Annotated in this window: 54 protein-coding genes and 1 pseudogene (2 of these 55 running past the window's edge); 21 read left to right on the top strand and 34 right to left on the bottom strand. The window is 71.2% G+C overall.

Annotated elements, in window-relative coordinates; translation table 11 throughout:
* Positions 1-647 carry the 5' portion of an NAD-dependent protein deacetylase gene (locus IE290_RS12275; RefSeq protein WP_191244666.1) on the bottom strand. The gene continues 229 nt to the left of window position 1, outside the view, so the window shows 647 of its 876 coding nt (coding positions 1-647); it begins with the start codon at positions 645-647; its stop codon lies off the left edge, out of view.
* Positions 648-713: 66 nt separating this feature from the next.
* On the opposite strand from IE290_RS12275, the gene IE290_RS12270 reads away from it, so the two are divergent.
* Positions 714-1220 carry a DinB family protein gene (locus IE290_RS12270; RefSeq protein ID WP_191244665.1) on the top strand — a complete coding sequence of 169 codons (507 nt, stop codon included), beginning with the start codon at positions 714-716 and terminating at the stop codon, positions 1218-1220.
* Here IE290_RS12270 and IE290_RS12265 read toward each other — a convergent pair.
* Positions 1202-1579: a MerR family transcriptional regulator gene (locus tag IE290_RS12265; RefSeq protein WP_191244664.1), complete on the bottom strand. Its 378-nt coding sequence runs from the start codon at positions 1577-1579 to the stop codon at positions 1202-1204. The genes IE290_RS12270 and IE290_RS12265 overlap by 19 nt on opposite strands.
* Before the next feature lie 59 nt (positions 1580-1638).
* Here IE290_RS12265 and IE290_RS12260 point away from each other — a divergent pair, with 59 nt between their 5' ends.
* On the top strand, positions 1639-2799 hold the full coding sequence (locus IE290_RS12260) for an MFS transporter (protein WP_191244663.1): 1161 nt from the start codon (positions 1639-1641) through the stop codon (positions 2797-2799).
* On the opposite strand, the gene IE290_RS12255 is transcribed toward IE290_RS12260, so the two are convergent.
* Together IE290_RS12255 and mftD are read right to left on the bottom strand one after the other, a co-directional pair.
* The gene (locus IE290_RS12255; RefSeq protein WP_191244662.1) at positions 2789-4657 is read right to left on the bottom strand and encodes an MFS transporter; all 1869 of its coding nucleotides are present in this window, start codon (positions 4655-4657) and stop codon (positions 2789-2791) included. The genes IE290_RS12260 and IE290_RS12255 overlap by 11 nt on opposite strands.
* Before the next feature lie 138 nt (positions 4658-4795).
* Entirely contained in the window at positions 4796-5977 is a 1182-nt protein-coding gene (gene mftD / locus IE290_RS12250; RefSeq protein ID WP_191244661.1) for a pre-mycofactocin synthase MftD, read from the bottom strand.
* A 125-nt stretch (positions 5978-6102) separates the two neighbouring features.
* Here mftD and IE290_RS12245 point away from each other — a divergent pair, with 125 nt between their 5' ends.
* Positions 6103-6462, top strand: a complete 360-nt coding sequence (locus IE290_RS12245; RefSeq protein ID WP_191244660.1) for an STAS domain-containing protein — start codon at positions 6103-6105, stop codon at positions 6460-6462.
* 362 nt (positions 6463-6824) lie between these two features.
* On the opposite strand, the pseudogene IE290_RS12240 reads toward IE290_RS12245, so the two are convergent.
* Positions 6825-7270 (bottom strand): annotated as a pseudogene (locus IE290_RS12240) (DUF2867 domain-containing protein).
* A gap of 98 nt (positions 7271-7368) precedes the next feature.
* Here IE290_RS12240 and IE290_RS12235 point away from each other — a divergent pair.
* On the top strand, positions 7369-7755 hold the full coding sequence (locus tag IE290_RS12235) for a TetR/AcrR family transcriptional regulator (protein WP_229874430.1): 387 nt from the start codon (positions 7369-7371) through the stop codon (positions 7753-7755).
* Positions 7756-7758: 3 nt separating this feature from the next.
* Here IE290_RS12235 and IE290_RS37830 read toward each other — a convergent pair whose 3' ends face one another.
* Both IE290_RS37830 and tsrT read right to left on the bottom strand, forming a co-directional pair.
* The gene (locus tag IE290_RS37830) at positions 7759-7839 is read right to left on the bottom strand and encodes a DUF6191 domain-containing protein (RefSeq protein ID WP_268246349.1); all 81 of its coding nucleotides are present in this window, start codon (positions 7837-7839) and stop codon (positions 7759-7761) included.
* Between the two features lie 76 nt (positions 7840-7915).
* On the bottom strand, positions 7916-9583 hold the full coding sequence (gene tsrT / locus IE290_RS12230) for a tryptophan 2-C-methyltransferase (RefSeq protein ID WP_191244659.1): 1668 nt from the start codon (positions 9581-9583) through the stop codon (positions 7916-7918).
* Positions 9584-9785: 202 nt separating this feature from the next.
* Between tsrT and IE290_RS12225 the strand changes: the two genes are divergently transcribed.
* Positions 9786-10859 (top strand): AraC family transcriptional regulator, encoded by a 1074-nt coding sequence (locus tag IE290_RS12225; protein WP_191244658.1) that lies wholly within the window; start codon positions 9786-9788, stop codon positions 10857-10859.
* Between the two features lie 399 nt (positions 10860-11258).
* On the opposite strand, the gene IE290_RS12220 is transcribed toward IE290_RS12225, so the two are convergent.
* Both IE290_RS12220 and IE290_RS12215 read right to left on the bottom strand, forming a co-directional pair.
* Entirely contained in the window at positions 11259-11600 is a 342-nt protein-coding gene (locus IE290_RS12220; protein ID WP_191244657.1) for a helix-turn-helix transcriptional regulator, read from the bottom strand.
* Positions 11578-12927, bottom strand: coding sequence for an NsdA family TPR-like regulatory protein (locus tag IE290_RS12215; RefSeq protein WP_191244656.1), 1350 nt, complete (start codon positions 12925-12927; stop codon positions 11578-11580). The genes IE290_RS12220 and IE290_RS12215 overlap by 23 nt, the downstream gene beginning before the upstream one ends.
* A gap of 347 nt (positions 12928-13274) precedes the next feature.
* On the opposite strand from IE290_RS12215, the gene IE290_RS12210 reads away from it, so the two are divergent.
* From IE290_RS12210 to IE290_RS12180, 7 genes are read left to right on the top strand one after another with little or no spacing between them, the layout of a single operon-like run.
* Positions 13275-14006 (top strand): hypothetical protein, encoded by a 732-nt coding sequence (locus IE290_RS12210; RefSeq protein ID WP_191244655.1) that lies wholly within the window; start codon positions 13275-13277, stop codon positions 14004-14006.
* The gene (locus IE290_RS12205) at positions 14003-14449 is read left to right on the top strand and encodes an acyl-CoA thioesterase (protein WP_229874429.1); all 447 of its coding nucleotides are present in this window, start codon (positions 14003-14005) and stop codon (positions 14447-14449) included. Before IE290_RS12210 ends, IE290_RS12205 begins: the two co-directional genes overlap by 4 nt.
* Positions 14450-14452: 3 nt before the next feature.
* Positions 14453-15262: an SDR family NAD(P)-dependent oxidoreductase gene (locus IE290_RS12200; protein ID WP_191244654.1), complete on the top strand. Its 810-nt coding sequence runs from the start codon at positions 14453-14455 to the stop codon at positions 15260-15262.
* On the top strand, positions 15262-16074 hold the full coding sequence (locus IE290_RS12195) for an enoyl-CoA hydratase/isomerase family protein (RefSeq protein WP_191244653.1): 813 nt from the start codon (positions 15262-15264) through the stop codon (positions 16072-16074). The genes IE290_RS12200 and IE290_RS12195 overlap by 1 nt, the downstream gene beginning before the upstream one ends.
* Positions 16071-17123 (top strand): 3-oxoacyl-ACP synthase III family protein, encoded by a 1053-nt coding sequence (locus IE290_RS12190; RefSeq protein WP_191244652.1) that lies wholly within the window; start codon positions 16071-16073, stop codon positions 17121-17123. The genes IE290_RS12195 and IE290_RS12190 overlap by 4 nt, the downstream gene beginning before the upstream one ends.
* Complete coding sequence (locus IE290_RS12185; protein WP_191244651.1) at positions 17123-18214, top strand: beta-ketoacyl-ACP synthase 3; 1092 nt, start codon at positions 17123-17125, stop codon at positions 18212-18214. Before IE290_RS12190 ends, IE290_RS12185 begins: the two co-directional genes overlap by 1 nt.
* Before the next feature lie 23 nt (positions 18215-18237).
* Positions 18238-18468, top strand: a complete 231-nt coding sequence (locus tag IE290_RS12180; RefSeq protein ID WP_191244650.1) for an acyl carrier protein — start codon at positions 18238-18240, stop codon at positions 18466-18468.
* A gap of 25 nt (positions 18469-18493) precedes the next feature.
* Here the strand turns inward: IE290_RS12180 and IE290_RS12175 are convergent, their stop codons facing one another.
* From IE290_RS12175 to IE290_RS12150, 6 genes are read right to left on the bottom strand one after another with little or no spacing between them, the layout of a single operon-like run.
* The gene (locus tag IE290_RS12175) at positions 18494-19162 is read right to left on the bottom strand and encodes a TetR/AcrR family transcriptional regulator (protein WP_191244649.1); all 669 of its coding nucleotides are present in this window, start codon (positions 19160-19162) and stop codon (positions 18494-18496) included.
* Positions 19163-19217: 55 nt separating this feature from the next.
* Positions 19218-20765, bottom strand: a complete 1548-nt coding sequence (locus IE290_RS12170) for a sugar ABC transporter ATP-binding protein (RefSeq protein WP_191244648.1) — start codon at positions 20763-20765, stop codon at positions 19218-19220.
* Positions 20762-21883, bottom strand: a complete 1122-nt coding sequence (locus IE290_RS12165; RefSeq protein ID WP_191244647.1) for an SMP-30/gluconolactonase/LRE family protein — start codon at positions 21881-21883, stop codon at positions 20762-20764. Before IE290_RS12165 ends, IE290_RS12170 begins: the two co-directional genes overlap by 4 nt.
* A 9-nt stretch (positions 21884-21892) precedes the next feature.
* Entirely contained in the window at positions 21893-24094 is a 2202-nt protein-coding gene (locus IE290_RS12160; RefSeq protein WP_229874428.1) for an ABC transporter permease, read from the bottom strand.
* A gap of 21 nt (positions 24095-24115) precedes the next feature.
* Positions 24116-25192, bottom strand: a complete 1077-nt coding sequence (locus IE290_RS12155; RefSeq protein ID WP_191244646.1) for a sugar ABC transporter substrate-binding protein — start codon at positions 25190-25192, stop codon at positions 24116-24118.
* A gap of 39 nt (positions 25193-25231) precedes the next feature.
* The gene (locus IE290_RS12150) at positions 25232-26170 is read right to left on the bottom strand and encodes an ABC transporter permease (RefSeq protein ID WP_229874427.1); all 939 of its coding nucleotides are present in this window, start codon (positions 26168-26170) and stop codon (positions 25232-25234) included.
* 532 nt (positions 26171-26702) lie between these two features.
* Here IE290_RS12150 and IE290_RS12145 point away from each other — a divergent pair.
* A complete protein-coding gene (locus IE290_RS12145) occupies positions 26703-27644 on the top strand; it encodes an NAD(P)H-dependent flavin oxidoreductase (protein WP_191244644.1) in 942 nt (313 codons plus the stop codon).
* Positions 27644-29209 (top strand): AMP-binding protein, encoded by a 1566-nt coding sequence (locus IE290_RS12140; protein WP_229874426.1) that lies wholly within the window; start codon positions 27644-27646, stop codon positions 29207-29209. The genes IE290_RS12145 and IE290_RS12140 overlap by 1 nt, the downstream gene beginning before the upstream one ends.
* A gap of 4 nt (positions 29210-29213) precedes the next feature.
* Here IE290_RS12140 and IE290_RS12135 read toward each other — a convergent pair whose 3' ends face one another.
* From IE290_RS12135 to IE290_RS12125, 3 genes are all read right to left on the bottom strand, one after another.
* Positions 29214-30092 (bottom strand): hypothetical protein, encoded by an 879-nt coding sequence (locus IE290_RS12135; protein WP_191244643.1) that lies wholly within the window; start codon positions 30090-30092, stop codon positions 29214-29216.
* Positions 30085-30540 (bottom strand): hypothetical protein, encoded by a 456-nt coding sequence (locus IE290_RS12130; RefSeq protein WP_229874425.1) that lies wholly within the window; start codon positions 30538-30540, stop codon positions 30085-30087. The genes IE290_RS12135 and IE290_RS12130 overlap by 8 nt, the downstream gene beginning before the upstream one ends.
* A 118-nt stretch (positions 30541-30658) precedes the next feature.
* The gene (locus IE290_RS12125; RefSeq protein ID WP_191244641.1) at positions 30659-31699 is read right to left on the bottom strand and encodes a DUF3592 domain-containing protein; all 1041 of its coding nucleotides are present in this window, start codon (positions 31697-31699) and stop codon (positions 30659-30661) included.
* Positions 31700-31807: 108 nt separating this feature from the next.
* Between IE290_RS12125 and IE290_RS12120 the strand changes: the two genes are divergently transcribed.
* Positions 31808-33145: an MFS transporter gene (locus tag IE290_RS12120; protein ID WP_191244640.1), complete on the top strand. Its 1338-nt coding sequence runs from the start codon at positions 31808-31810 to the stop codon at positions 33143-33145.
* On the top strand, positions 33142-33888 hold the full coding sequence (locus tag IE290_RS12115; protein WP_191244639.1) for an N-acyl homoserine lactonase family protein: 747 nt from the start codon (positions 33142-33144) through the stop codon (positions 33886-33888). The genes IE290_RS12120 and IE290_RS12115 overlap by 4 nt, the downstream gene beginning before the upstream one ends.
* Before the next feature lie 20 nt (positions 33889-33908).
* On the opposite strand, the gene IE290_RS12110 is transcribed toward IE290_RS12115, so the two are convergent.
* From IE290_RS12110 to IE290_RS12090, 5 genes are all read right to left on the bottom strand, one after another.
* Entirely contained in the window at positions 33909-35084 is a 1176-nt protein-coding gene (locus IE290_RS12110; RefSeq protein ID WP_191244638.1) for an NAD(P)/FAD-dependent oxidoreductase, read from the bottom strand.
* Between the two features lie 72 nt (positions 35085-35156).
* Positions 35157-36356, bottom strand: a complete 1200-nt coding sequence (locus IE290_RS12105) for a cytochrome P450 (protein ID WP_191244637.1) — start codon at positions 36354-36356, stop codon at positions 35157-35159.
* On the bottom strand, positions 36353-37516 hold the full coding sequence (locus tag IE290_RS12100) for a cytochrome P450 (protein WP_191244636.1): 1164 nt from the start codon (positions 37514-37516) through the stop codon (positions 36353-36355). Before IE290_RS12100 ends, IE290_RS12105 begins: the two co-directional genes overlap by 4 nt.
* Positions 37513-38823 (bottom strand): MFS transporter, encoded by a 1311-nt coding sequence (locus IE290_RS12095; protein WP_191244635.1) that lies wholly within the window; start codon positions 38821-38823, stop codon positions 37513-37515. The genes IE290_RS12100 and IE290_RS12095 overlap by 4 nt, the downstream gene beginning before the upstream one ends.
* A gap of 82 nt (positions 38824-38905) precedes the next feature.
* Positions 38906-39850, bottom strand: a complete 945-nt coding sequence (locus IE290_RS12090; protein ID WP_191244634.1) for a PaaX family transcriptional regulator — start codon at positions 39848-39850, stop codon at positions 38906-38908.
* A gap of 100 nt (positions 39851-39950) precedes the next feature.
* Here IE290_RS12090 and IE290_RS12085 point away from each other — a divergent pair, with 100 nt between their 5' ends.
* Complete coding sequence (locus IE290_RS12085; RefSeq protein WP_191244633.1) at positions 39951-40874, top strand: poly(ethylene terephthalate) hydrolase family protein; 924 nt, start codon at positions 39951-39953, stop codon at positions 40872-40874.
* The gene (locus IE290_RS12080) at positions 40871-42190 is read left to right on the top strand and encodes an alpha/beta hydrolase family protein (protein WP_229874424.1); all 1320 of its coding nucleotides are present in this window, start codon (positions 40871-40873) and stop codon (positions 42188-42190) included. The genes IE290_RS12085 and IE290_RS12080 overlap by 4 nt, the downstream gene beginning before the upstream one ends.
* On the opposite strand, the gene IE290_RS12075 is transcribed toward IE290_RS12080, so the two are convergent.
* From IE290_RS12075 to IE290_RS12040, 8 genes are read right to left on the bottom strand one after another with little or no spacing between them, the layout of a single operon-like run.
* Positions 42162-43583: an MFS transporter gene (locus tag IE290_RS12075; RefSeq protein ID WP_191244632.1), complete on the bottom strand. Its 1422-nt coding sequence runs from the start codon at positions 43581-43583 to the stop codon at positions 42162-42164. The two genes, IE290_RS12080 and IE290_RS12075, sit on opposite strands and share 29 nt — an antisense overlap.
* A 10-nt stretch (positions 43584-43593) precedes the next feature.
* On the bottom strand, positions 43594-44823 hold the full coding sequence (locus tag IE290_RS12070) for a 2-hydroxyacyl-CoA dehydratase family protein (RefSeq protein ID WP_191244631.1): 1230 nt from the start codon (positions 44821-44823) through the stop codon (positions 43594-43596).
* Entirely contained in the window at positions 44820-45833 is a 1014-nt protein-coding gene (locus IE290_RS12065) for a 2-hydroxyacyl-CoA dehydratase family protein (protein ID WP_191244630.1), read from the bottom strand. Before IE290_RS12065 ends, IE290_RS12070 begins: the two co-directional genes overlap by 4 nt.
* Positions 45833-47071 (bottom strand): CaiB/BaiF CoA transferase family protein, encoded by a 1239-nt coding sequence (locus IE290_RS12060; protein ID WP_191244629.1) that lies wholly within the window; start codon positions 47069-47071, stop codon positions 45833-45835. Before IE290_RS12060 ends, IE290_RS12065 begins: the two co-directional genes overlap by 1 nt.
* Entirely contained in the window at positions 47068-48207 is a 1140-nt protein-coding gene (locus IE290_RS12055; RefSeq protein WP_191244628.1) for a CapA family protein, read from the bottom strand. Before IE290_RS12055 ends, IE290_RS12060 begins: the two co-directional genes overlap by 4 nt.
* Complete coding sequence (locus IE290_RS12050) at positions 48204-48989, bottom strand: amino acid ABC transporter ATP-binding protein (protein WP_308431342.1); 786 nt, start codon at positions 48987-48989, stop codon at positions 48204-48206. The genes IE290_RS12055 and IE290_RS12050 overlap by 4 nt, the downstream gene beginning before the upstream one ends.
* Complete coding sequence (locus IE290_RS12045) at positions 48986-49846, bottom strand: amino acid ABC transporter permease (RefSeq protein ID WP_191244627.1); 861 nt, start codon at positions 49844-49846, stop codon at positions 48986-48988. Before IE290_RS12045 ends, IE290_RS12050 begins: the two co-directional genes overlap by 4 nt.
* Before the next feature lie 13 nt (positions 49847-49859).
* Positions 49860-50762, bottom strand: coding sequence for a transporter substrate-binding domain-containing protein (locus IE290_RS12040; protein WP_191244626.1), 903 nt, complete (start codon positions 50760-50762; stop codon positions 49860-49862).
* A gap of 117 nt (positions 50763-50879) precedes the next feature.
* Here IE290_RS12040 and IE290_RS12035 point away from each other — a divergent pair, with 117 nt between their 5' ends.
* The 3 genes from IE290_RS12035 to IE290_RS38220 all read left to right on the top strand — a co-directional run bounded on the left by IE290_RS12035 (position 50880) and on the right by IE290_RS38220 (position 54191).
* Positions 50880-51881 carry a PaaX family transcriptional regulator gene (locus tag IE290_RS12035; RefSeq protein WP_191244625.1) on the top strand — a complete coding sequence of 334 codons (1002 nt, stop codon included), beginning with the start codon at positions 50880-50882 and terminating at the stop codon, positions 51879-51881.
* 82 nt (positions 51882-51963) lie between these two features.
* A complete protein-coding gene (locus IE290_RS12030) occupies positions 51964-52728 on the top strand; it encodes an SDR family NAD(P)-dependent oxidoreductase (protein ID WP_191244624.1) in 765 nt (254 codons plus the stop codon).
* A gap of 92 nt (positions 52729-52820) precedes the next feature.
* On the top strand, positions 52821-54191 hold the full coding sequence (locus tag IE290_RS38220; RefSeq protein WP_191244623.1) for a M14 family zinc carboxypeptidase: 1371 nt from the start codon (positions 52821-52823) through the stop codon (positions 54189-54191).
* A 394-nt stretch (positions 54192-54585) separates the two neighbouring features.
* On the opposite strand, the gene catC is transcribed toward IE290_RS38220, so the two are convergent.
* The 3 genes in view from catC to IE290_RS12010 are tightly spaced (at most 36 nt apart) and all read right to left on the bottom strand, a layout consistent with a single transcriptional unit that may run on beyond the window.
* Complete coding sequence (gene catC, locus IE290_RS12020; RefSeq protein WP_191244622.1) at positions 54586-54864, bottom strand: muconolactone Delta-isomerase; 279 nt, start codon at positions 54862-54864, stop codon at positions 54586-54588.
* Positions 54865-54890: 26 nt separating this feature from the next.
* A complete protein-coding gene (gene catA / locus IE290_RS12015; protein WP_191244621.1) occupies positions 54891-55739 on the bottom strand; it encodes a catechol 1,2-dioxygenase in 849 nt (282 codons plus the stop codon).
* A 36-nt stretch (positions 55740-55775) separates the two neighbouring features.
* On the bottom strand, positions 55776-56736 hold the 3' portion of the coding sequence (locus IE290_RS12010) for a mandelate racemase/muconate lactonizing enzyme family protein (RefSeq protein ID WP_191244620.1). The gene runs 143 nt beyond the window's last position; only the last 961 of its 1104 coding nucleotides appear in the window; the start codon falls outside the window, past its right edge; it ends in the stop codon at positions 55776-55778.

Genomic DNA, 56736 nt, shown 5'->3' with positions numbered 1-56736 from the left:
CGGGACGGTTCGACGTTCTCGCCGAAGAACACCACGTCCGGTTTGAGCACACCGGCGCAGGAACGGCACGGCACCACGCGGAAACCGCGCACCGCGGAGTCCGCCAAGTCCACGTCGCCGTCCGGGTTGATCCGCGTCGCCGTCGCCGTGAAGTCCGGGTTCGCCTCGCGCAGGCGGCGGTCCAGCTCCTCGCGCGGCGTCAGCGCACGGCAGGACAGGCACACCACCCGGTCCAGGCTGCCGTGCAGCTCGACCACGTCCGGTGTGCCGGCCGCCTGGTGCAGACCGTCCACGTTCTGCGTGATCACACCCCCGACCACGCCCGCGGCCCGCAGCGCCGCCACCGCGCGGTGGCCGTCGTTGGGCCGCGCCCGCGCGATCGTGCGCCAGCCGAGGTGGCTGCGCGCCCAGTACCGCTGCCGCGCGTGCTCGGCCGCGACGAACTCCTGGTACGTCATCGGCGTGTGCCGTCGCAGGCTGCCGGTCTCGCCGCGGTAGTCCGGGATCCCCGATTCGGTGGACAGCCCGGCGCCGCTCAGCACGACGACGCCGCCCCCCTCGGCGATGCGGACCACGTCGTCCAGGCTGGTCGTCCGGGGCAGCGGCTCGCCCGCCGGCGTCCAGCTCAGGGTCGGTCGCGTCCGCACCCCACGAGTGTACGTGCGGAAAAATCGGTTGGCCGCCGCGCGCGGGCGCTGCGATCATCGGCGGCCGTGTCCCTCCTGCGCTGGCAGTTCGACCTGACCTGGTCGCTGGCGGACCTGCACCTGAGCGCTCTCACCCCGGCGGACTTCCGCTGGGAGCCAGGGCCGCTGACCTGGCACGTCCGGCCCGCCGGGGACGGCTGGGCGATCGACTGGGCCGACACCGAACCCGACCCCGTGCCGGTGCCCACCATCGCCTGGATCACCTGGCACGTCGGCTGGTGGTGGAGCGTCGCGCTGGACCACGCGCACGGCCGACCGCCCCGCGAGCGCGAGTCGGTCGGCTGGCCCGGCGACGAGCACGCCGTGCCCTGGCTGCGCGAGCTCGCCGCCGACTGGGGCGGCGTCCTCGACCGGCTGTCCGATGTGGACGCCCCGGTGGCTTTCCCGTGGCCCGCCGAGGCCGGGCTGACCGTGGCGCACCAGGCTGCGTGGGTCAACGCCGAGCTGATGAAGAACGCCGCCGAAATCGGGCAGCTGCGCCTGCTGCGGGCGGCTCAGGCAACGTCGGGCTGAAGCCCCTGCCGCACGATGTCCAGGTACTCGCTGATGGCGTCCCGGTTGCGGGCGAGGCACTCGATGCGGCGGGTCATCCGGTCGCGCTCGCGTTCCAGCGTCGCCAGCATCTCCGGCGTGGCGTCCGGGAAGTAGATCGTACGTGGCTTGTTCAGGCACGGCAGGATCTGCTTGATGATGCGGGTGGGCAGCCCGGCGTCGAGCAGGCCGCGGATCTGCAGCACCCGGTCGACGTTGTACTCGTCGTAGTCGCGGTAGCCGTTCGGCAGCCGCCGGGACACGATCAGCCCCTGCTCCTCGTAGTACCGCAGCAGGCGGCGGGGCGTTTCGGTGCGTTCGGACAGCTCCCCGATGCGCATGTGGTTCCCCTCACAGCGATTTGACCTTCACATCTGTGTGATGGTTTCAGCATAACGCCGTGATCGATGTCCTGACTCCTACCAGACTCCCGCTGCGGTCCCTGCTGGCGCTGACGACCGCGGCGTTCATCACCGTCCTCACCGAAGCCCTGCCCGCCGGGGTCCTGCCCGCGATGAGCGCGGACCTGCGCGTCGGCGAGTCCGCGATGGGGCAGGCCGTCACGATCTACGCGATCGGCACCGCGCTGGCCGCGATCCCGCTGTCCGCCGCGACCGCCGGCTGGAGCCGCAAGCGCCTGCTGCTCGCCGGGGTGGCCGGGTTCGCCGTCGCCAACACCGTCACGGCCGTCTCCGGCGCCTACGCGCTGACCATGGCCGGCCGGTTCGCCGCCGGGGTGGCCGCCGGTGTGGTGTGGGCGCTGCTCGCCGGCTACGCGCGGCGGATGGCGCCGGAACACCTGCAGGGCAAGGCGATCGCGGTCGTGATGGCCGGGATCCCGCTGGCGCTGTCGCTGGGCGTGCCGGCCGGCACCTTCCTCGGCGAGACCGTCGGCTGGCGGGTGACGTTCGGCGTGATGTCGGTGATCGCCGTCGTGCTGATCGCGTGGATCCTCGCGGCCGTGCCCGACCAGCCGGGACAGCGCGACGGCTCCCGGATCCCGGTGCGGCGCGCCGTCGCGGTCCCGGGTGTGGCCTCGGTCCTGGTCGTCACGCTGGTGTTCGTGCTGGCCCACAACGTCCTCTACACCTACCTGGCGACGTTCCTGCACGGCGTCCGCGTCGACGCGGTGCTGCTCGTGTTCGGGATCGCGTCGGTGCTGAGCATCGCGATCGTCGGCGCGCGCATCGACCGGCAGCTGCGGGAGCTGACCATCGTCGCGACCGTGCTGGTCGCCGTCGCCGCGGCGATGCTGGCCGTGCTGGCCGGCAGCGCGGTGCTCGTCTACGTCGCGGCCGGGCTGTGGGGCCTGGGCTGGGGCGGGGTGCCGACGCTGCTGCAGACCGCCGCCGGGAACGCGGGCGGCGAGGCGGCCGACACGGCCCAGGCCGCGCTGGTGACGCTGTGGAACGCGGCCATGGCCGGGGGCGGCGTGGTCGGCGGGGTCCTGCTCGACGCGTTCGGGCCCGGCGTGTTCCCGTGGACCGTGCTGGTGCTGCTCGTGCCGGTGCTGGCCGTCGTGCTCGGCGCCCGGCGGCACGGCTTCCCGGCTAGTTCGTGACCGTCGCGTCCTCCGGCACGAGGACGATCTCGCAGCGCACCGGACCGTCGTCGACCCGCACCGGGACGGCGACGGTCCGGTAGCCGTGCCTGGCGACGGCGAGCGCGTAGCGGCCGGGCAGCAGGCCGGACAGCTGGAACGAGCCGTCCGCGCGGGAGGTGACGCTGCCCGCGACCTCGCCGCGCTCGTCGGCGGCGATCAACAGCGCGCCGGCCACGCCGACGGTGCCGGTGATGCCGCCGGTGGGCGACAGCCGGAAATCGGCCTCGCCCGGTCCGCTCACGGGCGCCGCCTCCGGTTGGTAACCGGCGGCCGAGCAGACCAGGACGTACTCGCCGCCGGGGATGTTCAGCGAATACCGGCCGTTGGCGTCGGTGGCCGTGGTGCCGGTCTGCTGCCCGTCCTTGCTGATCAGGGTCACCGCCGCGCCTTCGAGCACGCCGCGCGCGGAACGCACCACGCCGGTCAGGAAGGTCTCCGCCGGGCGCGCGCGCCCCGGGATGAAGCACGCGACCAGCAGCGCGGCCACGCACGCGGCGCAGCCGATCAGGAACGTGGTGCGGAACCCGTTCAGGCTGGGCACCGGCGTGCCGCCGAAGTCGATCGTCATGCCTGCGAGCACCATCCCGACCACGGCGCTCGACGACGACGTGCCGATCGAGCGCATCAGCGTGTTGAGCCCGTTGGCCGCCGCGGTCTCGGTGGCCGGCACCGCGCTCATGATCAGGCTCGGCATGGCCGCGTAGGCGAGTCCGACGCCGGCCCCGGCCATCGCGGAGAAGATCGCCATCTGCCAGCCCGCGCCCATCAGGGTCAGGCCCAGCCCGTAGCCGGCGCCGAGCACGGTGATGCCGCACAGCAGCGACACCTTCGGCCCGCGCTTGGCGATCAGGCGGGCGGCGACCGGCGACATCGCCATCATCAGCAGGCCGGACGGTGCGACGCACAGCCCGGCGATCACCATCGACAACCCCAGGCCGTAGCCGGTGCCCGAGGGCAGTTGCAGCAGCTGCGGCGGCACCAGCTGGGTCGCGTAGAGCGCGAAGCCGACCATGATCGAGGTCAGGTTGGTGAGCAGGACCGGGCGGCGCGCGGTCGTGCGCAGGTCGACCAGCGGTTCGGCGGTGCGCAGCTGCAGGAACCCCCACGCGACGAACAGCACCACCGCCGCGCCGCCGAAGCCGAGGGTCAGCGTGCTGCCCCAGCCCCAGTCGCCGCCCTTGGAGATCGCCAGCAGCAGGCAGACCAGCGCCGCGGACAGCCCGATCGCGCCGGGCAGGTCGAAGCGGCCGGGGGAGCGGACCGCCGATTCCGGCACCACGAGCACGATCAGCACGAGGCTGACCAGCCCGAGCGCGGCCGCGCCGAGGAACAGGATGTGCCAGTCGAAGTGCTCGGCGACCAGTGCCCCGGCCGGGAGGGCGAGCGCGCCGCCGATGCCCAGCGACGAGCTCATCAGGCCGACCGCGCCGCCGAGCCGCTCCGGCGGCAGCTCGTCGCGCATGATGCTGATGCCCAGCGGGATCGCGCCGATCGCGAAACCCTGCAACCCGCGGCCGATCATCATCGGCAGCAGCTCGGTCGTCAGGCCGCACACCAGGGAGCCCGCGACCTGCAACGACAGCGCCACGATCATCATGCGGCGCTTGCCGTACATGTCGCCGAGGCGGCCCAGCACCGGGGTGGCGACCGCGCCGGTGAGCAGGGTGATCGTGATGACCCACGCGGTGTCGGAGCTGGAGCTGTGCAGCAGCGACGGCAGGTCGGCCAGCAGGGGCACCATGAGCGTCTGCATGACGGCGACGACGACACCGCCCAGCGCGAGCACCGCGGTGAGGCGGCCGGGAGACGGGGACATGCGGCTCCGGAGTTCGTGCACGGATGGTTGCTTGCTGAAAGTACCTTCCGGAACGTCCGGTGCCGAGTGAGTTGTCCCGAAGCTCACTGGAAACCCCGGCGGCGGGCCCGTCCGCGCGAAGCCCGCCGCCGGGGTGGCTCAGCTCTTCGGCACGCCGAGAGCGCGCTCGAAGCCCGGCGGGACCACCACGTCGTCGCGGGTGAGATCGTGGATCGAGGACTTGCCCAGGCCCAGGATCGCCGAGTCGATGCCGCCGCGCAGGATGTCCAGCACGTTCTCCACCCCGGCCTGCCCGTTGGCGGCCAGCCCCCACAGGTACGCGCGGCCGATCAGCACCGCCTTCGCGCCCAACGCGAGCGCCTTGACGACGTCGCTGCCGCGCCGGATGCCGCCGTCCAGCAGCACCTCGATGTCACCGCCCACGGCGTCGGCGATCGACGGCAGCGCGCGGATCGGGGCCGGCGTGCCGTCCAGGTTGTTGCCGCCGTGGTTGGACACCGAGATCGCGGTGACGCCCGCGTCCACCGCCCGCTTGGCGTCGTCCACCCGCATGACGCCCTTGAGCATGAACGGACCGCCCCACTGCTCGCGCAGCCAGGCCACGTCCTCCCAGGTCGGCAGCGGCGTCTGCATCCACTCGCCGTAGGCGCCGAAGAACGTGGGCGCCGTGCCGCCGGGCGGGGTCAGGTTCGGCGTGGTCAGGTCGGGCAGCTTGCGGGTCTTCGCGAAGTCCCACAGCCACTTCGGCCGCGTGATGCCCTCCGGGGCGAACCGCACCATCGCCTTGAGGTCCAGCCGCTCCGGGATGACCGGGCTGCCCCAGTCGCGGCCGGTGGAGAACGACCAGTCCAGCGTCATGATCAGCCCGACGGCCCCGGCGGCGCGGGCGCGCTCCATGCGCTGCACCAGCACGTCGCGGCTGCCCACCCAGTACATCTGGAAGAAGGTCTGCGGGTTGACCGCCGCGACCTCCTCGATGGACTTGCTGGCGAACGAGCTCAGGCTCATCGCGGTGCCGCGCGCGGCCGCGGCGCGGGCCACGGCCACCTCGCCCTCGGGGTGCACGGCCTGCACGCCGGTGGGGGAGATGATCACCGGCAGCGAGATCGGCTGTCCCATCACCGTCGTGCCCAGCTCGCGCTTGTCGGACAGGCCGGCGACGTGCGGGGCGAAGCCGAGCTCGGCGAACGCCGCGATGTTGTCGTCGACCGTGATCCCGCGTTCGGAACCCGCGACCAGGGCGCCGTAGACCGACTTGGGCAGGCGCTTCTTCGCCCGCCGCTGTGCTTCGGCCACCGTCTCGAACCAACCGTTGGACATCTCGTCACTCCGCCTCGCCTGTGAGGGACGCCATTTTGGCACCTGATGCCATATTAGGCCACACGGGCTCGCCGGACGCAAGACCGGGCTTTCCGCAGTCCGCCGGCCACGGTTAGATCGAGCGGGTGTCCTCTTTCCAGCCGGGCGAGCCGGTCGCGCACGTGGACGTGCACGTGGAGCACCTGTCCGGCGCGACGTTGGTGCGCGTCGCCGGCGAACTCGACCACTTGACCGCGCCCGCGTTCGAGGCGGTCGCCCTGCCCGCGGCGCGCGCGTGCGCCCAGCGGCTGGTGATCGACCTGAGCGAGGTGAGTTTCCTGGCCTCGGCCGGGATCGCGGTCGTGCTGGCCGCCGGGGTCGAGGCGCCGGGCCGGGTGCACGTGGTGGTCGGCTCCGGCTTCACCCGGCGGCCACTGGAGATCACCGGCGCCGGCGAGATCGTCCGGTTGTGTACGACGCGCGAGGAGGCTCTGGCGGAGGGCTGACCCGGCGCGCGGCCGCGACGATGAGCGCGCCCGCGACCACGCCGGCGAAGAACGGTGACGGCACGAGCAGCACGCCGCCCAGGGCGCACCCGCCGCGACGGCCCAGCCGAGCCAGGCGGGCGGGGGCGCGCCGCGGCCGGCCAGGTGCCAGATCAGGCAGCCGAGCAGGATCAGCGGGACGCCGAAGCTGCCGGGGCCGGCCCAGAAGGCGTGGCCGTTCGCGGTGCCGTCCAGGAGCGGGACGGCCGCCCACAGTCCCCGGTCCACCCAGCCGGCGAGATCGGTCCAGGCCAGCGCCGCGATGAGGATCAGATGACCGCCGCCCAGGACGACCATGATCCCGCTCGCCCAGCGCAGCTGCTTCACCGCGCCAGCCACGCGCGTTCCCACTGCCGGGTGAGCGCCGGGTAGACGACGAGGTACCGGAACGGCGCGATCAAGGCCATGTAGAGCCGGCCGAACCAGCCGTTGGGCTTGACGAGGACCGCCATCCGCAGCTCGTGGTCGCCGTCCGCGCCGCGGGCCCAGCCCAGGTGCATCACGGTGTGCACCGTTTTGTTCGCCAGTTCGCGCGCGGCCTCGGTGTGCGTCTCGTACACCGCCTTCAGTGGCATTCCGGCGCTGTCCGGGCCGCGCGGGGCGTCGCGGAGGTCGGCGGGCAGCCGGTCGCGGAGCGAGGCGACCCGACGCCGGACGACGGGTCGTCCCAGCCCAGGAGGGCGCCGATCTTCCAGCGCAGGGCGAACAGGAACTTCGCCGCCTCGGGCTGGTTCGCGAGGCTGCCCGTGGTGCGCATCGCGGCGAGCATCGCCGGGAAGTCGTCCGGGCCCGCGCCGGGGGTGCGGAACGACCACACGTCCTCGACCGCGGGGCGGGTTCTACGGCTGCTTCGACGGCCGTCCCGCGTTGCTGGCCGAGATGCTGGACGAGTGGGAACGCCGCTGTACCAAGGAAATCCTGGACAGCGTGGCGGGTGACGGCGTGGTCGAGCAGTACCGGCGCGTGGGGCAGCTGAGCTTCAGCGAGGACCTGCACCGGATCGACCTGGCGGTGCGCGCGTGGGCCCGCCACGACGAGGCGGTCGCGGAGCGGCTGCGGCGGATCGACAACGAGCGGATGGATTTCCTGCGGAAGGTGTTCGGCAGTTTCCTGACCGACCCGGACGAGATCGAGGCGCGCAGCACGCTGGCGTTCGCGCTGGCGATCGGACGGCACTTCATCGCGGCGGACCACCGGGGCCGCACGAAGCACGAGGCGATCCACCTGGCGGGCGAACACCTCCTGCGACGGTGAGGTCTAGTCCCGCCGCAGGCGGATGACACCCCGCGCGAGGTCGACGTCCGGGGGAGCGCCCTGGGCGTCCTCCTCACGCATCATCGACATCGAGTTGGGAGCGGAGGGGTGATGGCGAACAGCTTCTACGGCCCGCTCGGCGATCCGGCGGACGACCGGCTCAGCGGGTTCCGGTTCGAGCCGGCACCTCGTGCATGATCTCGTACCGCTTCGGCCAGTGGGACCAGTACGCCCCCGTGTAGCCCAGCTCGGTCAGCCGCAGGAGGAACGGGTTGTCGGCGTAGTTGTTGTCCTCCGGGCTGAGGCCGGGGCGCGTCGGCAGCATGACCCGGAGCCGGTCGTGCGGGGGGACGCAGTCCCACAGCAGCTGCAGGGCGTGGTCATACCGCCGGCCGGGGCCTGCCTCGTCGTCGCCGACGAGAGCGGGGGAGAAGTAGTAGACCGGTCGGAACCTCCCTGCGCGGTCGAACATGAACTGCCGCTCATAGCTCACCCGGTTGGGACAGCGTTCCAGTGGAGCCAGCACGATCGGCTCCTCGGCGTCGTTGGACTGCAGGCCGGGTACCGCGAGCTCGCCGGCGCTCGCGGCGGCCAGGCGGCGTCCCAGCGGCGAGTACGGGAACACCCGGATGCCCAGCGTGTAGCCGACCACCGTGGCGTCGAGGGACTGGAAGTCGTCGACGCACGCCCGCATGGTCTCCGGAGTCTCCCCGGGCATGCCGAGCAGGGCCTCGACCATCGTGGCCATCCCGTGCTCGGATGCCCACCGGCACACCTTCCGCACGTCGTCGAAGTCGTAGAACCGCGTGCCACCGGCGCTCACCTTCCACCCGTCGAGCAGTTCGGGTCGGGAATGATCCGGGGCCACGTTGATGCCCGCGCACCCGGCCTCGGCGAGCAGAGCCGCGTACTCGGCGTCGAAGGGCGCAGGCTGCACGTAGATCCACAGGCGCAGCCGGTGTAGTGGTGACGACGCGTCACGGGACTTGCGTCGCACGATCTCCCGCAGGACCGCCTTGCTGTGGGTGATGTTCAGGTTGAACTCGCTGTCCGTCGTGTGCAGGTCAAGAACTCCCTGAAGCAGCAGGCTTTCGATCTCGTCCACGACTGCGGTTTCGGCGCGGCGAGCGAACCGGTTCCCCTTGGCGTCCGGCTCCACACAGTGAGTGCAGGCGAACGTGCATCCGTTCTTGGTGAGGATGTTGCCCAGGCCGCCCCGGTGGAAGTACATCTGGTTGTCGACGCGATCCGGACGACCGGAGTGCCGGCGGTAAGGGGTCGCACGCTGGACGAGCGACACGTGGCCCGCGGCGACAACGGGGTCCGCGTGGGAGACGCGGTGGACACCGGCTGATCCCTTGTTGATGAGGAGACCGGGGACCGTTTCCGGTGGTGCGCCGCTCGCGATCGCCTCGGCGAGTTGCACCAATGTGAATTCTCCTGGCCCCTTGACGCCGTAGTCGATTCCGAAGTAGTCGACCAGCGCGTAGGGCATCGACGAGAAACCGACGCCCCCTGCCACCACCGGTGCCCGGGTGCGAGTGCGGACCTGGTCGATGATCGCCTTGTGGGAACCGAGGAAAACACGTTGTTCCTGGGGGTAGATCGTGTCCGTGTTGCGGATCGTCACCCCGACCAGTACCGGCTGCCTGCGACCGAAGTACGCGTCCACCACTTCTGTCCAGTTCTCCCGGGAGAAGGTGAGGTCCAGGACGTCGACGTCGAATTCGGCGTCCTCCAGCGAGGTTGCCAAGATGTCCAGCGCGTACGGCGTGATCGGCGGGTGCACCAGGTTCGGGTTGACGAGCGTGACCAAGCCCTTGCTCACAGTTCCCCCAGAATCTTGGTACTGATGGTATTTGTCGCCCCTTCGCCGAATCAGGATGCAGAAAGATCGGTCTACCGGGTAGGGGCCAGCTGTTCACTGCTTTCCGCCGAACAGGTGAACTGTGCTCACCGCTATTGGTAGATCGGGCGGGTGCGTCGCGGCGCGGCGGATCGCTCGGTACCGTCGTTCCTGGAGGGTCAGCGTGGATCCGGACGATCAGGTGATTCACGTCCGCGAGGAACCCATGGATGAGTTGCCACTCAAGCGATTCGAGTACTACCACACCACGAGGGTGGACGAGTCGCGGGACAAGACCGCGAGAATGATGCGGTCGCACCGCCTCGTCCCGCTGGATCGGCGCGCCTGTGGATTCGAGGCGCGTCACCACGTGGCACCCGTCGGCAAGGCGTCCCTGCACTATGTCAGTTATGGACGGGAGGACGTCCACGTCATCCCCGGACCACTCGAGACCTTTTACGTCCTGTTGATCCCCTACAGCGGACGATGCCTGGTCAACGTCGGCGATCAGAGCCGCGTGATCCTTCCCGGAACTGCCGCGATCATCTCTCCCGATGACGAACTGGACATGGTGTGGGAGCGAGGTTGCGGGCAGCTTATGGTCAAGTTGCCACGAGATGTCGTGACGGTGAGGCTCGAGTCTCTACTCCACCGGCAGATCGATTCCCCGCCGCGGTTCGATCCCTTCATCGACCTCCGGCGTGGCGGCGGCAAACAGATCTGGGATCTCGCGCGCGGCGTCACGGAACGGTTGAGTGCGGGACATTCCCTGCTACTGCAACAAGGGATGCTCGCGGCCGTCGAACAGGTGCTCACCACAGCGGTCGTCTACGCGCAGCCGCACAGCTACTCCAAGGAGCTGGCACGCGTCGAAACACCGGCGGCGTCGAGAGTCGTGCGTGAGGTCACCGACTTCATCGAGCAAGCTCCGGCCTTGCCGGCGTCCGCCGCCGAACTGGCCGCGATCGCCGGCGTGAGTGAACGGTCGCTGCAACGCGCCTTTCGCGAACAGGTGGGTATTTCGCCCATGCGGTACGTGAGCGACGTTCGATTGCGGCGGGTGCGCGAGGAGCTGGAGCGCGCCGGGCGGTCGGGCAGCGACACTGTGACCCAGATCGCAGCTCGGGTGGGGGTGTCGAACTTCGGCCGTTTCGCGCGTATTTACCGGGAGAGGTTCGGTGAGCTCCCCTCGGAGACGAAGCGACGGGCCGCGGTGACCTCGTTGGCGGGAACTGGACAAGAACCTGTCGGCAAGTGAATAGGTCCGGCCGGGTTTCCTTTCTAACGTGGTGTGGTGAGCACCGACTCCCACGAGATGGAAATCCGCGATCCTCGCATCGGTGTCGGATCGCTGGTTCGAAACGCACGACTTCGTCTCGGTTACAGCCAGTACCGGCTGGCGGCCGAGTTGCTGGAGGTGTCGGGTAACTCGGCGATCACCCGTGAGCAGGTAGCGCGGTGGGAACGCGGCAAACGGATTCCACGCTCCTACTGGCGAAGATGGCTGGCGCGTGTTCTGCGCCTACCGGAAACGCTGCTCGATCAAGCGGCTCTTCTCGCTCACCGCGCACGCGGTGCGGGGACGACGGGGCCGCGGCAACAGCCTGAGACCACGCCGGTAATCCTGCCCGCGCCCACCGGTGGCCCGAGTGCCTCCTCACCGCCGGTACAACGTGGCCGACGGAAGCTCGTCGTAGTGGCTGCGGTACCAGGCGGCGAAGCGGCCGCAGTGGCGCACACCCCAGCGGCTGGTCACCGCTTCCACCGTGCAGCCCGCGTTCGGATCTCCGGCGAGAAGATCGTCGTGTATGCGACGCAACCTGGTCAGCCGGATGTAGGTGTTCGGCGAGACACCGAGCTCCTCCTGGAACCGCCGCTGAAGCCAGCGCACGCTCACGCGCGCGAACCTCGCGAGTTCCGGAACTGAGAGTTCCTTGTCGGCGTGTTCGTCGACGAGGGTGATGACGGCCGCGAGATCAGGCCTGATCGGTGTCGTCATGTCCACCTCCCGGAGTGAATACCTTCGCGTGACGACGGCGCCGCCTCAGTTCGAGCAGCACCAGGTCGGACGACGGCAGGCCCCGGAACCGTGCGAGGTGCCGGCCCAGGTCGTCGAGTGCGGCGTCCACCCGCGCGGAGGACAGCCTGGTGTGATCGTCGAGCACATCACGTATCGCGTCGCAGGCCTTGTCGACCTGTCCGGTCCGGAGCCGCAACCCGGCCAGCCGTGCCGTCGTCAGCGCACGTGATCGACGTTCCGACGGGTCGCGTTGTTTCACCGAAACCAGGAGCGCGCGCTGTGCGGCCGCGAGCTCACCGGCGTACTCCAGTACCACGGCACGCTGGTACGTGACGGTCGCGCTGGCGATCCCGGTTGCCGCGACGACGTCTTCGGCGGCGCCCAACGCCTGGTGGGCTTCCCCGTGCCGGTTGGAAGCAGCGAGTGTGACGGCCACGTGGCCCAGGAGTTCGGCCGACTGATCCTTCCGCACACCGTGTTCCGCGGCGTCGACGGCCAGCTCGGCGATGCGGTTCGCGCTCCTGGTGTCGCCCAACATCCACGCCTGGAGACTGATGTTACGCAGGATGCCCGCATAGAGATCCGGGTCCGCGGCCTCCAGCGCCAGCCGGGCGGCGATGCGGAAGTAGGCCAGCGCGAGACCGTGGAAATGGCTGTCGAAGGACATGAAACCCGCCAGGTCGCAGGCGGCGGCAGCGATCGCGCACAGCCTTCGCCGCCCGGCCGCCGGGGTCGCTCGGCCTGCGACGTCCACGACGTCTCCGGCCAGGTAGGCGACGAGCGCTTCGCGTGCGTGCCCGCCACCGAACCGCCGATCCGCCGATCGGAAGGCGGAGGTCATCATCTCGAGACCTTCCGGTGCTGATTCGTCCGGAGTGGACGGTGGTGTCGGTCGTGGGCCAGGCCATGCGGGCAGGTCGAGGTCCGCTTGCCGGTAGATTCGTTCCTCCCGGGTCCCGGTCCAGATCGAGGACAGGTCCGTGCCGGCCAGCCGGCGAAGTGCGGCGAACGCGTCGGCGCCGGGTCTGCCGGGCCAACCTTGCTGTCGATCCTGAGCGTGGGAGAAGCCGGCTTCGTCCGGGGTCACCACCCGGCCCAGTCGTCGGGAGAGGGCTTCGGCGATGTAGAGGGGGGTGTCGCCGCGGGGCGTCGCTCCGCGAAGCCAGTGCGAGACGGATGTCCGGTCGTAGGTCAGAACCCGTCCCGACTCCGAGGCGACGGCGTTGACCGCCCGTGCCAGACCTTCCCGCGTCCAGTTCGCCACAGCCAGCAGCTGCCGCAACTTCTGGTTCGGATCACGTGGCATTCCTCCGTGCCTCCCACAGGCGGACGCCGGGCCGGGTGACGGCTGGAACACCTTCCTATCGCCGATGAAACTCCACGGGCAGGGGCCAATCACGCGGCCATCCCGTTCAACACGTTCAACACCCAAAAGCGCCGCAGGGCTGGCATGCGGTGTTGATCGTCGCTTACATGGAGGACGTAGGTGGCACGTGGTCACGCGAATCGTCCTGTTACTACGGAAGTACGAGGCGGATCAGCCTGGCCCCTATCGCGGAGAGGATCTTCGTGAAAGTCGGTTCCGTGGGCACGGCCCCCGGACGGCGAACAGGTCACTCGTCCCATGCGGAGTCCCTGCCCGACGACGGGTCGGTGGAAATCTGGACCGCTTTGGTGGACGACCTGTGCCTGATGTCGTTCACGGCCTGGACCCAGAAGAACGACGCCGGCCCGGCCCGGGTCCGCGTTCTCGATTCGATCAGCAAGAACAATCTCGTGTACGCACAGGAGGTCGCCGGTCTTTGTCGCGAACAAGATGCACCTGACCGGATCCGGTTGATCCGGCGGTCACCTCGTGACTGGTGGCCCAGCGGTCTTTTCCACGCATCCGATCAGTCATGGCCGGCGGTCGTCGCCCGGGGGCTCATCCTCTCGGCCGGCCTGGTGGTCCTGTCCCGTTCACACTTGACCGAGGTGAGGCAGCCCGGCTGGCGGCGAGTGCTGACGCTCGTGGAGCGCGGTCAGTCCAGGCAGTTCGGTCAGTGGCGGTTGTCGGCCGCCGAGTTTCTCGGTGAGCAGGATCGCCGTGCGGAGTTCGAGCAGGCGTTCCGGGCCACGCTGGCGCGCTCTGGCGACCTCTACCGGGCGGGCGAAGCCGGTGCGTACGACGTGGGTGACGTGCAGTCGCACCATGCGCTGCCCCGTGTCCTGCGCCGGTCGGGCCTGCCGCAGTCCTGGCTGTCCACCTGGTGCGACTACCCGCGCCGTCGGCGGAACGCCACGGCGAGCCGGGCGGCGACCCGGCTCATCGATGACATGCGGTCACGACGTGGGTGGCCGTCACGGCAACGATCACGCGCAGCGGTGAGAACGGTGGGATCATGAGCAGGTTCCAGCACCTCTGCGTGGTGCGCTGGTCCGATCTGGACGCCGGCGGGCACGTCGCCGACACGTCCTACCTGCGCTACCTCGGTGAATGCCGGCTCGACCTGATCTTCCGCCTGCTGCCCCGGTACGAGGCACAGGACCTGGCCAGCGGCAGTCTGATCACGCGGCAGTGCCTGACCTACCTCAGGCCGCTGTGCTACCGGGCGGAGCCGATCACGGTGGAGACCTGGGTGACGGGCATGAAGGCAGCGGTCGTGCGCTTCGCCTATCTCGTCCGGGATCACGCGCACGTCTACCTGGAGGCCGAGGCCGATTTCGTCCCGGTGGACCTCCGGTACGGCACGCCGCGCCGGCTCACCGAAAACGAACGCACGCATTTCGGCGCGTACCGGGAGGCGACGAGCCTCTCGCTCGCGGAATCGACGCGGTACGGAGGTTGAGTGATGAGTGGTGACAGTGGCGCGGTGCTCGCGCCACCCGGAGTCCAGCGCGACGGCGGCTGGGCGACGAGGGGGAGGCTGGCCGGGCACGTGGCGATCGTGACGGGCGGCACGCGAGGACTCGGCCTCGCCATGGCGACCGCCTTCCTCCAGGAGGGCGCCAGCGTCATCTGCGCTGCGAGGCGGGAGACGTCTCTTGCCGACCTCACCGCGGTGCACGGTGACCGGGTGCGCGTCGCCACGGTGGACGTCTGCTCGGCGGAGTCGGTCCAGTCCCTGATGGACGGAGCGATGCGGCAGTTCGGGCGCGTGGACATCCTGGTGTCCAACGCCGGCGTCAGCCGCAACGGCAAGATCGTGGACCTCGGCGAGCGGGAATGGCGGGAAGTGCTGGACACCAACCTGACCGGCGCTTTTCACTGCACGAAGTACGTGGTCCCGTGCATGGATGCGGCCGGGGGCGGGCGCATCATCAACATCTCGGCCGGGATGTCCTCGCGGGTCGCGCCCGGCGCGGCCGCCTACTCCGCGTCGAAGGCCGCGCTGGAGATGTTCACCCGGGCCTCCGCCGTCGAGCTGGCGAAAAAGGGCATCCTCGTCAACTGCATCGCTCCCGGGTTCGTCAACACCGGGATGTACGAGCCCCTGCGCGACGACGAACGGCTGCGTTCGCGGTACGAACGCATGATGGTGTCCGGTCGGCCGGGCGAGCCCTCGGAGGTCGCGGCCGCGGCCGTGTTCCTCGCCAGCGCGGAAGGCTCTTACGTCAACGGGCACGTCCTGGAAGTCAACGGAGGTCTGTTGTGGTCCTGATGGAGCGACTCGCCAAGGGGGAGAAGACCGTGTACGTCGACGTGGAGGTCGAAGGCGCGGTGGCCACGATCCGGATGGACCGGCCACCGCTCAACGTCCTGAACCTCGAGCTGCTGAACTCGCTGCGCGAGGCGGCGGAGGAGATCGCCGCCAGGCAGGAGATCAAGGCTGTCGTGCTGTACGGCGGCCCCGAGGTGTTCTCCGCCGGAGCCGACATCCGCGAGCTGGAGCAGCTCACCGACGAGGAGGCGCCGGAACACGCCAAGGCGATGCAGGACGCCGTGATGTCCGTGGCGCACCTCCCCGTGCCCGTGATCGCGGCCATCCGGGGTGCGGCGGTGGGCGGAGGGTGCGAGCTCGCCCTCGCCGCCGATTTCCGCGTGTGCGCGGACAGCTCCGTGATCGGCCTTCCGGAGATCCTGCTGGGCGTCATTCCCACCGGAGGTGGGACGCAGCGCCTGACCGCGGTGGTGGGTCTGCCGAAGGCGAAGGAAATCGTCTACTCGGGACGAGCACTCGACGCCGAGGAAGCCCGCGAAATCGGACTGGCCGACCGCGTGGTCGCAGACGGGGAGGTGCTCGCCGAGGCGAAACGCTGGGCGGCACGGTACGAAAACAGCTCGGCGACGGGACTGCGGGCGGCCAAGGCTGCTCTCGAGTACGGGCAGGACGACGGCCTGGCCGTCGAACTGGAGAACTTCGTCGAGTCCTTCCGCGCGCCAGACCGGACGATTGGGATGCGCAGCTTCTTCGAGCACGGACCCGGCCGGGCGAAGTTCGGCACGGGCACGGAAAGGGCGGGACAGGAATGACCACTGACGTGGGGATCATCGGTCTGGGCAGGTACCTGCCCAGCGAGGTGCGTACCAACGAGGACGTAGCCGCTCGTACCCCTGGAGTGAACGCGGAGTGGGTCGGGCGGCGGACGGGGGTGCTGACCCGGCACGTCGCCGCGCCCGGGGAAGCCGCTTCGGACCTCGCCACTCCCGCCGCCGAGGCGGCGCTGTCGGCCGCGGGGCTGGATCCCGCACAGGTGTCCCTGCTCGTCGTGGCGACCACCACCGCTGACGAGCCCAGCCCGGCGACAGCGTGCCGGGTGCAGGCATCGCTGGGAGCGGTCAACGCGGTGTCCTTCGACGTCAACGGCGCCTGCGCCGGCTGGCTGTTCGCCGTCAAGATCGCGCGCGACTGGCTGCGGGACAATCCGTCGAGCGGGTACGCGGTCGTCATCGGCGTCGAGGTGTTCTCCCGGTTCCTGGACCCGGACGATCGCGCGACCGCGGTCATCTTCGGCGACGGTGCCGCCGCCGCGGTTCTCGGACCGGTTCCCGGGGGCGCGGGATTCGACGACATCCGCCTGGGTACCGAAAGTGCTCTCGCGGACGCGGTGGTCGTGCCCGGTGGGGGGAGCCGCATGCCCGCCAGCCTGTCCACAGTGGAGCAGCGAGCGCACACGATCCGGATGGACGGCCGGGCGGTGACCCAGTTCTTCCGATCCCAGTTCCCGCAGTTGCTGTACGGGTTGCTCGAGGACCACGACCTCAAACTCGACGACATCGACGCCTTCGCCTGTCACCAGGCGAATCCCGTCCTGTTGCAGGCGGTCGCCGCCGAGCACGGCATCGATCCGGACCGGCTCATCGTCGTGGCCGACCGCATCGGCAACATCGGCTCCGGATGCACGCCTTACGCGATCGCCGAGGCCGTGGCCCGGGGACGCGTCCGCCAGGGCTCACGGGTCATCCTCGTCGCGTTCGGCGCCGGCATGACGTGGGGTAGTGCCTTGCTGACCTGGGCACCGGACGTGCGACTGCTGGATGCCCCGCCCGCCCTCACCACCCGTCCGAAGGAGAGTGCGTGATGACGACCTCCGGTGTCATCGGGCTCGGCATGAGCCTTCCACCCGACGTGGTCTCGAACGAGAGGCTGATCGGGGACAACGGGCTCGACTCCAGTGACGAGTGGATCAGGACGCGCACCGGGATCGGCGCGCGGAGAATGGCTGACGAGTACACGAGCACCGGCGATCTCGGTGCCGCCGCCGGTGCCGCTGCCCTCGCGTCCGCCCGGTTCGTGACCGGCGGTGACGTGCGTCCGGACATGGTGATCCTGGCGACGACCACGCCGGACCACCGGTGCCCGTCGACCGCGCCGCACATCGCGCACCGCCTGGGGCTCAAGGATGTCGCGGCGGTCGACGTCTCCGCGGCCTGTTCGGGGTTCGTGTACGCGCTGTCCCTCGCCCACGCGCTGGTCGTCGCGGGAACGTACCGGCAGGTCCTCGTGGTCGCCGCCGAGACCTACACGACCACGTTGATCGACCCGCACGATCGGGACACCGCGATCCTGTTCGGCGACGGCGCGGGCGCGGCCGTGGTGGCTCCCGCGGCACCGGGTGATCCCGGTGCCGTCGAGTCCATCGAGCTGGGCAGCGACGGCACCGGACTGGACGTGTTCCACGTGCCGGCCGGCGGCTCCAGGTCGCCCTTCCGGATGAGCCAGGGGCCGGTCGAGGAGCTGTACGTCAGGATGAACGGGCGCGCGCTCTACACCAACGCGGTTCGGCGGATGACCGCCACAGCCAGGGCCGCGTTGAGCGGAGCCGGCTGGTCGGTCGAGGACGTCGACGTGTTCGTCGGTCACCAGGCGAACCAGCGGATCCTCGACAGCGTGGCCGAGCACCTCGGCCTGCCGCCCGGCCGTCAGCAGGGAAACCTCCGCGAGCTGGGGAACACCGCCGCGGCGTCGATCCCCCTGGCGGTCGCGGACGCCGCTCTTCGCGGCGCCGCCCGCCCGGGCGACCGCACCCTTCTCGCGGCGTTCGGCGCCGGATACACGTGGGGCTCCGTGGCCATGCGATTCCCGGCCGCTGTGCCCTACAGCCTGGCTCCGCACGCCGCGGGTGCACCGGAGCCCGCGGTGCCGGGTCGCCGGGTCGTCACCCCCGCTTGATCGCAGTTCTAGGAGAGGAACCGATGACCGAACGGTACGAGCAGCTGACCCGGACCCTCGTCGAGAAGTTCTCGGCCGACCCCGACCAGATCACCCCGGATGCCACGCTGGCCGAACTGGGGCTGGACTCGCTCGCGGTCGCCGAGTTGTTCATGAATCTGCAGGACGAGTGGAACGTGCCCCTGCAGGACGACATCGACTCGATGGAGCTGACCCTCGACCAGGTCGTGAAGCTGGCCGAGCCGGCGGGATGACCGTGGTGTTCCCGGCCGGTGATCGTCACCGGCCGGGAACACCCTTCAGGTGCTTCGGGCGTTCCTGGATGCCCACGGTCATCAGCGCGATGTCGATGTAGCGCTGGGCGACCTCCTCGGGCGCCATCGGGCCCGTGGGGTGGTACCAGCGCGCGATGGACTGGCACATGCCGAGCAGGGCGCGGGCCGTCTCGGCGGGCTGGGCCACCGTGAACATCCCCTGGACCGTGCCGTCGGTGACGACGCGGACCAGCAGGTCCTCCACCTCCTTGCGGATCGCCGCGTAGCGTTTGCGGTTCGGGGCCGACAGGTAGCGCAGTTCGACGTCCAGGGTCGCCAGCTTGACGCGGTGCGTCATGTACAGCACGACCGCCTCGATCATGTTCACGAACTGCAGGTCGGGCCGGTCGCCGGCGTCCTCGACCGCCGCGCGGGCCCGCCACGCCACCTCGAGCGTGCCCTTCTCCAGCAGCGCGACGAACACGCCCTCCTTGTTCTCGTGGTGGTAGTACAGCGACGGCACCGTCTGGCCGACTCGGCGCGCGATGTCCCGCACCGACGTGCCGTAGAACCCGCGCTCGTAGAACGCCTGGAGCGCCGCGGCCAGCAGGGGGGTCAGGTCGAGTGGCTCGAACGTGCGCCAGTCGTCCCGCCCGTCCCGCGCCGGGCGGGTCTTCCTCGCTGCTGCTTTCACGCCTGTCCACCCGACTTTCGTCCGTTGCCGGTGCCTGCCAACGTTACGCCCCGCCTCAGTAGATCGCGGCGTACATGATCTTCTCCTGCGTCGCCTCCGCACGGCTGAACTCCGCGACCGCGCGGCCGAACCTGGTGACCAGGATGCGGTCCGACACGGCGAGGATCTCCGGCAGGTAGGAGGATATGACGATCACCGCCTTGCCCTCGTCGGCGAGGGTGCGGATCAGGTGGTGGATCTCGTCGATCGCGCCGACGTCGACGCCGCGCGTGGGCTCGTCGAAGATGACCACCTCCGGCTCGGCGACCAGCGACTTGCCGACCACCACCTTCTGCTGGTTCCCGCCGGACAGCTCGACGATCTTCGCGTCCGCGTTGATCGCCTTGATGCGCAGCTTCTTCGACCACTCGTCGGCGATGCGCCTGCGCTGCGAGGAGGACAGCAGCCACTGCCGCCGGCCGCGGCGGGAGGCCAGGTAGCCGAGGTAGATGTTGTCCGCCACGGTCATCGTCTCGAAGAACCCGTCGAGCTTGCGGTCCTCGGTGATGTAGACGATCCCGTCGTCGATCGCCTGCTTCGGCACCCGGTAGCGGACCGGTTTGCCGTTGAGCAGCACCCGCCCGCCGTGGATCCGGTTGCGCTTCAGCGCGCCCGTGACGATCTTGGCCGTCTCCGTCCGGCCGCTGCCGATCAGCCCGGCGATGCCGAGCACTTCACCGGCGTAGGCCGAGAACGACATGTTCTTCACGACGTTGCCGAGGATCAGGTTCTCCACCTCCAGCACCCGGCGTCGCCGCACGCCGCTCTCCCGGGCGGCGGGCCGGTTCCGCGCGGCCCCGTCGAGCGAGCGGCCCACCATGTACCGCACGATCTCGTCCCGCGAGGTCTGCTTCGCGTCCAGGCAGGCCACCCGCTTGCCGTCGCGCAGGACCGTGACGCGGTTGGCGATGGCGAGCGACTCCTCCAGCGCGTGCGACACGTAGATGATGCCCAGGCCCGCGGCGCGCAGGTCCTCGATCACGTTGAACAGGTGCAGGGTCTCCTCGGGGGTGAGGCTCGCGGTCGGCTCGTCGAAGATGACGATCCGGGCCCCGGTCCGCAGGGCGCGGGCGATCTCGACCATCTGCTTCTTCGCCGCCCCGAGGTTCGACACGTACGCGGTCGGGTCGACGTGGAAGTTCATCGACTGCAGCAGCTGCTGGGCGCCGATGTTGAGGGAGCGGAACCGGGTCAGCAGCTTTTCGTGGCCGAGTTCGATGTTCTGCGCCGCGGTCATCGTCGGCACCAGGCTCGTTTCCTGGTAGACCATCGCGATGCCGTGGTCGAGAGCCTCGTGCGGGCGCCGGAACGACACTTCCTCCCCGCCGATGCGCACCACCCCGCTCGAGTGCTGGACGGCCCCGGCGAGGATCTTGCACAGCGTCGACTTGCCCGCGCCGTTCTCGCCGACCAGCGCGTGCACCTCGCCGGCCCGCAGGTCGAAGTCGACCTCGGAGATCGCGTGCACCCCGCGGTAGGTCTTGGTCACCTTCGCCATGTCGACGAGCAGTGTGCCGTCACCGGCCGGATCGATGTCGAGCTGCTCCACCAGCGACTGGCTCATCGCGCGTCACCCGCCCTCGTGATCAGGACCTCGTCGCCACCGCGGACCGCGATGAACAACCGGTCGCCGTACTGCTTCACCGACGTCACCCCGTGCCGCCGCCCACCACCGCGGCTGTGCAGGCTGCGAAGCGGATAGCCGTCCGGGTCCAGCCGGGTGACCAGGCCGTAGGACCGGGGCGGCGCCCACGGTTTGATCACGCCGAGCTTGCGGATCTGCCCGCCCTGCAGCGGTTCCAGCCCGGAGTCGAGGCCGCGCAGCGCGGGCCGGATCCACAGGTCCGGGTCGATCGTGCGCATCATCTCCTCGACGTAGTCGCGCTGGGTGAGCACGAACTCGACCAGCTGGGTGCGCAGCGCGAACACCGCGAGCCAGTACCCGCCGCTGGAGGCCGGGCTGATCCGGCCCGGGTAGCCGGGCAGGTTGTCCCGCAGCACCTCCGGCCGGCCGGGATCCGTCAGCGGGTAGCGCACCAGCCGGTGCGACCACGCCTCGCTGACCACGAGCGCGTCCTCGTCCGCGGTGAGCGTGACCCCGCTGGGGTGGGCGAGTCCGCGGGCCAGCACGGTGGTCCGGCGGGTCCGCGGGTCGTACCGCAGCAGCCGGCCGAGGGCGTTCTGCTCCATCAGGTCGCGCACCCAGTCCCCGCCGTGGTGGCGCAGCGACCCGTCGGTGAGGTAGATCGTGCCGTCGCCGGCCACCGCGACATCGGTCAGGCAGTGGGTGGGCACGCCGTCGGAGTCGGCGTCGACGAGGACCTCGGTGCCGCCGCCCTGGTCGATGCGCACGAGCCCGAGACCCGCCACGCACACCAGCAGCCCGCCCTCGTGGTCGGTGGTGATCGCGCCGGCGTCGCCGGGCACGGTCGCGGTGACCTCGTGGTGGGCGAAGTTCAGGCCGTACCGCCGCACCACCTTGTCGGCCGTGGTGACGTACAGCGACCCGAACGCGTCACGGACCACGTCGTCGGGCTCGGGCAGCTCGTCGATCGACTCCTCGATGCGCTCCAGCGCGTCGTTGGGGGTCAGCCCGCCGTCCAGCGGCGGGATCGCCCGCGCGCCGGACCGGCCGGGGAACAGGAACTCCTTGACCAGCTCCCACGCTTCCACTCGTGGCATCGTTCCTCCTCAGCTCACCGACGCGTGGCGCGTCTCGCGTGCCGCGCCGGCGGCCGCCGCGGGCAGATCGCGCACCTTGATGCGGCCGATGCGGTTGTTCTCCAGCCCGCCGATGTACAGGTAGCCGTCGTGCTCGCGCATCGACGTGATGGTGGAGTGCTTCTTCCCGCCCGGGTCCCAGTAGGTGTCGAGCACCTCGCCCTGTTCGGACACCCGCACCACACAACCGTGGTTCATGCTCGGGTAGAGCCACTCGTCGCGCGGGATGCGCTTCATCATGCGGCGCCGGAACTTCGGCATGCGCATCGCGAGGTCGTAGGCGGGGGAGCGCATCCCGCAGATCGCCACCCAGTAGGCCCCGCCGGAGGCGCGGTTGATGTTGTCCACGTAGCCCGGGAAGTTGTCCATGAACACCTCGAGCCGGCCCTTCTTCGGGCCGCTGTGCCAGTACCGCAGGATGCGGCACAGCCAGGTCTGGGCGATCAGCACCGATTCGCCGTCGTGGGAACAGCACACGCCGTTGGGGAAGACCAGGTCCGGCACCGCGGTCCGGGTCTTGCCGGTGGCCGGGTCGTAGCACAGGAGACGCCCGTTGGGCCGGCCCTCGATGCCGTCGAGGACCCAGTCGGCCATCTCGAACCGGTTGGTGGCCTCGCTGAAGTAGATCTTGCCGTCCGGCGCGATGTCGAGGTCGTCGGGCAGCCGCAGCCGCGAGTCGTCCCGCAGCCGGGTCCAGGTCCGGTTCGTCTCGTCGGAGAGCTTGCGGTGCTTGCCGTCCGGGGAAACCGAGTACAGGCCCATGCCGCCGACGCACACGATCAGGTTGCCCGCGGCGTCGAAGGCCAGGCCCAGCGGGTGACCGCCGATGCGCGCGAAGATCTCCCGGTCGCGGTAGTCCTCCCCGGAGAACCGCAGGATCCAGCCCTGCCGCGTGCCGCAGTAGATCCGGCCCTGGTCGTCGAGGATGACGTCCTCCGGTCCCTCGACCTCGCCGAGACCGATCTCCTCGGCGTCGCTGAGCCGGTCGTTGACCTCGTAGCGGGTACCGGAGCCGGGCCGCACGTCCGGTGGGGTGCCGTACTCGACGAGTGTGGGGTTGACGTAGGTCTTCTGGATCGCCTTGCCGCGGTTCTTGCCCCACTTCGTGTCGAGCCCGACGGCGATGATCAGCACGACGGCCAGCGCCGTCTGCAGGACCTCACCGCCGACGTCCATCAGCAGCAGCCCCTTGCCGAGCAGGCTGATCGTGGCCGCCCCGATGAAGGCCCGCCACACCGTGCCCTTGCCGCCGGACAGGCTGATGCCGCCGAGGATCACCGCGGTCAGCACGCTCAGCTCCATGCCCTCGCCGACCCGGGCGCTCGCACTGCCCAGCCGCGCGGCGTAGAAGACACCGGCCAGCGCGCACAGGGCGCCGGAGATGACGTACCCCAGCAGCAGGACCCGTTCCACGCGGATGCCGGCGTGCCGCGCGGCCCGCCTGCTCGCGCCGACCGCCGTCACGTGCCAGCCGAACCGGGACCGGCTGAGCAGGACGTGGCCGGCGACGAGCACGACGAGCAGCGTGACGAAGCTGAACGGGATTCCGGCCACCTTGCCCGTGCTGAACCAGTCCCACACCGGGTCCATCAGGAACACCGTCGCGGTCTGCGCGGAGTAGTGCAGGTCCAGCAGGTTGAGCACACCGCGGAAGATGATCAGCGTGACGAGCGTGGTGAGGAACGGCCGCGCCTTGAGGTAGGCGACGATCGACCCGTTCACCGACCCGAGGATCGCGCCGACGACGACCGTCAGCAGGATCGCCGGCACCACGGGCACACCGACGACGGTGATCAGCAGGAGCACCACGATGTTGCACAGCCCGAACATCGAGCCGACGGACAGGTCGATCCCGCCGGAGATCATCACGATCGCCATGCCGAGGCAGACCAGGGAGATCTCGGCGAGCTCGGTGGCCGAGGACAACAGGTTCGCGGTGGTGGCGAAACCCGGTGCGGCGATCGAGAAGAAGACGATCACCCCGACCAGGATCGCCAGCGGGATGGCGGGTTCCATCCACCGCTTCTCGAAGAGTTCGGCGAACAGCTGCTGCGGGGAAAACCGGTACCGCAGGTGGCGCAGCCGGGTGCCGAGGTTCTCGTTCTCCAGAACGTTGCGCTCCGGAGGCCGGCGCCGGGCGGGCACGGGCCGGACTTCCGTACTTGCCGTCATGGCGGTCCCTCTCGGTGCCGGTCAGGAAACGGTGAGCCCGTCGCTCTTGCCGTCGTAACACATGTTGGGCTGGTTCCAGTTGGTCTTGTCGATCTTGACCAGCGGTGTGTAGTCGGCGATGCGGGCGGTGCCGGGCGCCTGCCCGGACTGCAGGAGGTACTTGGCGATGGCGACGATGTCCTTGCCCTGCGTGGGCACCGAGTAGCCGTAGGACTGGTGGAACATCCCGTCGCGGATGCCCTCACAGGTGATCGAGCTGTGGTCGGAGGTGAACACCTTGACCTGCCCGAGCTTGCCGGCTTCCTTGATCGCCGCCGCCGAGCCGTACTGCATCTGGTCCCAGAACCCCCAGCTGGCGCACAGGTTCGGGTGCTGCTGGATCACGGTCGCGGTGATGTCGTGGGCCTTGGTGCGGTCCCAGTTCGCCGCCTGGGTGGACACGATCTTGATCTCCGGGTGCTGGTCGAAGATCTCCTTCGCGCCGGCCATCACGTCGAGGGTGAACCCGGAGGTCGCGTCGCCCTGAACGATCTGCACCTCGTGCGAGGTGGGGGTGTTCGCGCCGCACTCGTTGACGATGTCGCTCGCGATGCGGCGGCCGAGGTCGATGGTGTCGGCGCCGACGAAGGCGTCGGACTTGTAGTTGCTCACCATGTTGATCTGGATGACGTAGATCCCGGCCTGCTCGGCCTGCTGGATGAGCTTGGCGAGGATCTGCACGTCGAAGTTGTGCACCACCAGCACCGCGGGCTTCTCGTTGATCAGCGACTGCACGGCTTCGGCCTGTTTCGCGGTGTCCCAGTTGGGATCGCGCAGCACGTAGTTCAGCCCGGCCGCCTTGAAACCGGTCTCCATCTGCCGGTTCCACTCCTCCATCAGCGGGGTGCCCAGTCCCACCGGGACGAACGCCACCGTCTTGCCGTTGATGCTCTGCAGGGCGTGGTCGCGCAGTTCGCCCGCCGAGGCGGTGGGCGGGATCTGGCCGCTGCTGGTCGACGCCGTGTTCGCCCTGGTGCCGGTGGAACAGCCGGTCGCGATGAGCATCGCGGCGGCGCCGAGCGCGAGTGCGCGGACCGCGCGGGTACGAAGTGGACGCATGGGAGGACCTCCTTGTCCTTCGGGTGGATGTCTGGGGTGTCAGTCGCCCTGGCGGACGGTCTCTTCGTCACGCGGGTGCAGCCGGTTGTCCAGCACGAGGGCCCCGAGCAGGATGAGACCCTTGACGATGTCCTGCTCGTGGGTGTTCATGTTCATGATCGTCATGCCGTTGAGCATGATCCCGATCAGCGCGGTGCCGGCCACCACGCTCGCGACGCTGCCCCGGCCGCCGACCAGGCTGATGCCGCCGACCACGACGACGAGCAGCACGTCGTAGATCAGCGAGCCGTCGATCACCTGGGTGTTGAGCCCGCCGACCGCGCCCGCGGTGACCAGGCCGCCGACGAACCCGATCGCGGCGCTGGCCGTGTACTCGAACACGGTCAGCGGTCGCACCGCGATGCCGGTGATCGCGGCCGCGCCGGCGTTGTCCCCGTGGGCGTAGATGAAGCGCCCTCCGCGGGTGCGGGAGAGCATCAGCTGGGCGAGCACGGCCACGACCGCGAACACGATGATGGGGACCGGGACACCGAAGACCGTGCCCTGGCCCAGGGCCAGGACGAACTCGCGGTCACCGGGCAGTTCCGCGATCAGTCCGTCCAGGACGGTGGTGCGGGCCAGGCCGTAGACCAGCAGGCCGGAGGCCAGTGTCGCGAACAGGGCCGGGATCTCGACGAACGCGATCAGGAACCCGTTCAGCAGTCCCATGATGACGACGATGCCGAGCCCGGTCAGCAGCGCGACCGGGGTGCTGACCGGGGTGCCCATCAGCTGGATCGCGACCGCGGTGGCCACGCCCATCGAGGCGATGAGGGAGAGGTCCATCCCCCTGGCGATCACCACGACCGCCATGGCCACCCCGAAGATCCCCAGCGAGGAGACGCTGCGGACCAGGTTGACCAGGTTGTCCACGTTGAGGAACCCGTCGAGGGTCAGGCTGAAGACCACGAACAGGGCCACGACCACGAACAGGACCACCTGTTCCTGGGAAATCCGGTTCCGAAATGACCGCCGTGACCTCGGTAGAACTGCGCTCATCGCCACTCCATTGTCCGATGCGCGGGTTGTCTAGCGAGCACTAGATAGGATTGACGGAAAAGATACACGGGTTCGTTTTCCAGACAAGTCCACGTGGTGTGCGGAGCCGGGTTACCACCCGTTGGGGTGAGGTGGGCGGCGACGGCGGCGGGCGTGCCGGGGTAACACTTCGGTATCACGGCGCCGCACTGGTCCCTGCTCCGGGCTGCTCGAACCCCTTGTCCTGCAAGGAAGTTTCAGTCCTGAATGGTCAAAGGTTAAACCGCATCCGCGCGGCGGGCCGCGTTGTCCGCGACGCGAACTTGACAAACGAGCCGGCGCGTGCCCTACTTATCGGGCGTTAGATAGCCAGTGGTGTTCAGGGACGCGACAGGGAGCGGTGTGACGTATTCGCCGTCGCGCTGATTTCCTTTTGCCGCATTTCCCTTTTCCGTTTCTCGTGCCGATCACCGTCGCTTGAGAGAAAAACCGCATGCTTCCTTCTACCTGGGCCCCGCGGCTGCGGGTGCCGCTGATCGCGGCGCCGATGACCGCCGTGTCGGGTCCCGATCTCGTCGTCGCCGCCTGCCGCCAGGGCGTCATCGGCTCCTTCCCGACGCACAACGCGCGGACTCCCGCCCAGCTCGACCGGTGGCTGACCCACATCCGGGAGGCCCTGCCCGCAGCGGCGGCCCCGGTCGCGCCCAACCTGGTCGTGCACCGGTCGAACCCGCGGCTGCGGGAGGACGTGGACTGCCTCGTGCGCCACGGGGCCGAGCTGGTCATCACCAGCGTCGGGTCCCCGGAACCGGTGATCGGGCCGCTGCACGACGCCGGGGCGCTCGTGTTCGCCGACGTCGCCACCCTGCGCCACGTGGACCGCGCCGTGGCCGCCGGCGCCGACGGTCTCGTGCTGCTGACCTCCGGAGCCGGTGGGCAGACGGGGTGGAACAACCCGTTCGCCTTCGTCCGGGCCGTGCGGGAGGGCTACGACGGACCGGTTGTGCTGGCCGGTGGGGTCAGCGACGGTGTCGCGCTGCTCGCCGCTCGCCTGCTGGGTGCGGACCTGGCGTACATGGGCACCAGGTTCATCGCCACCGAGGAGAGCCTGGCCGGTGACGACTACCGGCGGGCGCTCGTCGCGGCCTCGCTCGACGACATCGTGCAGTCGCGCGGCCCGAGCGGGTTGCCGGCCAACTTCCTCGCCGAGTCGCTCCCAGCCGGTGACGGCTCCGGGCACCCCGCCCGGTTCGACTACCGGACGCTGCTCGAGCCACCCCGCGCCTGGGCGGCCGGCCAGACCGCGCACAGCGTGCGCCGCGTGCAGAGCGTCGCCGAACTGGTCGAGTCCACCCTCGCCGAGTACGCCTCGGCCCTCCGGGCCGTTCCCGTTGGTCCCCTCGCCGAGGCCGGTGCGGCCGGAAAGGAGTTCTGATGTCGTTGTGGGGAACGCTGCCGGGTGTGCTGGACCGCGCCTGCGCGTACTACCCGGACCGGGTGGCCGTCGTGGACGGTGCGCGCCGCATCCGGTACCGCGAGCTGCGGGACTGGTCCGACCGCGTCGGCAACGGCCTGCACGAACTCGGGGTGCGGAAGGGGGACCGCGTCGGGCTGCTGATGCCGAACTGCCTGGAGTTCATCCCGACGCAGCACGGGATCTGGAAGGCCGGCGCGGCGATGGTGCAGATGCCGGCCCGGGCCTCCGCCGAGGACCTCGCCTTCTTCCTGGAGCAGTCCGAAGCCTCGGCTCTGATCTACCACGCCCAGTTCGATGCCGTGGTCGGGAAGTTCCGCGGACGGCTGCCGGGCATCCGCCGCTACATCCGGCTGGGCGGCGGGGAGGACCAGGCGGACACGTGGGACTACGGGATGGTGTTCAGCGCGGCGCCGACGGAGACCCCGGTTCCCGAGCCCGCCCCGGACGACCTCGCCTACGTCGCCTTCACCTCCGGCACGACGGGCACCCCGAAGGGCGTCATCTACACGCACGAGGCGTGGTCGCACTACATCGTGACCGCAGGGCTGGAGATCGCCGACACCCGGCCCGGCGAGGTGTTCGCCCACGGCGCGCCGCTCACGCACTTCACCGGCGCGTTCGTGCTGCCCACCTTCATGCGCGGCGGGACGAACGTCATGCTGCCCACCCTGGACATCGACCTGCTGCTCGACACCGTGGCGAAGGAGCGGGTCACCGCGACCGCGGTGGTGCCGACCGCGTTGTACCTGCTGCTCGACCACCCGCGCCTGGCCGACACGGACCTCTCGTCGCTGCGCACGGTCATCTACGCCGGATCGCCGATCGCGCCGGAACGCCTGCGCCAGGCGCTGGCCGCGCTCGGGCCGATCTTCGTGCAGACCTACGCCGGCCACGAGCCCGGGTTCCTGACCACGCTGCGCAAGGAGGACCACCGGCTGGGCACACCGGAGGAGGTCGCGCGGCTGGCGTCGGCCGGACGCCCGATGTTCCACGTCGAGATGAGCATCCAGGACGAGTCCGACCGCATCCTGCCGGTCGGTGACGTGGGGGAGGTCTGCACCCGGCAGGAGGGGCAGATGGTCGGCTACCTCGACCCGGCGCTGGACGGTGAGGCGATCCGGGACGGCTGGGTGCACTCCGGCGACATCGGCTACCTCGACGACGACGGCTACCTCTACCTGGTCGACCGCAAGAAGGACATGATCGTGTCGGGCGGGTTCAACGTCTTCCCGCGGCAGGTGGAGGACGTCCTGGCCCGGCACCCCGCGGTCGCGCAGTGCGCGGTGTTCGGCGTGCCCGACCCGAAGTGGGGTGAGGCGGTCAAGGCGGTCGTCGTGCCGAAACCGGGGTCCGGCGTCGACGCGGCGGAGCTGATCGCGCTGGTCAAGGAGCACAAGGGCAGCGTGTGGGCGCCCAAGTCGGTGGACTTCGTGTCGGCGTTGCCGCTGAACGCGTCGGGCAAGGTGGACAAGAAGTCGCTGCGCGCGCCGTACTGGGCCGGGCAGGAGAGGCGGATCGGCTGAGGTGTCAGCACCCGGCCGAGCGGGTGCCCGGCGGGCTGAACTCCAGCCAGAGCGCGTTCGTCCGGGGGAGGACGTACGTGGGGCTCTCCGGGCGGCGCCAGTCGTCCGGGACGAGGACGTACTGGCCGCCCGACTGGAGCAGCAGCTTCAGCCCGGGGTAGCGGTACTGGAACGCGCCGTCCGGGGCGGGGCAGTGCACTTCGCCCGGGAGGGTGAGCATCTGGGTGCTGTAGAGAACCACTGCGGGGCGGGTGGGGAGCGCGCGTTCCGTTTCGAACGCGCGGCGGACGCCGACCTGGCCCGCGTAGTCAGCCACCGCCCAGAACAGGCCGAACGTCACCAGCGCGTAGGCCACCAGCCACTCGGCGACCCCGTGCGCGCTGCCCGCGGGCGCGCTCCACCGCCGCCACGCGAAGATCAGCAGCACCACGGCCAGCGCGAACCCGAGCCCGGGCAGCGCGGTGAACCGCCGGTAGGGCACCGGGTCCAGCGCGATCGCGAAGGTCACCGCGAGCAGTGCCGCGCCCAGCACCGCGGCCACCGGCGTCGCCCGGCGGAGCAGGGTCTGCCAGGCCCGCCGGGAGAGCCGGAAGCGCAGGAACCGGATCACGCCGAGCACCAAGAACACCGCACCGGCGATCTCGGCGATCGGCAGCAGCAGCCCGTCCACCCCGCGCGCCAGGATCTCCGGCGTGGTCTGGCCGAGCAGCGTGTAGTGCACCCGGAAGTAGCTGAAGAACACCTGCGTGGTCAGGAAACCGAAGTAGTAGAGCAACCCGGTCAGCAGCGTCGCGTTCGCGGCCAGGGTGCCGATCACGCGCAGCGCGCGGGCCGGCCCGGTCTGCGGGCGGGGGCGTGGCGGCGACAGCCGCGAGCTAGCCACCGGAGTCGGTGGTGTCCGGAGTGGACCGCTCCGAAGAGGACTCCTCCGTCGTGGTCTCGTCGGTGGTCTCGCACGGGGCGGCTGTGATGGTGATCGTCCCGCCCGGATACACCGGGTCCGGCGAGATGTCCGGCACGCACTCGCCCGAGCCGACGATCCGCACCCGCACGCCGCACCGGTCCGGGCCGCAGAACTCCGCGAGCTCCCGCAGGATCGCGCCCTGCGCGCTGGTCGGACCCGCCGCGCGGACCGTGCTGTCGTAGTTGATCGGGCTGCCCGGCACCCCGGGCGGGTTGTTCTTCGACGTCCGCGTCCGCTCGGTGGTGTCGGCCGTCGTGCCGGAGCCCGTGCCGGTCGTGTCCGTCGTGGTGGTGACTTCGGGCGGGCTGTCCGCCGTCTGTTCGCCGGGGATCGGCGACCCGCCCGCGCACCCCACGAGGGTCGCCACGATCAGTAACGTTCCGTAATACCTCCGCATAGCTCACCGTCCCGGAGGGAGTTCCTGCTTATCAGGACGCGCCCGGACCGCTGCCTGATACAGCAGCCGGCTCCTCCCTTCGGGTGAATCAGCGCGTCCGGTGGCGCGTGGGCAGCAATGGCGTGCTCGCCCGCGCCGGGATGGCGTACGGGCTCTTCCCGCCGTCCCGGGGGAACAACACGGTCATCCAGGTGCCTTCGCCCCCGACCCAGGCCGGCCGCCGCTCGGCGCTCTCGAAGCGCGTCGGCTGGCGGGTCGACAAACCGCCACTCAGCTCGATCTCGCCGCCCTCGGCGTAGCTCGCGAACACCCGCCCGACCGGGGTCACCACGACCGACGCCGGGTGCCACCCGGTGCGGCGCGCCGAGGAGTACCGGCGCAACCAGCTCACCGCCGCGAACGCGGCGACCGGGGTGCCGGCGAGCCCGGCCAGGCCGGGCACGACGAACATCGAGAGCCGGACCGGGTCCGTGTTCGTGTCGTCGAGGGTGCGGACGCGGCCGGGGTCCGCGGGGTCGTAGATGACCAGGACCTGTTGGTACGGCTGGAAGCGCTGCGTGGTGTCGAGCTCGATCAAGGCGGCCCGGCGGGTGTCGCCGACCGGGTAGGTCACCTCGATCGTCCCGTCCCCCCGGCGCGGCTGCGTCGCCGTCACGACGGTGGCGGTGACCCGTGTCCCGGTCTCCAGCAGCTCCCGCTCCTCGCCGGTGATCCGGTCGAACTCGGCGGAACTGAAGATCAGCAACCCGAGGAACGCCACCGTGCCGGCCGCCGCCAGCCCGGCCGGCACACGCAACCGGGACAGGTGCGCGGCCGCTCCGACGTCGCCGGGGCCGGTCGGCACCCAGCGCTGTGGAGGGGCAGGCGCACCGGACGCCAATTCCCGCGCGCGTGCCTGGGCGAACCTGTGCCAGTAGATGGCCTCGACCGCCAGGAGGACGGCCGCCGCCGACAGCAGTATGGCGAGGGCCACCGCGACACCGAGCTGGGTTCCATCGAGGCCGCCGGTGATCGCGCCCGCGACGAGCACCCCGATCACGGCCACGACGGCGAGGCAGGAGCCGGCGAACCGGTTCCGCGTTCTCCGGCGTCTTCGGACGTCGTCGTCGGACGCGATGCCCGTGGTCATGATCCCAATCTACTGACCCGCGCTTGTGACCGGTGCCACTTTGACAACCACCTCAGGCTCCCTGAGGATCGGCAATTAACCATCTGGTCCATTGAGAAGGAGCACGACGTGGTGGCTCAGCCGGGTGCCGACAGGGCGCGTCCGAGGAAGGCGGCACTCGCCGCCTGGGTCGGCAGCGCCCTCGAGTACTACGACTTCTTCATCTACGGCACGGCGGCCGCGCTGGTGTTCGGCAAGATCTTCTTCCCGGCCTCGGATCCGGCGACCGGCACGCTGCTGGCCCTGTCCACCTTCGGCGTCGGGTACGTGTCGCGGCCGCTGGGCGCCGTCCTGCTCGGCCATCTCGGCGACCGGTTCGGGCGCAAGCGCGTGCTCGTGCTCACCCTGCTCCTGATGGGCCTGTCCACGGTGCTCGTCGGCTGTCTGCCCAGCTACCAGACCGCCGGGGTCGCCGCGCCGATCCTGCTCGTCGCGCTGCGGCTGCTGCAGGGGCTGTCCGCGGGCGGCGAGCAGGCGAGCGCGAACTCGATGTCGCTGGAGCACGCCCCGGAGAACCGCCGCGCGTACTACACCAGCTTCACCCTCAGCGGCACCCAAGCCGGACAGATCGTCGCCACCGCCGTGTTCCTCCCGGTCGCCGCGCTGCCGCAGGACGCGCTCCTCTCGTGGGGCTGGCGGGTGCCGTTCTGGGGCAGCGCGCTGATGGTCCTCGTCGGCTACCTGGTGCGCCGCACGGTCGAAGAGACACCGGTGTTCGAGCAGGAGGTCCGCAGCGGCGAGGTCAGCAAGCTGCCGCTGGTCGTGCTGCTGCGCGAGCACTGGGCCGACGTGCTGCGGGTGATCGTCGCGGCGCTCATCGCCTCGGTCAGCACCATCTTCACCGTCTACGCCCTGTCCTACGCGGTCAACACGGTCGGCCTGAGCAAGACGCCGATGCTGTGGGTCGGGGTGCTCGCCAACGTCGCCGCCGTCGTCTCGATCCCGCTGTGGGCCAGGCTCGCCGACCGCGTCGGGCGCAAACCGCTGTTCATCGCCGGGTCGCTGGGCTGCGCGGTGCTGATCTTCGCCTACCTCGGCGCCATCGCGGCCGGCAGCTGGGTGCTGATCTTCGCCGTCGGCATCGTCCTGTTCGGCGTCGTCTACACCGCCACCAGCGCGGTGTGGCCCGCCTTCTACGGCGAGATGTTCCCGGCGCGCGTGCGGCTGTCCGGCACCGCGATCGGCACCCAGATCGGCTTCGCCATCAGCGGTTTCCTGCCGACCGTGGCCGCCGCGGTCGCCGGTGGGGGCACCGGCGCGTGGCTCGGCGTGGCGATCTTCACCGCGGCGCTGTGCCTGGTCAACGTCATCGCCGTGGCGACCGCGCGGGAGACCTACCGCGTCCCGACCGCGCGGCTCGGCCTCAAGGAAACCGTGCCGGCGGAGCCGGTGGGCGCCACGCGGTGAGCGAGTACGAGGTCCACGCCCTCTGCTACGGCCGCCGCGAGGGCACCCGCGGACAGCACTTCCTCTCCTGCGCCGCGGGTGAGGCCGACCAGCCGCACCCCACCGCGTACTACGTGTGGCTGGCGCGGTCGGCCCAGCTCACCGTGCTGATCGACGCGGGCATCCACCCGTCCCGGGTGCCGGCCGGCCTGGCGTACCGGCGGCCGGCCGAGCTGCTCGCCTCGATCGGTGTCGCCACCGGGGACGTGGACCTCGTGGTGCTCACCCACCTGCACTACGACCACGCGGGCACGGTCGCGGACTTCCCGGCCGCCCGCTACGTCGTGCAGCGGCAGGAGCTGGACTACTGGACGGGACCGTGGGCGAAGCGCATCCGCCGCGAGCACTGGCTGCTCGACGAGGACGCGCTCGACCACGTCCGCGGCGACCGGCTGTCCGAAGTGGACGGCGACGCGGAGGTGCTGCCCGGGCTGAGCGTGCACCTGGTGGGCGGGCACACGGCCGGGATGCAGATAGTCCGCGTCGCGACCGCCGCCGGGCCGGTCGTCGTGGCCTCGGACGCCAGCCACTTCTACGAGAACCTCGACGACGACCGGCCGGCGCCGCTGCTGCACGCGATGCCCGGCGTCTACGGCGCGTTCGACCGGATCCGCGAACTGGGCGGCATCGTGCTGCCCGGCCACGATCCGGAGGTGCTGGCGCGGTACCCGGCCGCGGGACGGGACGTCGTCCGCGTCGCCTGAAGCCGGGTACCGCCGGGGCGTCAGGCCGCTCGGTCCAGCGCGGCCGGCGCCTCGGCCCGCACCAGCTCGCGGCGCTTGGCGTCGGTGGCCCACCACTTCCGCTTGCCCGGGTGGCGCGCCTCGTAGCCCAGCTGCCACACGATGCTCCGGCAGATGACCTCCTTCACCTTCGCGCCCAGCCGGCCGCCGATGTAGGAGGGCTTCGCGGTGTCGTCCTTCGTCGAGAACTGGAAGATGCCGTGGTGACGGCCCAGGCTGACGCACAGCCCGGCGAACCCGACGTCGATCGGGGCGGGCTTGCTGCCCGCGATCCGGGCCAGGACCGTCTGGGCGGCCTGCGGGCCCACCTGCACCGCGGCCTGGCAGCTCATCCGGACCGGCAGGCCCGAGGGCGCCGCCGAGTCCCCGGCCGCGACGATGCGCTGGTCGTCCACACTGGTCAGGGTCTCGTCGGTGAGCAGGCGGCCCAGCGCGTCGGTGGTCAGGCCGCTGCGGGCGGCGAGGTCGGGGACGCCGAACCCGGCGGTCCACAGGGTCACGCCGGACAGCAGGGCGCGGCCGTCGCTGAGCTGGACGGCGTCGCGGGTCACCGCGGTCACGGTGACGTTCTCCAGGACGGTCACCCCGAGTTTCGCGAGCCGGCCGGCGACCGACTTCCGTCCGCGCGGGTGCAGGTACGGGCCGAGCTCGCCGCCGCAGACCAGCGTCACGGCGCGGCCCCGCCCGGCGAGTTCGGCTGCGGTCTCGATGCCGGTGGGGCCGCCGCCGACGACGGTCACCGTGGACGCCGCCTCGACGAGCGGCTTCACGCGCTCGGCTTCCTCGAGGCTGGCGAGCGGGTGGGCGAACTCGGCCGCGCCGGGCACGCTCGGGTCGGCGCTGCCGCTGCCCACCGCGTAGACCAGGTAGTCGTAGCCGATCGTGTCGCCACTCGCGAGGGTCACGCGCCTCCCAGCCGCGTCGATCCGGGTCGCGGTGTCCACGACCAGCCGGACGCCCCCGGCCAGGACCTTCCGGTACTCGACGACCGCGGGGTTCGTGCCGGCGACGAGCTGGTGCAGGCGGATCCGGTCGACGAACTCCGGGCGCGGGTTGACCACGGTGACGGTCACGTCGTCGCGCTGGGTCAGCCGGTTGGCCGCCATGACCCCGGCATAGCCGCCGCCGATCACGACCACTTCGGTGTTGCCGCTCATGGTGTCTCCTCTCCAAGGGGGTCGACCACTTGACAACACGGCCCCCGCGGTCGTGACAGCACGTGAGCCGGATCACTCCGGGCGCGTGAACACCAGCGGCACCGACCGGGTGCCCCACTCCGCCCAGCGGGCCATGAGGATCTCGCCCGCGACCGAGAAGTCCCTGGTGGCGGCCAGGAGCTCCTCGAGCGTGAGCACCAGCATCATGCGGGCCAGCGGGGCGCCCGGGCAGGCGTGGATGCCGGCGCCGAACGGGATCGCCTCGCGCAGGTTCGGCCGGTCCAGCACGAAGTTCTCGCCGTCTTCGAACACGCTCTCGTCGCGGTTGGCCGAGGTGTAGACGAGCGCGATCGGCTCGTCCTTCCGGATGAGCCGTCCGCCGATGACCACGTCCCGCTTCGGCGTGCGGGACATGCCGCGGTAGGGCGTGTAGAGCCGCAGGTACTCCTCGACGGCGGCCGGGATCCGCGACGGCGTGGCCCGCAGCGTCGCCTGCAGGTCCTTGTCCCCGGCCAGGTGCGCCAGCATCGTCCCGATGAACACGCTCGGCGCCACCATGCCGGTGACCAGGAGCTGCCGCACGCAGCCGAGCACCATCTCGTCCGGGAACGGCTCGCCGCCGGGGCGGGCGGCGAGCAGGGCCGTGGTCAGGTCGTCGTCGAGCGGCGCCGCCCGGCGCTGCTCGATCACGTCCGCCGCGATGCCGTAGAGCACCCGGCTGCCGCGTTTGACCTCCTCGTCGTCCACCACCTGGATCGCCCGCACGTACTCCGCGCTGATCTGCTCGATCCGCTCGGCCAGCTGGACCGGCAGGTGGAAGAACTCGGCGAACACGTGCGCCGGGAACACCCGGGCGTACTCGGCCGCCACATCGGCTTCGCCACGCGCGACCAGCCCGGTCAGCAGCTTCCGGGCGTGCGCCCGCACGGCCGGCTCCAGCTCGGCCATCTTGCCGCGGGTGAAGAACCGGTTGATGATCCGCCGGTAGTCGGTGTGCTCGGGCGGGTCGAGGTGCAGCGGCGGGCGCCGCCCGGTGAACGCGAACTTCGGCACCACGTTCTGGACGCTGGTGGTGAACGTGTCGGCATCGGACAGCACGGCCCGCACGTCCTCGTGCCGGAACAGCGCCCAGAACCCGCCGTAGGTGGCGCTCCGCGCGACCGGGCAGCGCGACCGCATGTCCCGGTACTGCTCGTGGGCGCTGGTGAACGTCTCGGGCGCGAGCGGGTCGAAGTCGTGCTCGTCCGGGCGCGCGGGAACGGGCGCGCTCATCGGGCGACCGCCCGCAACGGCAGTGATCGCGGACCGAACTCCGGCCAGCGCGTCATCCCGATCGGACCGTCCAGTGTGAACAGTTCCGTGCGGGCGAGCAGTTCCTGCAGGGTCACGGTGATCTCCATCCTGCCCAGGCCCGCGCCGGCGCACCGGTGCGGGCCCGAACCGAAGACGATGTTGCCGCCGGCCGGCCTGCCGGCGAGGAAGGTGTCCGGCTCGGGGAACACGGCCGGGTCCCGGTTCGCCGCGGTGAACACGAGCGCGATCGGTTCCCCGGCCCGGATGCGCTGCCCGCCCAGCTCGACGTCGCGCACCGCGGTGCGCGCGAACCCGCGGTAGGGCGAGTAGAGCCGCAGCAGCTCGGGTACCGCGGCCGGGATCTCGCCGGGGTGGCGGCGCAGGTGGTCCTGCAGCGCGGTGTCGCGGGCCAGGTGCGCGATGCAGCTCGCGATGGTGACGCTGGCGCCGATCATCGACGCGGGCAGCAACTGCCGGATGGTGCCGACGACCATGTCGTCCGGCAGCGGTTCGCCCCCGTCGCGGGCCGCGAGCAGGGCCGACGGCGGGTCCTCGGCCGGGTCCAGCGGATCGGCCCGCCGCCGCGCGACGAGCGTCCGCGCGATCTCGTACAGCTCACCGCTGGTGCGGCGCAGGCCGTCGTCGTCGCCGTCCTGGAAGGCGCGGTTGTAGGCGTCCGCGGTGTCCCGGACCGCGCCGATCTCGGCGTCCGGGATGTTCATCCAGCGGGCCACCGTGAAGCTGGGCACCCGGTAGGTCAGCTCACAGGCGTCGAACCGGCCGCGCGCCACGAGGTCCGCGACCAGATCGCCGACCAGGGCGCGCACCGGGGGCTCCAGCGCGGCCGTGCGCTCGGCGCGGAACAGCGGCGCGAGCGCCCGCCGGTAGACGGTGTGCTCCGGCGGATCGAGGTGCAGCGGCGGGCGGCGGCCCGCGGCGCGCACCTTCGGCACCACGTTCTGCACGGAGTTGACGAACTGCGCCGGATCGCTCAGCACCTGGCGGACCTCGCGGTGCGCGAGCACCGCCCAGAAGCCGCCGAACTCCGGGCTGTGCACGACCGGCGAGGCCGCGCGCAGGCGGTGGTAGTGGTCGTGGATGGCGAACAGGTCGTGCTCGGCGAGCGGATCGAGCCTCACGCTTCCACCTTCCGCGGGACGACGGCGGGGACGGTGGTGGTGCGCGGCAGCAGGCGGCGGCCGATCGTGCACGCGGTGATCGCCGCCGCGGCGAGCACGGTCACGTAGGCGGCGACCATCCAGCCGCTTCCCGTCGCCTGCACCAGCACGCCCGCGACCAGCGGGGTGGTGCCGCCGAGGATGGCGTCGCTGGTCTTGAAGCTGAACCCGGCGCCGGTGACGCGGTCGGCGGGGCGGAACAGCAGCACGTAGATCGGCACCGAGGAGATCACCATGCCGTTGACCGCGATCTGCCCCAGCGACAGGGCGACCACGATGAGCGCCGCGTTGCCGTTGTCCAGGGCGGCGAACAGCACCCACGCCAGGACGGCCAGCGCCCCTGCGCTCACCTGGTAGAGGCGGCCCAGCCCGATCCGGTCGACGCGGGGGAGCAGCAGGATCGCGGCGATCACGGCGAGGACCTGCGCGCTCGTGGAGAACGTCAGCATGGTCGAGCGGCTGATCCCGGCGTGCGCCACCGCGTAGGACAACGTGTAGGTGTTGAGCAGGTAGATGCCGGCCCCGGCGGCCCCGGCGATGAAGAACACCAGCGCCATCTGCCGCCCGTTGCGCCGGATCACGCCGGGCAGGCTCGGCCGGGCCGCGGGCGCGACCTCCCGCCGGAACACCGGCGACTCGTCGACGCCGAGACGGATCCACAGCCCCGCGCCCACGATCAGCGCGCTGACCAGGAACGGGATCCGCCAGCCCCACGAGGTGAAGGCCGCGTCGGACAGGGCGGCGGACAGCGGCAGCACGGTCAGCGCGGCCAGGATCGAACCGATCGGGCCGCCCACGCCGACCGCGCCGCCCCAGAAGCCGCGCTTGTGCTCCGGCGCGTGCTCCACCGCCAGAGTCGCCGCACCGCCCCACTCACCGCCGACGGCCAACCCCTGCGCCAGGCGCAGCACGGTGAGCAGGACCGGGGCTGTCACACCGATCGCCGCGTACGTCGGCAACAGTCCGATGCAGACGGTCGCGACGCCCATCAGCAGCAGCGCCGACATGACCACCGTGCGACGGCCGAAGCGGTCGCCGATGCGGCCGAAGATCAGGCCGCCCAGGGGTTTCGCGATGAACCCGGCGGCGAACGTGCCGTAGGCGGCCAGCGTGCCGGCCGCCGGGCTCAGCGACGGGAAGAAGACCTTGTTGAGCACCAGCGCGGACATGGTGCCGTAGATGCCGAAGTCGTAGTTGGCCAGGCAGGCGCCCATCGGGCCGGCGAGCAGCGCCCGCTTGCCTGCCGGGCGGGGGACGTCAGGGGTCACGATGCCTCCACGCTGAGGACGGGGGAGAAGCTCCGCGTCGAAACGCTACATCGTGATGTCCGATAGGGCAATGAGGTGTCGCCTATGGTTCGCCGAGGGGGCCCGCCCAGTCCAGGTCGTCGTCCGACGGGAACGCCTCCGGCGCCGCGCCCCGCGTGATGTCGGTGCTGGTGCGGTGGGCGGCCAGTCCGGCCAGTTCCGGCGCGTGCGGGGTGATGATCTGACGGAAGCGCTGCTCGGCGACCGGGCCGAGGGCGTCGTAGATGTCCAGGAAGCACCGGCGGGCACGGGCGCGGGGCCAGCCGGCGGGCAGGAGTTCGCCGGGCAGGTCCGGATCGAGGTCCGGGAAGGCCCGCCACTCGGTCATCACCCGCGTGCGGCCGACGAGCGCCTCGGCGGGGCCGACCTCGCCCGCGGCGACCCGTTCGCGCAGGCCGGTCCAGCGGGCGAGGAAGTCCGCATAGGACTGGCTCAGCTCGTCGAGGTCCCAGGCGCGCAACGGGTTTCCCGCCGGCGGGACCCGCTCGCTGACGTCCGCGCGGGCCACGGTCGCGGTGCCGACCCCGAGGCCGCCGAGGACCTGCAGCGCTTCCGCGGTGCGGTCCCACGGCGACACCCAGACCCCGTCGTAGAGCGGTCCGAACCCGAGCCAGCGCAGCCGTCCGCGCAGGGTGCGCCGGTCCTCGCGCTGCGACTCCGGCACCGAGAACATCGCGAACGTCCAGCGGCCGTCCCACTCGCGGTCTTCCGCGCCGAACTCGAGCAGGCGGCGCAGGTGGCTGATGATCAGCCGGTGCGTGCGGTCCGGGACGCCGTAGGCGGTCCGGCGGCCGTTCTTCGACGTGGTGACCAGGTGGCGGGCGGCCGCGCGCTGGATCGCCGCGCGGGCCGCGGACTCGGTCAGGCCGAACTCGCGCAGCAGGTCCACCAGGGCGGCCGAGGGCAGGTGCTCGCGCCGCCAGAACCAGTAGTCGCCGAGCAGCGTGCCCAGCAGGCGCTGCGAGTGCCGCGGGGCCGGTCCGGTCATGGCGGGAGTCTAGTGGTCTTCCATTGAGTGACAGACTCGTTGACGGTCGTCATGACAGATGTTCACAGTGAGAGTCCCCCAACGAAGGGAAGACGTGGACGTGAAACAGTTCGTGTGGAAGGTTCTGGCGGCCGCCGTGGCGGCCGTGACCCTCACCGGTGCGACGGTGGGCCTGGCATCGGGAACGACTCCGGAGAAGGCGAACCGGCCGGCGATGGAGCAGTTCCACCCGGTGGTGCGCGAGGCCGCCGCGAACACGCGGGACCTGGCCGTCGAGTACACGGTGTACCGGCCGGCGGACCTGGACGAGATCCACGGCCGGCTGCCGGTGGTGGTCATCGGCAACGGCGCGTGCCGTCACCTGGGCAACAACGAGCTGCTCGCCACGGAGATGCTGGTCGCCGCCCACGGGTTCGTCGTGGTCGCGGTCGGCGCGGTCGACCAGCCGGCGAACGGCGAGAACGGCACCCCGCGCCCGGAGGTGATCACCGACGGCATCACCTGGGTGCAGCGGGAGAACGACCGCAAGGGCAGCGACCTGCGCGACCGGCTCGACCTGAACCGCGTCGCGGTGGCCGGGCACTCCTGTGGCGGGCTCGAAGCGCTGGTCGCGGGCGCGGATCCGCGGGTGAAGTCGGTGGCCTCGCTCAACAGCGGCTTCTTCGCCGACGGGCGGTACGGGTACGGCCGGGACGAGCTGGCGAAACTGCACACCCCGGCGTTGTTCCTCGACGGCGGACCGTCAGATGTGGCCCACGAGAACAGCCTCGCCAACTACGACCTGGCGACCGTGCCCGCCGTGCGGGCGACCAACCCGGGCGCCGGGCACAGCGGGTTCTGGTACGGCCTGCGCGACGGGCAGGTCGACGCCGCCATGCGCGAGGAGGCCGTCGCGGTGCTGGTGAACTGGCTGGACTTCACCCTCAACGGCAACCCGGTGGCCCGCGACTACTTCCTCGGCTCGTGCACGCTGTGCTCGGCGCCGGGCTGGGAGGTCGCCTCGAAGAACTTCCCGGTCCGATGAGGCGGCTCGCGCGTGCCCTGGTGGCCGCACTCCTGCTCACCGCCGGAGCCGTCGTGCCCGCGTCGGCGGCGGACTGCCCGGCCGGCGCGTCCTGTCTGCGGGGACAGCTGGCCGACGGCACGCCGTACCTGTTCGTCAAGCCGGACCACTGGCAGGGCACGGTGATCGTCGGGCTGGACTTCGCCTCGAGCGGGCTCGGTGATCCGCTGACCGCCCGGCTGGCCTCCCGCGGCATCGCCGTCGGCGGCACGACCCGCACGGTCACCGGGTGGAACATCGCCAAGGCGATCGACAACCAGGCCGAGGCGCTGGCCCGCTTCGAGGCCGCGTCCGGACCCGCGAAGCAGGCCATCGCGTCCGGCGAATCCATGGGCGGGTTCGTCTCCGCCGGGGCGGCGCAGGTGCACCCGGAGGTGTTCGACGCCGCCGTGCCGTTCTGCGGTGGTCTCGGCGGCGCGGTCGGGCAGTGGAACCAGAAGCTGGACACCGTGTTCACGCTCAAGACGTTGTTGTTCCCGGACAGCGATCTGCCGGTGACCGGTATCCCGGCGGACGTGCCGGGTGTGCAGCAGGCGTGGATTTCCGCGCTGGCCGGGGCGCAGGCGACGCCGGAGGGCCGGGCGCGCATCGCCCTCGCCGGGGCGATCGGTCAGCTCCCGGAGTGGGGACTCGCGCCCGACGGGTCCGAGACGCCGCTGCCCAGCACGGTGACCGAGCGCCAGGAGGGCACCTACCTCGCACTGGCCGGCGGGCCGTTGCCCTACATCGGCCAGGCGATGAGCAGCCGGCGGCAGATCGAGCAGCTGTCCGGCGGCAATCCGTCGTGGAACACCGGGGTGGACTACGCACGGCAGCTCGGCAACGACCCCGCGGTACGGGAGCTGTACCGGCAGGCCGGGCTGGACCTCGGCGCGGATCTGGCGCGGCTGGCCGCGGCACCACGGGTGGCGGCCGATCCATCCGCGGTGGCGTACCTGAGCCGCGGCATCGTGTTCGACGGCGAGCTGGACATCCCGGTGCTGACCGTGAACGCGACCGGCGACCAGATCTCCACGGTGGCCCAGCAGCAGTCCTACGGCGCGGTGGTGCGGTCCGCGGGCCACGGCTCGCTGCTGCGGCAGACGTACGTGCAGACCGCCGGGCACTGCACGTTCACCACGGACGAGCAGGAGACGGCCATCGACGTGATGCTCGACCGGTTGCGCACCGGGCACTGGCCGTCCACCTCGCCACAGGTGATGGGCGACCGGTACGTGCCGTACACGCCGCCGGTGTTCAACCGGCCGTTCACCGCAGCGGTGTCTCCCGGACGGTGACCACCGCGGTGAAGGCCAGCAGCGCCAGCGGGATCGCGGCGAGGAACGCCAGCTGCAGCCCGCTGGTGTAGGTCAGGTGCACCGCCTCCGCGACCGCGGCCGGGAGCCGGGCGATCTGTTCGGGAGTGCCGAGCAGGTCGCCCGGCAGCCCGTCGCGGAGGCGGGACGCGATCACCGAGCCGAAGGCCGCCACCCCGACCGCGCCGCCCAGCGTGCGCGCGAACGTGGCGGCCGAACCGGCGACGCCCAGATCACCGGGACCGACCGCGTTCTGCGCCGCCAGCACCAGAACCTGTTGCGCCATCCCGGTTCCCGCGCCCAGCACGGCCATCGCCGCGGCGAGCCACCACGGGGAGGTGGCGGGCGTCAGGGGGGCGAGCATCACCAGGCCGGCCACCAGCGCCGCGCACCCCACCGCCGGGAAGACCTTCCACCGGCCGGTCGCGACGACGAACCGCCCGGTGACCACGGACGCCACGATCATGGTCCCGATCTGGGGCAGCATCAGCAGGCCCGCGGTGATGGCGTCGTGCCCGCGCACCACCTGCAGGTACTGCGGCAGGTAGATGATGCCGCCGAACATCACCGCGCCCAGCAGGAAACTCGCGCCGACCGCCGCGGCGAACGACGGCACGCGGAACAGCCGGGGCGGCAGGATCGGATCCGCCGCGCGCAGCTCCCGCACCACGGCCGCGGCCCCCAGCCCCACGACGGCCAGGTCCACCAGCACGCTCGGCCAGGACAGCCACGGCCACGCGCTCCCCGCCGCGGACAGCAGCAGCACCAGCCCGCCCAGCGCGCCCGCCAGCAGCGCGCCACCCGCGTAGTCCACCGGTGTCCGCGACGGAACCGGCACCCGGTGCGGCGCCAGCCGCACGAGCACCGCCGCCACCGCCGCGATCGGCACCACGCCGAGGAAGCACCACCGCCAGCCCCAGGCGCCGACCACCAGGCCGCCGGCCAGCGGCCCGGCGACCGACGCGACCCCGAACGACAGCCCGAACCACCCGGTGTACCGGCCGCGGTCCCGGGCCGGCACCAGCCCGGCCACCAGGGCGTTCGACAGCGCCAGGATCCCGCCCGCCCCGGCGCCCTGCACCGCGCGACCGGTGATCAGCCAGCCCATCGCCGGCGCCGTGCCCGCGACCAGCGAGCCGGCCACGAACACCGCGATCGCCGCCAGCAGCAGTGGCCGCGGTCCCCGCCGGTCGGCGCCCTTGCCCCACAGCGGTGTCGCGGCGGTCATGGTCAACAGCGCCGCGCTCGCCACCCACGCCACCCGGTCCTGACCGCCCAGCTCGCCGGCGATCGTCGGCAGCGCGATGCCCGCGATGGTGTTGGTCAGCGACGCGGCGAACAACGCCACCAGCGCGCCGCCGAGCACCGCGGGCATCGAAGGCGGTTCAGCGGACCTCACGATCCAGCCAGTCGCTCACCGTGGCGGTGATCGCCTCCGGCGACGCCTGCCGGACGTCGACGTTGTCCGCGTGCAGTTCCAGCACCGGGATCCCGGCCGCCCGCAGCGCGCGGGTCGTGAAGTAGCCGCCGCGCGCGTCGTCAGAAACCAGGTGCACCACGCCGTTCACGCCGTGGTTGCGGGCTTCCTTGACGTACCACTCGGCCGACCACGGTGGCGTGTACAGCTGGTCGGAGAACGCGGCGAAGCGCGCCGCCAGCGCCCGCAGCGGGTCGTCGCCGTAGCGCAGGTAGCCGTCGGCCGCGATCGCCAGGTACATCGACCACACGAACACCGCGCCGTGGCTGTCCTGGAACCGGCGGTAGAAGTCCAGGTCGAACCACAGCCCGCGGCCGATCCACATGAGACGGACGCGCTCGTCGTCGCACACCGCCGCGCCCGCCTCGATCCGGGCCGCGACCTCGTCGTGGAACGCGCGGGCGGCGTCGCGGGCCCACTCGGTGCCGCGGTGCCACTGCGGCACCATGACGCTCGGGATGCTGTCGGTGACCGCGAGCGGGCACGGCCGGGCGGCCGCGATCAGGTCCCGGGTGCGCCGGTTCCACTCCTGCTGCTCGTTGACCAGCGCCATGACCTCACGGAACCGGGTCTCGGAGAACACCCGCCCGGTGGTCTGTTCCAGGAACCGGATCAGCCCCTCCAGCTCGCCGACCATCAGGTCGAGCCGGTCGCTGCCGATAGCCTCTTCCCAGCGGCGCGGCATCAGCTCCCACCACCGCACCGGCACGTCGTCCGCCGCCGCGCTTTCCAGCGGGTAGAACGTGATGCCCGGCTGGGCGTCCCAGACGTCGAAGATCTTCCGGGACGCGTCGCCGGTGGTCTCGGCGAGCACGAGGGACGGCCTCGGCAGACCGCCCCACGGCGCGTTCGCCGGATCCGGGTCGAACAGCGAGGCCAGCGACGTCGAGCTGTACTGCTCGACGTAGTCCGGGTAGCCGCGCTCGCGCAGCAGCGCCAGGTAGTCCTGGGTGCGCCGCTTCGCCGCGACGATCGAGGCCCACCACTGGTTCACCACGTACGGGATGCCCATGGCGCGGAAGATTTCCTGCGGTGCGTCGGCGTTGACCAGCGCCAGCGGCCCCTCATGGGCGCGCAGCTCGGCGAACCACTGCTTCTGGTACGCGGTCGCGGCGGAAGCGGAGGCCAGACGGGTCACGACAGTTCCTTGATCGCGGTGCGGGCTTCGGCGGTGAGGCCGCCGTACGGTTGTCGTTCCAGCAGCACCGACGGCAAGCCGGTGGCTTCGCGCTGGGCGGGGTAGTCCCACGGTGGTGCGTCGTCGTGCTCCCGCGCGTAGGCGATCAGCGCTTCGGCCCCGCACTCCCGCGCCGCGGCGGCGGTGTGCGCGGCGCGGGCGCGGATCGACGCGCGCGGCGCGGACGGGCCGTTGTGCTGGTAGCGCTCGGCCAGCGCCAGCTCGGTCGGCGCGCCGACCCGGCGGTGCCACAGCAGATCGCCCCAGTCGTGGTCCTCGCCGACGATCAGCAACCCCGCCTCCTCCAGCATCTCGTACACCTCCGGGCTGTCGTGCCCGCTGCCGGTGAGGAACACCCGCCGTCCCGGCACCGGGGCGTGGTCTTCGTCGAGCACCGACTCCACCAGCTCGATCGCCTGCACCACCGGAAGCGCCGTCGTCCGCGCCACGATGGACAGTGCGCGCGTCCCGCTCAGCCGCCCGCGCCGCCGCAGGGCCGCCATCTCGCCGAGCAGCGCCCGCAGCCGGTCGTGCGCGGTGATCGCCTCGGCCAGCGCCGGGTCCGTGATCACCGAACCCGTCCAGGACTCCAGCGTCGCCCGCAGCTGCCGGACCTTCGCCAGCACGTACCGCGTCGTCGTGCGGTGCGGCAGGTGCAGCACGTCGACCAGGTGCAGCGGCGGCAGCACCACCGCCGGCTCCACCCGCCGCAGCTCCCGCAGCGCGTAGAACAGGCGCAGCGACGCCTCGCAGTCGCGCGAGACCACCAGCCCGTCGAGCCGGCCGAACTCCCCGGCCAGCAGGCGGGACAGCAGCGACCGCACCGCCGGATCGAGACCGCGGCCCAGGTACTTCTCGCCCAGCGTCCGGTCGGCACCCGGCCGCCCGGCCAGCCGCATCGGCACCGCCCCGGCCGCGGTGATCAGCTCCACCGGGACGTCCGCGCCCACGTATCCGATCACCGGGCGCATCAGATCACCGCGTCGGCGGCCAGCTCCGCGAGCTGCTCGGCGCTGTACCCCAGCCGCTCCCGGTACACCTGGTCGTTGTGCTCACCGAGCGCCGGCGCCGGCCGGTCGAAACCCGCGCGGGCGCCGGAAAACCGGATCGGGATGCCGGTCGCGGACAGGTCCGCGACGACCCCGTGCCGCGGATGCGCGAGCGGCACCACCTCTTCGCGCTGCCGCACGAGCGGATCACGCACGGCTTCCCGCGGTTCCCGCACCGGTGCGGCCGGGACGCCCTGCGCGGCGAACGCGTCGACCACCTCGTCCACCGGGCGCGTCCGGCACCACTCGCGGATGAGGCCGTGCAGCTCGTCGGCGTTGCGGACGCGCTGGTCCCGGCTGTGGAACCGGCCGTCCTCGACGAGGTCCGCGCGCCCGATCGCACGCAGCACACCGTGCGCGAACGCGTCGGTCGGCGCGCACAGGGCGACGTGACCGTCGGCGGCGGGCAGGATCCCGAACGGCGCCAGCCGCGGCACCATCGACCCGGTGCGCTGCGGCAGCCCGACCGCGTCGAAGGCGTCGAACGGCTCGCACGCCACCAGCGAGGTCAGCGCGCCGAGCATGGACACGTCGACGTGCTGCCCCTCGCCGGTGTGCTCGGCCTGCATCAGCGCCGACACGGTGCCGATCACCGCGAACAGGGGCGCCAGCATGTCGCCGACCGGCAGCCCGAACCGCACCGGGCCCTCGTCCGGCTCGCCCGCGGTCATCATCACCCCGCTCAGCGCCTGGATGATGGAGTCCATCGCCTTGCCCGAGCCCGGACCGCCCTGCGCGCCGAACCCGCTGATCGAGGTGTAGACCAGGCGCGGGTTCAGCTCCCGCACGGCCGCGTAGTCGATGCCGAGCCGGTTCGTCACGCCCGGGCTGTAGTTCTCCACCAGCACGTCGGCGTCGCGCACCAGATCGGCGAAGACCGCCTTCGCACGGGGGTTCTTCAGGTTCAGGGTGACGCTGAGCTTGTTGCGGCCGCGGACGAGCATCGACACCGACATGTCGTCCTCGCCGCGCCGCGTCAGCGACAGGCCGTCCCGGCCGAGGTAGGGCGCGTTGTTGCGGGAGGAGTCCCCGCCGGTGAACGGGTTCTCCACCTTGATGACCGTGGCGCCGAGCCCGGCGAGCAGGAGCGTCGCGTACGGGCCGGCCAGCGCCGTGGTCAGGTCGATGACGGTGCGCCCGGCGAGCGGCTGGTCGGTCATGACGTCCCTTCGATCTCGTCCAGCAGGACCCGGTCACCGCGCGGCGCGAACCGCCCGTTCAGCCCGGCTCTGCGGGTGATGTCCTCGATGTAGCTGGTCACCCGGTCGCCGTCGGGGGTGCCGCCGCACGGCACCGGCGCACCGCGCTCGTCGATCCAGCACGGCACGAACCCGGCCTCGGTGAGGCCGTCGCGGTCGAAGCCCAGCCAGGCGATCGCGGTGTTGCGGCTTTCCGGGTGGAACGGGTAGGCGGGCATCCGCGGATCGGGCGCGAACCCGTACAGCTCCTTGCGCCGCCGCGACCACGCCTCCAGTTCCGCGCTGGAGTCAGCGCCCGTGCCCGGGGTGAGCGCGTGGGTGACGGTGACGAAGTTGCCGAGCCCGTGGAAGATCGGTTTGCCGCGGTGGGTTTCGATCCCGCGCATGATGTGCGCGTGGTGGCCGAACACGGCGTCGGCGCCGGCGTCGATCGCCGCGCGGGCCACCGGCTTCTCGTACATCGCGACCGCGGCCGGAGTGTGCCCGACCCCCTTGTGCAGCGACACCAGCACGATGTCGGCGTCGGCGCGCAGTGCCCGGATGTCGTCGGCCATCGCGTCCAGGCTGTCCGGATCGGCGAAGGTGTAGATCTTCGGCGGCCCGCCCGGGCTCGCGTGGTCCAGCTCGTAGTGGGTGAGCACGTGCACGTAGGCGCAGCCGGGTTTCTTCGATGTGGCCCAGGATTCGCGTGGGCCGACGCAGTTGTAGGACAGCACCCCGACCCGCAGGCCGTCGCGCTCGATGATCGCGGGCTTGCGGGCCTGGTCCAGGTTCGGCCCGGCGCCCGTCGGCACGAGACCGGCTTCCCGGGAGTGCCTGATGGTGTCGGCGATGCCGACCTCACCGGCGTCGCAGATGTGGTTGCCCGCCAGCGTGACGATGTCGAAACCGGCCTGAGCAAGCGCTTTCAGCGCCGCGGGGTCGGCGGGCGGGGCGGGCACGTCCGTGCTCTGCGAGACCGTCGTGGTCGAGTGCGGGACCTCGACGTGACCGATCGTCACGTCGGCCGACCGCAGCAGGTCCGCGGACGGCGCGAGGAAGGACGCCGGGTCCGGTTCGTCGAGGATCAGGTCCCCGACCGAAGCGATCGTGATCACGACACACCCTCCATCGTCGCGTTGTGGCGGGCCAGGAACGCCCGCAGCCGCGGGGTTCGCGGGTTGCCGAACAGCTCCGCGGGCGGGCCGGACTCGACGATCCGGCCGGCCTCCATGAACACGCAGCGGTCGGCGACCTCGCGGGCGAAGGCCATCTCGTGGGTCACCACGACCATCGTCATGCCACCGGCCGCCAGGTCCCGCATCACGCCGAGCACCTCGCCGACCAGCTCGGGGTCGAGCGCGCTGGTCGGCTCGTCGAACAGCGTGATCCGCGGGTGGGTGGCCACCGCACGCGCGATCGCCACGCGCTGCTGCTGGCCGCCGGACAGCTGCCGCGGGTAGTGGTCCGCGCGGTCGCGCAGGCCCACCTGCGCCAGCAGCTCCAGCGCCTCCGCCCGCGCCTCGGCGCGGTCCCGGCCGTGCACGCGCACCGGCGCTTCGGTGACGTTGCGCAGCACGGTCATGTGGGGCAGGAGGTTGAACTGCTGGAACACCATGCTCATCCGCCGCCGCTGGGCCGCGACGCGCCGCGCGCTCAGCGGGCGCAGGCCGCCGCCCCGCCGCTCGTAGCCGAGCAGCTCGTCGTCGAGGTAGATCGCCCCGCCGTCGATGCTCTCCAGCTGGTGCACGCACCGCACCAGCGTCGACTTGCCGGACCCGGACGGCCCGATCACCACCACGACCTCACCCTCGTGCACGTCCAGGCTGACGTCGTCGAGGGCGGCGTGGTCGCCGAAGGACTTGCGCACGTTGCGCACGCGCAGCACCGGCCCGGTCATTTCCGCACCCCGTGTCCCCGTGAGAAGTGGCGTTCCAGGCGGCGCTGGCCGATGGTCAGCAGCGTGACCACCGCCAGGTACCACAGGCACGCGACGATGAGCATCGGCACGATCTGGTAGGTGCGGTTGTAGATGACCTGGACCGAGTGCAGCAGGTCGGCCATCGCGATCACCGACACCAGCGCGGTGCCCTTGAGCACGCTGATGAACTGGCTGCCCGCCGGCGGGATGATCGTGCGCATCGCCTGCGGCAGCACCACGCGCACGAACGTCTGGCCGGGCGTGAACCCCATCGCCCTGGCCGCGTCCCGCTGACCGCTGTCGACCGACAGCAGCCCGGCGCGGATGATCTCGGCGAGGTAGGCCGACTCCACCAGCGACAGCCCGATGATCGCCGCGGTGAGCGGGGTGATCACCAGGTTCGCGTCCCAGGAGGCGAACACCGGGCCGAACGGGATGCCGATCGACAGCCGCGGCAGCAGGTAGGCGAGGTTGAACCAGAAGATCAGCTGCACCAGCGGCGGGATGCCGCGGAACACTCCGATGTAGACGGTGGCGGCCCAGCGCAGCGGCGCGAAGTCGCTCAGCTGCGCCGCGGCGAGCAGCCCGCCGACGAGCGAGCCGATCGCCATCGCGACCACCGCCAGCAGGACGGTCGTGCCGAGCCCGGCGAGCACGGTCGAGTCGAACAGGTACTCGGCGACGACGTCCCACTGGAAACGGGAGTTGCCGATCAGGAACCAGGCGAGCTGGGCGGTGACGACGGCCAGGACGATCCCGGCCACCCAGCGCCAGGGCCGGATCCGGTGGCGCGCGGTGGCGACGTCGTCGGCCGGCTCCGCGGTGAGGGTTGTCATGGGTTCTCCGGGGTCAGCGGGACGTGGCGGCGTTGAGCAGCGGTTTCTCGACCGTGACGTCGGTCAGTCCCCACTTGTCCATGATCCGGCGGTATTCGCCGCTGTCGAACAGGGCCTGGAAGGCGTCGCGCAGGACCGGGCCGAGACCGCTGGTCTTGGGCACCAGCAGCGCGAGGTTGTCAGCGGTCGCACCCTGCGCCTCGGTCTGGGTGACGTAGGTGAAGGCGCCCTTCTGCGCGGTGGTGACGTCGATGGCGGCGGCCTGCGTCATGCCGGCGGCGTCGGCGCGGCCGGACTGGGCGGCGAGCATCGTCGCGTTGGTGTTGTCCAGGCCGACCGTGGTCGTGGGCTGCCGGCCGGCGCCGGTGCAGTACTGGGAGAGCTTGTTCAGCTGCTCCTCGACGATGCTCGCGCTGACCACCGCGACCCGCTTGCCGCACAGGTCGTCCACGGTCTTGATGCCCGCGGTCGAGCCGGCCGGCACGACGTAGGAGGTGCGGGTGGTCATCCAGGTGATCGAGTCGAACTGCTGCTCGCGCTCGGCGGTGGCCTTGACCGGGCCGTTGAACGCCTCGTAGCGGCCGCTGAGCATGCCCTGCAGTGCGGCCGGGAGGTTGCTGACCACGACGGTCTGGGTGCGGACACCGAGGACCTGGCCGAGCGCGTCCTGGAAGTCCTTGTCGATGCCGGTGACACTGGTGCCGTCGGCGCCGACGGTCCGGTACGGCGGGTGCGAGTCCCCGGCGAATCTGAGCACGCCGGAGTCCTTGACCTGCTGCGGCAGGGCGTCGTGCAGGGCGGGCACGGTGGCGGCGCCCGGGCCGGGACCCGAGCCGGAGGAGGCCTGACCGCATCCGGTGACGACGAGGACCGCGGCCACCGCGAGGAGGAGGGGACGGCGGAGGGTGAGGCGCATGGCGTGTTTCTCCCTGCGTTGGGCCTTGCCAGGCGATCGAGGAGGGTGGTTGTCGAAGTTGTGGACGAGCGTCGCACGACCTGTCGCCTATTTCAAGACCTGTGTCAGACTGGGCCGGTGAGCGTGAAGAAACCGGGGGCCGCGCTGCCCCGTCCGCAGAACGGCGCCGAGCCGCAGTTGCTGCTCACGTCGCTGCTGGGCGACTTCTGGTACTGGCGGGACGAGCACGTGCCGGCGACCGCGCTGGTCCGGCTGCTGGCGGACTTCGACGTGACGGCCGACGGCGCCCGCGCGGCGATGCGGCGGCTCGTGGCGCGGGGGCTGCTCACGGTGTCGCGGCAGGGCCGGACCACGGCCTACGGGATCCCGCCGCGCACCTCGGAGGTGATCGTCGAGCGCACACACCGGATGCTGACGTTCGGCTCGACCGCGCCGAAGTGGGACGGCCGCTGGACGGTCGTCGCGTTCTCCGTTCCCGAGCAGGACCGCACGCTGCGCAACAACCTGCGGTCGCGGCTGCGGGTCCTGCGCTTCGCCGCGCTGTACGACGGCGTGTGGGTGTCGCCGCACGACCTGGGCGAGGAGGCCCTGGTGGTGCTGCGCGAGCTGGGCATCACGACGGCGACGGTGCTGCGGTCGACCGAGGTGCCGGGGGGGCCGGTCAGCCCGGTGTCGGCGTTCGACCTGGAGCCACTGGCGAAGGAGTACCGCGAGTTCGCCGACCGGTACGAGCCGCTGCTGCAGAGCCTCGACGACGGGCTCATCGGGCCGAAGCGGGCGCTGCGGATGCGGACCGAGCTGCGGGTGGACTGGCGGCGCTTCCCCGAGACGGATCCGGACCTGCCCGCCGAGCTGCTGCCGGCGGGGTGGGACCGGGCGCGGGCGCAGCGGGTGTTCGTGCAGATCTACGACCGGCTCGGTCCGCTTGCCGAGATCCGGTTCCGGCAGATCCTCGGTTCGGTGGCGCCGGACCTGGCCGAGCACGCGTCGCACCACGACTCGGCGACGGTCGCGGAGCTGTTCGCGACGCTCGGAGACCGCCGCGCCCACGGTGACACCCCGTTCGAGCAGGCAGCCAAGGCGCGGCGCATCGCGGAGGCCGCCCGGGAGAGGCGCTGAACCCGGGTGTGCCGGTGGACCGGTCCGCCGCCAAAAGTATACTCAGGCGAGAAATCGTCTTGGTTTACTTTCTGGGGGCATCATGAGGACCTGGTTCATCACGGGCGCGTCCGGCGGTCTCGGGACCGCGATCGCCCGGCAGGCGCTCGCCGCGGGGGATGCTGTCGTCGCCACCGCGCGGCGGCCGGAGCGCATCGGGCTCACCGGCGACCGGCTGCTCGCGCTGCCGCTGGACGTCACCGACGAGAACGCTGCCCGCTCGGCGGTGGCGCGCGCGGTCGACCGGTTCGGCCGCATCGACGTCCTGGTCAGCAACGCCGGCCGCGGGCTCTTCGGCGCGGTGGAGGAGACCTCGCCGGCCGAGGCGCGGGAGCTGTTCGACATCAACGTCTTCGGGCTGCTGGGGGTGACGCGCGCCGTGCTGCCGGTGATGCGCGCCCAGCGCGGCGGGCATGTGCTGGCGATCAGCTCGATGGGCGGCTTCTCCGCGGGCGCCGGCTTCGGGGTGTACGCGGCGAGCAAGTTCGCCGTCGAGGCGCTGCACGAAGCCCTGGCCGAAGAGCTGGCGCCCTTCGGGGTGAGCGTCACCATCGTCGAACCGGGCGTGTTCGGCACCGGCTTCGGCGCGGCGTCGGCCCAGGTCGCGCAGACGATCGACGCCTACGCCGCACCCGACTACGCCGATGACGACGGGGATCCGCCCGGCGACCCGGCCGACGCGGCGGCCGCGATCGTCGCGGTGGCCGGAACCGCCGACGCGCCGCTGCGGTTGCCGCTGGGCCGGGACGCGGTCGCCCGCATCCGAGCGAAGCTGGACCAGGTGGCAGGCGACCTCGGCGCCGCGTGACGCTCCACTCGTTCGCCTGGTCGGCCCTCGCCCGCCGCGACACATTCGGGTGAACTGGACCGAGCACGAAACGACGGACGAGGAGGGGGCCCGTGACGCTGCCGGAATGGCTGCTCAAGGAGATCGACGAAGTAGGAGACCACCCGGCGTTCGCGGGCGTCGACGAGCTGCATCGCCGGCTGCGCGGGCTCGCCGCGGGCTACGGCGAGATCGCGACGCTGCAGCGCGTGGGCACGTCCCGGCACGGCGAGCCGCTGCTGTGCCTGACGATCGACGGCGAGCCGGGTGATCCCACCGCGCTGGTCTTCGGGCTGCCGCACCCCAACGAGCCCATCGGCGGGCTCACCGCGCTGCACCTGGCCGAACGGTTGTGCGCCGATCCCGGGCTGCGGGCGCGGCTGCGGCACCGGTGGCGGATCATCGCGTGCATCGACCCGGACGGGTTGCGGCTCAACGAGGGCTGGCTGGCCGGGCCGTTCACGCGGGAGCACTACGCGCGGCACTTCTACCGCCCGGCCGGTCCGGACCAGGTCGAGTGGACGTTCCCGCTGGACTACAAGGACGCCTACTTCGACGCCGCGCTGCCGGAGACGCAGGCCCTGATGCGGCTGATCGACTCCGACCGCCCGGATCTGGTGTGCTCGCTGCACAACAGCGAGCTGGGCGGCGTCTACTACTACCTCAGCCGGCCCGAGCCCGCGCTGCACCGGACGCTGCAGGCGCTGCCCGGGCACGTCGGGCTGCCGCTGGACCGCGGTGAGCCGGAGGCGCCCTACATCGTGCGGCTGGACGACGCGATCTTCCAGGGCACGTCGATCAGCCGGGCCTACGACTACCTGACCGGCCGGGGCGAGCCGTGGACCAACTCGGCCGGTGACAGCACGGCGTCCTACGCGGGCCGGTACGGGGCGCTGACGCTGGTGACCGAGCTGCCGTACTGGACGTCGGACACCGCCGACGACGACAGCCCGGCCGGCACCGGGTACGCGTCGGCGCTGGCCGCGCACGCCCGGGCTCTGGCGGACCTGTCGACGCTGATGGCGGACACCATCGAGGCGGTGTCGGGGGCGCTGATGGTGCCGGACTCGCCGTTCTGGCGGGCGAGCCGCTCCTTCGCGACGATGATGGCGGCCGGGGCGCGCAGTGCGCGGTCGCGTAGCACGGCCCCGGAGGCGGATCGCCCGGCCACGGTCGCCGAGGTGGCATCCCTGGCGGAGGCCACGCACAGTTTCCGGTTGCGGTACGGGGGGATTCTGTTGCGGGCGCTGGATGGGGAGCTGGGGGTGGGGAACACGCGGCCGTCGGTGCGGGCGGCGCGCGAACGGGTGGCGGCGCGGCATGCGGAGTGGCTGGCCGAGGATGCCGCGCTGGGGGACTACCGGACGATTCCGATCCGGCATCTCGTGGCGACGCAGTACGGGGCGGTGCTCGCTGCTGCTTCTCAGGTGGCTGGGGTTTTGTAGCCGCCCCGATTTTTCATTGTTTCAACGGCCGATCAGGGGTTGTCAAGGCGGGAAAGAGTACCTTGACAACCCCTGATCGGCCGCAGAACTGGGCTGTGGATCGGGAGCGGGGGAGGGCTGGCCGGCAAGGTGGTTGCTTTTCGTTGCCGGCTTGCGGACAGGCAGCCGGCAACGAAAAGCATCACCCCCACGAGCCACCCCTCTCCCGCAACCCGATCCCCAGCCAAATCGGTTGCCGAGCAGTCGGGTCAAGGTACTCTTTCCAGCCTTGACGCGACTTCTCGGCAACCGAACAATTGAAGATCGGGTTCGGGAGGGGCAGATCCGGGCGTAGCGAAGCGAAGCCGGCGCATTCAGCCGCGCGCAGCGCAACCACCCGCGTAGCGCCCGCCGGCTAAGAAACCTTCGAAGGATGCGTAGCCAACGGCATCACGCGAATATCCATGTACGGGAACAACGGCAACCCCGACAACACCTCGTGCAACTCGTCGTTCGACTTCACGTCGAAGATCGAGATGTTGGAGTACTCACCCACGATGCGCCACAGGTGCGGCCACTTCCCCTCCCGCTGCAGCTGCTGGCTGTACGCCTTCTCCCGGGCGACGATGTCCGCCCGCACCGAAGGGTCCATATCGGGCGGCAGGTGCACATCCATCCGGACGTGGAACAACATGGGTGAGTCCTCCAGATCGGCGAGTGTCAGGCAACGGGGTCGAGCACGAAACCGTAGGACACGGTCTCGCCGCCGTCGGCCGGCTTCGGGTCCAGCACCAGCTCCGGCTTGACCGCCGAGGCGATGTCGTCGTCGTTGTGCTCGTCGCCGGGGAAGTACAGCTGCGCGGTCAGCAGTTCGTGGCCCGGCGCGGACACCTTGACGTGCAGGTGCGCCGGGCGCCACGCGTGCCAGCCCGCGGCGGCGATCAGCTTGCCGCACGCGCCGTCGGTCGGGATCTGGTACGGCGCGGGCCGCACGGTGTGGATCTCGAACGAACCGTCCTCCTCCACGGAGAACGTGCCGCGCAGGTTCCACTCCGGGATGCCGGGCGCGAACTGCGAGTACAGGCCGTCGGCGTCGGCGTGCCACAGCTCGACCTTCGCGTCCTTCAGCGGCGTGCCGTCGACCGAGGTGACCGTGCCGGTCCACACCAGCGGCGTGCCGCCCTCGTTCTCCCGCATCGGCACCGAGCCGCGCGAGCCCTGCTCCGGCGCGCCGGGCACGTAGTACGGGCCCTCGATGGTGCCCTTGTTGCCCTTGCGGTGCGAGGTGGCGACCTCCTCCACCACGTGCTCGACCCACACGTCCAGGAACAGCGGCCACTCGCCGTCCTCACCGACCTGGATCAGCCACGCCTTCAGCGCGTTGTACTCGTCGTAGGTGACCTTGTGCTTGCGGATGGTCTGGTGGACGGCGTCGAGCACCTCGCGCGCCAGCAGGCTGACCCGCTCCTTCGGGGTGTCGGCCACGGCGGCGAACTTGTCGGTCTTGAACCGGGCCGTGGCGCTCGCACCGGACTCGGCGGCCGCGGGAGCGTGGTGGGTGGCGGTCATGGGATCCTCCTTGATTCCTTGATATCCGGGGGAGTTTCAGCGGTCCTGGCGGTAGCGCTCGAGCTTGGCCGGGTCGATCTCGATCCCGAGCCCGGCGCCGGGCCGGATGTTCAGCTCACCGTCGTGGATCTCCAGCGGTTCGGTGAGCAGGTCGTCACTCATGTCCAGGAAGTTGGACAGCTCGCCCGCCCGCCGCGAGGTGAGCGCGTAGGACGCTCCGAACGCGACAGTGCACACGGAACCGATCTGGCCGTCGATCTGGTTGCCCATCACGACCTCCAGGCCCAGTCCCTCGGCGAGGTGGTGCACGCGCTGCGAGTGGGTGAACCCGGTGCGCGCCGTCTTGATGCTGATCGCGGTGGCCGAGCCGGCCAGGATCTCGCGGGTCACGTCGGCCGGGGTCACGGCCGATTCGTCGGCGATGAACGGCACGTCCAGCTGCGACACCAGCCAGCGGCGGCCCAGCACGTCGTCGGCCGGGCACAGCTCCTCGGCGAACAGCAGACCGAGGTCGGCCATCTCCTTCATCGCCATCGCCGACTCCGAGGCGGTCCAGCCCCGGTTGCCGTCGACGTACAACTCGACGTCCTCGCCCATGCCCTCGCGCAGGGCGCGCACCACGGCGGTGTCCAGCGAGACCGGGCGGCGGCCGACCTTGACCTTGAACGTGGTGATGCCGTGCTCGTCGCGCATCCGCTGGGCCTCGGCGACCATCGCCGCCGGCTCGTCGAACCCGAGCATGTGCGACACGCGCATCCGGTCGGTGTAGCCACCGAGCAGCTCGGTGACCTGCACGTCCAGGGTGCGGCCGAGCGCGTCCCACACGGCCATGTCGATCGCGGCCTTCGCCGCCGGGTTGCCGACGGTGCGGGCCAGCCGCGAGGCCATGGCTTCGCGCTCGAGCAGGGTCAGGCCCACCACCTGCGGCGCGAAGATCTTCTCGATCACCGCGATGATCCCGGCCTGCGTCTCGCCGTAGGTGAACGGCCGCGGCGGC

The sequence above is a fragment of the Amycolatopsis deserti genome (assembly GCF_014653945.1).
In the GTDB taxonomy this organism is placed as follows: Bacteria; Actinomycetota; Actinomycetes; order Mycobacteriales; family Pseudonocardiaceae; genus Amycolatopsis_E; species Amycolatopsis_E deserti.
This window is presented reverse-complemented; position numbering and strand designations above follow the sequence as displayed.

What these genes read in the sequence shown, in the direction of transcription:
- IE290_RS12265 (WP_191244664.1), bottom strand. Translation starts at nt 1,579, where the DNA reads ATGCGCATCGGGGAGCTGTCCGAACGCACCGAAACGCCCCGCCGCCTG.
- IE290_RS12255 (WP_191244662.1), bottom strand. Translation starts at nt 4,657, where the DNA reads ATGTCCCCGTCTCCCGGCCGCCTCACCGCGGTGCTCGCGCTGGGCGGT.
- mftD (WP_191244661.1), bottom strand. Translation starts at nt 5,977, where the DNA reads ATGTCCAACGGTTGGTTCGAGACGGTGGCCGAAGCACAGCGGCGGGCG.
- IE290_RS37830 (WP_268246349.1), bottom strand. Translation starts at nt 7,839, where the DNA reads ATGATGCGTGAGGAGGACGCCCAGGGCGCTCCCCCGGACGTCGACCTC.
- IE290_RS12220 (WP_191244657.1), bottom strand. Translation starts at nt 11,600, where the DNA reads ATGACGACACCGATCAGGCCTGATCTCGCGGCCGTCATCACCCTCGTC.
- IE290_RS12215 (WP_191244656.1), bottom strand. Translation starts at nt 12,927, where the DNA reads ATGCCACGTGATCCGAACCAGAAGTTGCGGCAGCTGCTGGCTGTGGCG.
- IE290_RS12205 (WP_229874429.1), top strand. Translation starts at nt 14,003, where the DNA reads ATGAGCAGGTTCCAGCACCTCTGCGTGGTGCGCTGGTCCGATCTGGAC.
- IE290_RS12200 (WP_191244654.1), top strand. Translation starts at nt 14,453, where the DNA reads ATGAGTGGTGACAGTGGCGCGGTGCTCGCGCCACCCGGAGTCCAGCGC.
- IE290_RS12195 (WP_191244653.1), top strand. Translation starts at nt 15,262, where the DNA reads ATGGAGCGACTCGCCAAGGGGGAGAAGACCGTGTACGTCGACGTGGAG.
- IE290_RS12190 (WP_191244652.1), top strand. Translation starts at nt 16,071, where the DNA reads ATGACCACTGACGTGGGGATCATCGGTCTGGGCAGGTACCTGCCCAGC.
- IE290_RS12185 (WP_191244651.1), top strand. Translation starts at nt 17,123, where the DNA reads ATGACGACCTCCGGTGTCATCGGGCTCGGCATGAGCCTTCCACCCGAC.
- IE290_RS12180 (WP_191244650.1), top strand. Translation starts at nt 18,238, where the DNA reads ATGACCGAACGGTACGAGCAGCTGACCCGGACCCTCGTCGAGAAGTTC.
- IE290_RS12170 (WP_191244648.1), bottom strand. Translation starts at nt 20,765, where the DNA reads ATGAGCCAGTCGCTGGTGGAGCAGCTCGACATCGATCCGGCCGGTGAC.
- IE290_RS12165 (WP_191244647.1), bottom strand. Translation starts at nt 21,883, where the DNA reads ATGCCACGAGTGGAAGCGTGGGAGCTGGTCAAGGAGTTCCTGTTCCCC.
- IE290_RS12160 (WP_229874428.1), bottom strand. Translation starts at nt 24,094, where the DNA reads ATGACGGCAAGTACGGAAGTCCGGCCCGTGCCCGCCCGGCGCCGGCCT.
- IE290_RS12155 (WP_191244646.1), bottom strand. Translation starts at nt 25,192, where the DNA reads ATGCGTCCACTTCGTACCCGCGCGGTCCGCGCACTCGCGCTCGGCGCC.
- IE290_RS12145 (WP_191244644.1), top strand. Translation starts at nt 26,703, where the DNA reads ATGCTTCCTTCTACCTGGGCCCCGCGGCTGCGGGTGCCGCTGATCGCG.
- IE290_RS12140 (WP_229874426.1), top strand. Translation starts at nt 27,644, where the DNA reads ATGTCGTTGTGGGGAACGCTGCCGGGTGTGCTGGACCGCGCCTGCGCG.
- IE290_RS12125 (WP_191244641.1), bottom strand. Translation starts at nt 31,699, where the DNA reads ATGACCACGGGCATCGCGTCCGACGACGACGTCCGAAGACGCCGGAGA.
- IE290_RS12110 (WP_191244638.1), bottom strand. Translation starts at nt 35,084, where the DNA reads ATGAGCGGCAACACCGAAGTGGTCGTGATCGGCGGCGGCTATGCCGGG.
- IE290_RS12105 (WP_191244637.1), bottom strand. Translation starts at nt 36,356, where the DNA reads ATGAGCGCGCCCGTTCCCGCGCGCCCGGACGAGCACGACTTCGACCCG.
- IE290_RS12090 (WP_191244634.1), bottom strand. Translation starts at nt 39,850, where the DNA reads ATGACCGGACCGGCCCCGCGGCACTCGCAGCGCCTGCTGGGCACGCTG.
- IE290_RS12080 (WP_229874424.1), top strand. Translation starts at nt 40,871, where the DNA reads ATGAGGCGGCTCGCGCGTGCCCTGGTGGCCGCACTCCTGCTCACCGCC.
- IE290_RS12075 (WP_191244632.1), bottom strand. Translation starts at nt 43,583, where the DNA reads ATGCCCGCGGTGCTCGGCGGCGCGCTGGTGGCGTTGTTCGCCGCGTCG.
- IE290_RS12065 (WP_191244630.1), bottom strand. Translation starts at nt 45,833, where the DNA reads ATGCGCCCGGTGATCGGATACGTGGGCGCGGACGTCCCGGTGGAGCTG.
- IE290_RS12060 (WP_191244629.1), bottom strand. Translation starts at nt 47,071, where the DNA reads ATGACCGACCAGCCGCTCGCCGGGCGCACCGTCATCGACCTGACCACG.
- IE290_RS12050 (WP_308431342.1), bottom strand. Translation starts at nt 48,989, where the DNA reads ATGACCGGGCCGGTGCTGCGCGTGCGCAACGTGCGCAAGTCCTTCGGC.
- IE290_RS12045 (WP_191244627.1), bottom strand. Translation starts at nt 49,846, where the DNA reads ATGACAACCCTCACCGCGGAGCCGGCCGACGACGTCGCCACCGCGCGC.
- IE290_RS12040 (WP_191244626.1), bottom strand. Translation starts at nt 50,762, where the DNA reads ATGCGCCTCACCCTCCGCCGTCCCCTCCTCCTCGCGGTGGCCGCGGTC.
- IE290_RS12030 (WP_191244624.1), top strand. Translation starts at nt 51,964, where the DNA reads ATGAGGACCTGGTTCATCACGGGCGCGTCCGGCGGTCTCGGGACCGCG.
- catC (WP_191244622.1), bottom strand. Translation starts at nt 54,864, where the DNA reads ATGTTGTTCCACGTCCGGATGGATGTGCACCTGCCGCCCGATATGGAC.
- catA (WP_191244621.1), bottom strand. Translation starts at nt 55,739, where the DNA reads ATGACCGCCACCCACCACGCTCCCGCGGCCGCCGAGTCCGGTGCGAGC.